The organism is Sutcliffiella horikoshii (assembly GCF_044809035.1).
GTDB classification, from domain to species: Bacteria; Bacillota; Bacilli; order Bacillales; family Bacillaceae_I; genus Sutcliffiella_A; species Sutcliffiella_A horikoshii_G.
Genome location: NZ_CP085237.1, coordinates 37501 through 95171 on the forward strand (window position 1 = coordinate 37501; position 57671 = coordinate 95171).

General features: G+C 42.6%; 57 protein-coding genes, 2 tRNA genes and 1 rRNA gene (1 of these 60 running past the window's edge). 57 read left to right on the forward strand and 3 right to left on the reverse strand.

The features are described from left to right. Positions 1 to 490: 490 nt before the first annotated feature. The 10 genes from LG307_RS00190 (at position 491) to rsmI (ending at position 8072) form a co-directional block, all read left to right on the forward strand. Entirely contained in the window at positions 491 to 691 is a 201-nt protein-coding gene (locus LG307_RS00190; protein ID WP_404446752.1) for a sigma factor G inhibitor Gin, read from the forward strand. A gap of 176 nt (positions 692 to 867) precedes the next feature. Continuing rightward, positions 868 to 2310, forward strand: coding sequence for an aminotransferase class I/II-fold pyridoxal phosphate-dependent enzyme (locus tag LG307_RS00195; RefSeq protein ID WP_404446754.1), 1443 nt, complete (start codon positions 868 to 870; stop codon positions 2308 to 2310). A 15-nt stretch (positions 2311 to 2325) separates the two neighbouring features. Then, complete coding sequence (gene tmk, locus LG307_RS00200; RefSeq protein ID WP_404446757.1) at positions 2326 to 2964, forward strand: dTMP kinase; 639 nt, start codon at positions 2326 to 2328, stop codon at positions 2962 to 2964. 80 nt (positions 2965 to 3044) lie between these two features. Beyond that, on the forward strand, positions 3045 to 3374 hold the full coding sequence (locus tag LG307_RS00205) for a cyclic-di-AMP receptor (protein ID WP_047972434.1): 330 nt from the start codon (positions 3045 to 3047) through the stop codon (positions 3372 to 3374). Positions 3375 to 3449: 75 nt separating this feature from the next. Next, positions 3450 to 3890, forward strand: a complete 441-nt coding sequence (locus LG307_RS00210; RefSeq protein WP_404446760.1) for a YaaR family protein — start codon at positions 3450 to 3452, stop codon at positions 3888 to 3890. Between the two features lie 18 nt (positions 3891 to 3908). Continuing rightward, a complete protein-coding gene (gene holB / locus LG307_RS00215; protein ID WP_404446762.1) occupies positions 3909 to 4901 on the forward strand; it encodes a DNA polymerase III subunit delta' in 993 nt (330 codons plus the stop codon). Between the two features lies 1 nt (position 4902). Beyond that, positions 4903 to 5730, forward strand: a complete 828-nt coding sequence (locus LG307_RS00220; RefSeq protein WP_404446765.1) for a stage 0 sporulation family protein — start codon at positions 4903 to 4905, stop codon at positions 5728 to 5730. Between the two features lie 12 nt (positions 5731 to 5742). Next, entirely contained in the window at positions 5743 to 6102 is a 360-nt protein-coding gene (gene yabA, locus LG307_RS00225) for a DNA replication initiation control protein YabA (RefSeq protein WP_404446767.1), read from the forward strand. Positions 6103 to 6399: 297 nt separating this feature from the next. Then, the gene (locus LG307_RS00230; RefSeq protein WP_404446769.1) at positions 6400 to 7164 is read left to right on the forward strand and encodes a tRNA1(Val) (adenine(37)-N6)-methyltransferase; all 765 of its coding nucleotides are present in this window, start codon (positions 6400 to 6402) and stop codon (positions 7162 to 7164) included. Between the two features lie 26 nt (positions 7165 to 7190). After that, on the forward strand, positions 7191 to 8072 hold the full coding sequence (gene rsmI / locus LG307_RS00235; protein WP_404446772.1) for a 16S rRNA (cytidine(1402)-2'-O)-methyltransferase: 882 nt from the start codon (positions 7191 to 7193) through the stop codon (positions 8070 to 8072). Positions 8073 to 8128: 56 nt separating this feature from the next. On the opposite strand, the gene LG307_RS00240 is transcribed toward rsmI, so the two are convergent. Then, the gene (locus tag LG307_RS00240) at positions 8129 to 8410 is read right to left on the reverse strand and encodes an AbrB/MazE/SpoVT family DNA-binding domain-containing protein (protein ID WP_404446774.1); all 282 of its coding nucleotides are present in this window, start codon (positions 8408 to 8410) and stop codon (positions 8129 to 8131) included. Positions 8411 to 8954: 544 nt separating this feature from the next. On the opposite strand from LG307_RS00240, the gene metG reads away from it, so the two are divergent. The 26 genes from metG (at position 8955) to LG307_RS00370 (ending at position 34143) form a co-directional block, all read left to right on the forward strand. Next, on the forward strand, positions 8955 to 10946 hold the full coding sequence (metG, locus tag LG307_RS00245) for a methionine--tRNA ligase (RefSeq protein ID WP_404446777.1): 1992 nt from the start codon (positions 8955 to 8957) through the stop codon (positions 10944 to 10946). A gap of 159 nt (positions 10947 to 11105) precedes the next feature. Further along, positions 11106 to 11873 carry a TatD family hydrolase gene (locus LG307_RS00250; protein WP_404446779.1) on the forward strand — a complete coding sequence of 256 codons (768 nt, stop codon included), beginning with the start codon at positions 11106 to 11108 and terminating at the stop codon, positions 11871 to 11873. A gap of 224 nt (positions 11874 to 12097) precedes the next feature. Next, positions 12098 to 13312, forward strand: a complete 1215-nt coding sequence (locus tag LG307_RS00255) for a ubiquitin-like domain-containing protein (RefSeq protein ID WP_404446782.1) — start codon at positions 12098 to 12100, stop codon at positions 13310 to 13312. Between the two features lie 178 nt (positions 13313 to 13490). Beyond that, on the forward strand, positions 13491 to 14045 hold the full coding sequence (gene rnmV / locus LG307_RS00260) for a ribonuclease M5 (RefSeq protein WP_404446784.1): 555 nt from the start codon (positions 13491 to 13493) through the stop codon (positions 14043 to 14045). Next, positions 14046 to 14936, forward strand: coding sequence for a 16S rRNA (adenine(1518)-N(6)/adenine(1519)-N(6))-dimethyltransferase RsmA (gene rsmA / locus LG307_RS00265; protein ID WP_404446787.1), 891 nt, complete (start codon positions 14046 to 14048; stop codon positions 14934 to 14936). Positions 14937 to 15093: 157 nt separating this feature from the next. Beyond that, complete coding sequence (gene yabG / locus LG307_RS00270) at positions 15094 to 15990, forward strand: sporulation peptidase YabG (RefSeq protein ID WP_404446790.1); 897 nt, start codon at positions 15094 to 15096, stop codon at positions 15988 to 15990. A gap of 264 nt (positions 15991 to 16254) precedes the next feature. After that, positions 16255 to 16518, forward strand: a complete 264-nt coding sequence (gene veg, locus LG307_RS00275; protein ID WP_404446793.1) for a biofilm formation stimulator Veg — start codon at positions 16255 to 16257, stop codon at positions 16516 to 16518. Positions 16519 to 16692: 174 nt separating this feature from the next. Then, entirely contained in the window at positions 16693 to 16878 is a 186-nt protein-coding gene (locus LG307_RS00280; protein ID WP_404446795.1) for a small, acid-soluble spore protein, alpha/beta type, read from the forward strand. A 158-nt stretch (positions 16879 to 17036) separates the two neighbouring features. Then, a complete protein-coding gene (ispE, locus tag LG307_RS00285; RefSeq protein ID WP_404450339.1) occupies positions 17037 to 17909 on the forward strand; it encodes a 4-(cytidine 5'-diphospho)-2-C-methyl-D-erythritol kinase in 873 nt (290 codons plus the stop codon). A 61-nt stretch (positions 17910 to 17970) separates the two neighbouring features. Continuing rightward, positions 17971 to 18813 carry a pur operon repressor gene (gene purR / locus LG307_RS00290; RefSeq protein WP_404446798.1) on the forward strand — a complete coding sequence of 281 codons (843 nt, stop codon included), beginning with the start codon at positions 17971 to 17973 and terminating at the stop codon, positions 18811 to 18813. Positions 18814 to 18828: 15 nt separating this feature from the next. Further along, positions 18829 to 19203 carry a 2-iminobutanoate/2-iminopropanoate deaminase gene (ridA, locus tag LG307_RS00295; protein WP_404446801.1) on the forward strand — a complete coding sequence of 125 codons (375 nt, stop codon included), beginning with the start codon at positions 18829 to 18831 and terminating at the stop codon, positions 19201 to 19203. Positions 19204 to 19330: 127 nt separating this feature from the next. After that, on the forward strand, positions 19331 to 19621 hold the full coding sequence (gene spoVG / locus LG307_RS00300; protein ID WP_010191385.1) for a septation regulator SpoVG: 291 nt from the start codon (positions 19331 to 19333) through the stop codon (positions 19619 to 19621). A 148-nt stretch (positions 19622 to 19769) separates the two neighbouring features. Then, positions 19770 to 21140: a bifunctional UDP-N-acetylglucosamine diphosphorylase/glucosamine-1-phosphate N-acetyltransferase GlmU gene (gene glmU / locus LG307_RS00305; RefSeq protein WP_404446804.1), complete on the forward strand. Its 1371-nt coding sequence runs from the start codon at positions 19770 to 19772 to the stop codon at positions 21138 to 21140. Between the two features lie 28 nt (positions 21141 to 21168). After that, complete coding sequence (locus LG307_RS00310) at positions 21169 to 22119, forward strand: ribose-phosphate diphosphokinase (protein WP_404446806.1); 951 nt, start codon at positions 21169 to 21171, stop codon at positions 22117 to 22119. 84 nt (positions 22120 to 22203) lie between these two features. Beyond that, a complete protein-coding gene (locus LG307_RS00315; RefSeq protein WP_404446809.1) occupies positions 22204 to 22848 on the forward strand; it encodes a 50S ribosomal protein L25/general stress protein Ctc in 645 nt (214 codons plus the stop codon). Positions 22849 to 23023: 175 nt separating this feature from the next. After that, positions 23024 to 23584 carry an aminoacyl-tRNA hydrolase gene (pth, locus tag LG307_RS00320; RefSeq protein WP_404450340.1) on the forward strand — a complete coding sequence of 187 codons (561 nt, stop codon included), beginning with the start codon at positions 23024 to 23026 and terminating at the stop codon, positions 23582 to 23584. A gap of 134 nt (positions 23585 to 23718) precedes the next feature. Then, positions 23719 to 23949, forward strand: a complete 231-nt coding sequence (locus LG307_RS00325) for an anti-sigma-F factor Fin family protein (RefSeq protein ID WP_404446812.1) — start codon at positions 23719 to 23721, stop codon at positions 23947 to 23949. Between the two features lie 111 nt (positions 23950 to 24060). Beyond that, positions 24061 to 27597, forward strand: a complete 3537-nt coding sequence (gene mfd, locus LG307_RS00330; RefSeq protein ID WP_404446814.1) for a transcription-repair coupling factor — start codon at positions 24061 to 24063, stop codon at positions 27595 to 27597. A gap of 203 nt (positions 27598 to 27800) precedes the next feature. Beyond that, positions 27801 to 28337, forward strand: a complete 537-nt coding sequence (gene spoVT / locus LG307_RS00335; protein WP_010191397.1) for a stage V sporulation protein T — start codon at positions 27801 to 27803, stop codon at positions 28335 to 28337. A gap of 473 nt (positions 28338 to 28810) precedes the next feature. Continuing rightward, positions 28811 to 30400 carry an oligosaccharide flippase family protein gene (locus tag LG307_RS00340; protein WP_404446817.1) on the forward strand — a complete coding sequence of 530 codons (1590 nt, stop codon included), beginning with the start codon at positions 28811 to 28813 and terminating at the stop codon, positions 30398 to 30400. 21 nt (positions 30401 to 30421) lie between these two features. Beyond that, complete coding sequence (gene mazG, locus LG307_RS00345; protein WP_404446820.1) at positions 30422 to 31885, forward strand: nucleoside triphosphate pyrophosphohydrolase; 1464 nt, start codon at positions 30422 to 30424, stop codon at positions 31883 to 31885. 16 nt (positions 31886 to 31901) lie between these two features. After that, positions 31902 to 32171: an RNA-binding S4 domain-containing protein gene (locus LG307_RS00350; RefSeq protein WP_404446823.1), complete on the forward strand. Its 270-nt coding sequence runs from the start codon at positions 31902 to 31904 to the stop codon at positions 32169 to 32171. 79 nt (positions 32172 to 32250) lie between these two features. Next, positions 32251 to 32556 (forward strand): sporulation protein YabP, encoded by a 306-nt coding sequence (yabP, locus tag LG307_RS00355; RefSeq protein ID WP_010191403.1) that lies wholly within the window; start codon positions 32251 to 32253, stop codon positions 32554 to 32556. Next, a complete protein-coding gene (gene yabQ / locus LG307_RS00360) occupies positions 32553 to 33191 on the forward strand; it encodes a spore cortex biosynthesis protein YabQ (protein WP_404446826.1) in 639 nt (212 codons plus the stop codon). The genes yabP and yabQ overlap by 4 nt, the downstream gene beginning before the upstream one ends. 15 nt (positions 33192 to 33206) lie before the next feature. Further along, entirely contained in the window at positions 33207 to 33590 is a 384-nt protein-coding gene (locus LG307_RS00365; protein ID WP_404446830.1) for a septum formation initiator family protein, read from the forward strand. 88 nt (positions 33591 to 33678) lie between these two features. Then, a complete protein-coding gene (locus LG307_RS00370; RefSeq protein WP_404446833.1) occupies positions 33679 to 34143 on the forward strand; it encodes a S1 domain-containing RNA-binding protein in 465 nt (154 codons plus the stop codon). Between the two features lie 554 nt (positions 34144 to 34697). Here LG307_RS00370 and LG307_RS00375 read toward each other — a convergent pair. Beyond that, positions 34698 to 34769 (reverse strand) — tRNA-Glu (locus tag LG307_RS00375). A 9-nt stretch (positions 34770 to 34778) separates the two neighbouring features. Further along, positions 34779 to 34855 (reverse strand) — tRNA-Met (locus tag LG307_RS00380). A 446-nt stretch (positions 34856 to 35301) separates the two neighbouring features. Here LG307_RS00380 and spoIIE point away from each other — a divergent pair. From spoIIE to LG307_RS00485, 21 genes are all read left to right on the forward strand, one after another. Further along, positions 35302 to 37788, forward strand: coding sequence for a stage II sporulation protein E (gene spoIIE / locus LG307_RS00385; protein ID WP_404446836.1), 2487 nt, complete (start codon positions 35302 to 35304; stop codon positions 37786 to 37788). Then, positions 37789 to 38256: a hypothetical protein gene (locus tag LG307_RS00390; protein WP_404446839.1), complete on the forward strand. Its 468-nt coding sequence runs from the start codon at positions 37789 to 37791 to the stop codon at positions 38254 to 38256. An 88-nt stretch (positions 38257 to 38344) separates the two neighbouring features. Then, complete coding sequence (locus LG307_RS00395) at positions 38345 to 39082, forward strand: VWA domain-containing protein (protein ID WP_404446841.1); 738 nt, start codon at positions 38345 to 38347, stop codon at positions 39080 to 39082. Next, positions 39048 to 40094: a protein kinase family protein gene (locus LG307_RS00400; RefSeq protein WP_404446844.1), complete on the forward strand. Its 1047-nt coding sequence runs from the start codon at positions 39048 to 39050 to the stop codon at positions 40092 to 40094. Before LG307_RS00395 ends, LG307_RS00400 begins: the two co-directional genes overlap by 35 nt. A gap of 140 nt (positions 40095 to 40234) precedes the next feature. Next, entirely contained in the window at positions 40235 to 41659 is a 1425-nt protein-coding gene (gene tilS / locus LG307_RS00405; RefSeq protein ID WP_404446847.1) for a tRNA lysidine(34) synthetase TilS, read from the forward strand. Further along, complete coding sequence (gene hpt, locus LG307_RS00410; protein ID WP_404446849.1) at positions 41656 to 42204, forward strand: hypoxanthine phosphoribosyltransferase; 549 nt, start codon at positions 41656 to 41658, stop codon at positions 42202 to 42204. The genes tilS and hpt overlap by 4 nt, the downstream gene beginning before the upstream one ends. An 85-nt stretch (positions 42205 to 42289) precedes the next feature. Beyond that, complete coding sequence (gene ftsH / locus LG307_RS00415) at positions 42290 to 44224, forward strand: ATP-dependent zinc metalloprotease FtsH (RefSeq protein ID WP_404446852.1); 1935 nt, start codon at positions 42290 to 42292, stop codon at positions 44222 to 44224. A 389-nt stretch (positions 44225 to 44613) separates the two neighbouring features. Further along, entirely contained in the window at positions 44614 to 45387 is a 774-nt protein-coding gene (locus LG307_RS00420) for a type III pantothenate kinase (protein ID WP_404446855.1), read from the forward strand. Between the two features lie 22 nt (positions 45388 to 45409). Next, complete coding sequence (gene hslO, locus LG307_RS00425) at positions 45410 to 46291, forward strand: Hsp33 family molecular chaperone HslO (RefSeq protein WP_404446857.1); 882 nt, start codon at positions 45410 to 45412, stop codon at positions 46289 to 46291. A 9-nt stretch (positions 46292 to 46300) separates the two neighbouring features. Continuing rightward, positions 46301 to 47230 carry a peptidyl-prolyl cis-trans isomerase gene (locus LG307_RS00430; RefSeq protein WP_404446859.1) on the forward strand — a complete coding sequence of 310 codons (930 nt, stop codon included), beginning with the start codon at positions 46301 to 46303 and terminating at the stop codon, positions 47228 to 47230. A gap of 94 nt (positions 47231 to 47324) precedes the next feature. Beyond that, positions 47325 to 48251: a cysteine synthase A gene (gene cysK, locus LG307_RS00435; RefSeq protein WP_404446862.1), complete on the forward strand. Its 927-nt coding sequence runs from the start codon at positions 47325 to 47327 to the stop codon at positions 48249 to 48251. A gap of 115 nt (positions 48252 to 48366) precedes the next feature. Beyond that, positions 48367 to 49797, forward strand: a complete 1431-nt coding sequence (locus LG307_RS00440; protein ID WP_404450341.1) for an anthranilate synthase component I family protein — start codon at positions 48367 to 48369, stop codon at positions 49795 to 49797. After that, positions 49794 to 50375, forward strand: a complete 582-nt coding sequence (gene pabA, locus LG307_RS00445; RefSeq protein WP_404446865.1) for an aminodeoxychorismate/anthranilate synthase component II — start codon at positions 49794 to 49796, stop codon at positions 50373 to 50375. Before LG307_RS00440 ends, pabA begins: the two co-directional genes overlap by 4 nt. Position 50376: 1 nt before the next feature. Beyond that, a complete protein-coding gene (gene pabC / locus LG307_RS00450; RefSeq protein WP_404446868.1) occupies positions 50377 to 51300 on the forward strand; it encodes an aminodeoxychorismate lyase in 924 nt (307 codons plus the stop codon). Further along, positions 51251 to 52105, forward strand: a complete 855-nt coding sequence (gene folP, locus LG307_RS00455) for a dihydropteroate synthase (RefSeq protein ID WP_404446870.1) — start codon at positions 51251 to 51253, stop codon at positions 52103 to 52105. Before pabC ends, folP begins: the two co-directional genes overlap by 50 nt. Continuing rightward, complete coding sequence (gene folB, locus LG307_RS00460) at positions 52098 to 52463, forward strand: dihydroneopterin aldolase (protein WP_404450342.1); 366 nt, start codon at positions 52098 to 52100, stop codon at positions 52461 to 52463. The genes folP and folB overlap by 8 nt, the downstream gene beginning before the upstream one ends. Then, positions 52460 to 52978, forward strand: a complete 519-nt coding sequence (folK, locus tag LG307_RS00465) for a 2-amino-4-hydroxy-6-hydroxymethyldihydropteridine diphosphokinase (protein WP_404446872.1) — start codon at positions 52460 to 52462, stop codon at positions 52976 to 52978. Before folB ends, folK begins: the two co-directional genes overlap by 4 nt. Next, positions 52930 to 53160 (forward strand): helix-turn-helix domain-containing protein, encoded by a 231-nt coding sequence (locus LG307_RS00470; RefSeq protein ID WP_404446875.1) that lies wholly within the window; start codon positions 52930 to 52932, stop codon positions 53158 to 53160. The genes folK and LG307_RS00470 overlap by 49 nt, the downstream gene beginning before the upstream one ends. After that, positions 53160 to 54161, forward strand: a complete 1002-nt coding sequence (gene dusB, locus LG307_RS00475; protein ID WP_404446877.1) for a tRNA dihydrouridine synthase DusB — start codon at positions 53160 to 53162, stop codon at positions 54159 to 54161. The genes LG307_RS00470 and dusB overlap by 1 nt, the downstream gene beginning before the upstream one ends. 159 nt (positions 54162 to 54320) lie before the next feature. After that, positions 54321 to 55808, forward strand: a complete 1488-nt coding sequence (gene lysS / locus LG307_RS00480) for a lysine--tRNA ligase (protein WP_404446880.1) — start codon at positions 54321 to 54323, stop codon at positions 55806 to 55808. A gap of 415 nt (positions 55809 to 56223) precedes the next feature. Beyond that, positions 56224 to 57671 (forward strand): 16S ribosomal RNA (locus LG307_RS00485); it runs 104 nt beyond the window's last position.

A 57671-nucleotide genomic window follows, 5' to 3' on the forward strand; every position in this document is an offset into this window, starting at 1 on the left:
GAACGGTGACAAAACAACGAAGAAAAAGGAAGTTCTGTCATCGTAGAGGTGGAACGGTGCCAAATCAGAGGAAAAAGCGAGAGGTCTGTCATCGTAGAGCGAGAACGGTGCCATTTCAGAGGAAAAGAAGCTAACTTTGTCACTGTTTCGCGTGCATATCAATGCGTGCAAGGGGAACCCCACCACCACCAGTTTGATGAAGACAATTCAAAGAGGATATTTTCGCTGTATATGTTTTCATACAGCTGATGAAGACACTTCCGCAACAATTTCTGCCTATAAAAATGTCTTCATCGCCTTCATTCTACCTAACGTCCCAAATCAACTACTAACCAACACCCTGCGCCCATCTTTTTTTATTCAAAGACAAACACAGACTAGTAGGCGCTACATACACTAGATGTAGGAGATTGGTAGGCTGTGATTTTACTAAAGTAGTATACAATTTTTAGATCTGGTTAGAATAGTGGATGGAGGTGGAGAAAGAGACATGAAGTCAGCCATTCATTCATCATTTGGGGAAACGTGTATTGTTTGTGAAGAACAGAAAGAAAAAGGAATCCATTTGTACACGTCGTTTATTTGTACGGAATGTGAGGGAACGATGCTTCAGACTGATGTGGAAGATCCGAACTATAAGTTTTATCTTCATCAATTGAGAAAGATCACTATTCCTAAGATTTACTCGTAGTGTCTATTTCCATTCATTTAAAAAGAGCCTTTAATTGCATAGTTTTCTATGATGAAAAGTCCTAAAATTAGGGCTTTTATTTTTTGCAGATTTACTTGAGCGGTGAGTGACTATATGTCTAAAGTTCTATCCGTTATAATAGGGGTAAGTGAAACGAATATGTAGAGGGTGTTCTAATGACAAATCAAAATAAAACACCTTTGTTTTCGGGATTAAGAAGTCATTGGGAAGGGGCACCATTGTCTGGGCATGTCCCAGGTCATAAGTTTGGAGCTGTCTTTCCTGAGGAAGCAAGGGATTATTTTAAAAATATATTGAAGTTGGATGCAACAGAGATAACAGGGTTGGATGATTTGCATGATCCGGATGGCATGATAGATGAGGCGCAGCGCTTGGCGAGTGATTTGTATGGTACGGATGAAACATTTTTTCTGGTGAATGGATCTACCGTGGGGAACTTGGCAATGATATTAGCCACATGTAAAAGAGGCAGCAGGGTGCTGGTTCAGAGAAATTGCCATAAGTCTGTGTTGAATGGATTGGAGCTCGCAGGTGCAGATCCTGTTTTTTTACCGTGTGAAGTGGATGAGAATATGGGGGTTGCTGTTTCTGTTGACTTATCCTATCTATACAAGGCACTGGAAACGATAGAAGGAATTAGTGCTGTCGTTTTGACCAACCCGAATTATTATGGCGTAGCGATGAATTTAGATACTGTCATTCAGGCTATACATAGTTATGACATTCCTGTATTAGTAGATGAAGCGCATGGTGCACATTTTCTATTAGGGGAACCTTTTCCGAAGTCGGCACTGTCTAGTGGTGCGGATGTGGTGGTACACTCTGCCCATAAGACCTTACCAGCAATGACAATGGGTTCATGGTTGCATGTTAAGGGAGATAGGGTGAGGAAGGAAAGAGTTTCTCATTTCCTTAAGATGTTACAGTCTAGCAGTCCATCGTATCCGATAATGGCTTCATTGGATATTGCTAGATACTATCTTGCAGCTTTATCACAAAAGGATATACAAGCTATCATGGAGGATATTAAAGATAGCCATCAGATGCTTGAAAAGGTAGAGGGAGTGGAGGTAGTTAACCTTCATGACAGTATGCTTTCTGTCGACCCATTAAAGCTCACGTTACGCTCCACCAACGGACACAGTGGCTTTGCACTATCGACTCTCCTGGAAAAGGAAGGTCTTTTTGTGGAGCTTGCAGACCCTAAGAATGTATTAATTATTTTACCACTTGCTGTTAATGAGAAAAAACATGATATGATAGAGAGAATAGTCCGGGCTGCGTCGAAGGGAAAAGAAGGGAGCATGGAATTGGAACAGGTAACACTACCTCCATTTCCAGCAGAAATAAGTGAACTTGCCATACCTTTCAGTGAACAAGCGGACTATCAACGGATAAAATGCCCGATAGAGGAAGCAGTTGGTGAAGTTGCTGCCGAAGCGATTGTGCCATATCCACCTGGGATCCCCCTTTTATTTAACGGGGAGAAGATTACAAGTTCCACGGTGGAATACATAAAGGCTCTCCAGCTTATCGGTGCAAGGTTTCAGGCTAGCGATGCGTTTAAAAGTAATTATATTTATATATATAAGAGATAAAGGAGTTACAGGATTGTGAAGGGATTATTTATTACATTTGAAGGACCTGAGGGCGCAGGGAAGACGTCTGTCATTCAAAAGTTGGCAGCTGAATTGACGCAACGGGAATATCCTGTCTTACTTACAAGGGAACCTGGAGGCATCAGAATAGCCGAGCAGATTCGAAATGTTATCTTGGATTGTAACAATACAGAAATGGATGCGAGAACAGAAGCATTGCTATATGCTGCTGCTCGCCGTCAGCACTTAGTCGAGCGAGTCATCCCTGCCTTAAAGGAAAATAAAATTGTCCTGTGTGATCGTTTTATCGACAGTTCTCTTGCCTATCAAGGGCATGCGAGGGGGATTGGTGTGGAGGATGTGCTTAGCATCAATGAGTTTGCGACAGAGAAAATGATGCCTGCACTCACTATCTATTTTGACATAGAGCCCGAAGCAGGACTTGAACGGATCGCTGCGAATAATAAACGAGAGATTAATCGTTTAGACCAAGAAGAACTAGACTTCCATTATAAAGTAAAAGAAGGATATGACATGGTAAAAGAAAAGTATGGGGAAAGAATAATGGTGGTGGATGCGTCCAAGGATTTTGAGTCCGTATGCAACCAAGTTAGAGAAATCTTACTCTCCTACATTTCCAAACATGGATTCTAATTTTAACTTAAAAATAAATTACCAAATACGAAATAATGAAGTAAAAGAAAATTAATGGTAAAATAAAGGAGGCGCTTTAAATGAAGATGATTATGGCAGTTATTCAGGATAAAGACAGTAATCGATTAATGAATGCTTTGGTCGAACATAATTTCCGTGCCACGAAACTTGCAAGTACAGGCGGCTTTTTGAAGTCTGGAAATACCACGTTTATGATTGGGACAGAAGATGTTCGAGTTCAAAAGGCATTAGATATCATTAAAGACAATTGCCAGCACCGACAACAGTTGGTTGCACCTGTATCCCCTATGGGCGGGAATGCGGATTCCTATGTTCCATACCCGGTAGAGGTGGAAGTGGGCGGCGCAACAGTCTTTGTTTTGCCTGTTGAGCATTTTCATCAATTCTAACGTTAAGCGGCTGAAAGGCTGCTTTTTTCAGATAAGTTCCATGAAATTAAGTTACCGGAAAGGGACATTTCAGTTATGAAAATTTCAACCGACCTTAGAACAAACATCGATAATGCAAGGATGGATATGAGAGGCGGCTCTGCTGCAACTACTGCCTTTGGGGAGGTCATGCAAAAGCACTCCAATAAATTGCATACCCAGCAATTGCAGTTGTTGATGAAGGATATAGAATTGGTCGGCGACCGCTTGGGGAACTCCCGCTCTTTTCAAGACTTGGCCAAGTATAAAACACTTGTGAAACGTTTTATGGAAGAGGCTGTTGAGTTTGGAATGGAGCTGAACCAGTCCCACCATTGGACAAATGATGGCCAATCCAGGCATCTGCAAGTGGTCAAGAAGGTGGACGAAGCGCTCCTCGGTTTAACTGAAAAGGTCATGAGCCAAGAAGAATCAAGAATAAACATATTAAGCAGTATTGGTGAGATCAAAGGGTTGCTCATCAATTTATATATGTAGGTTAGTGAGTGATAAACAGTGATTAAAAGTTGGTCAGATCTACAAAACCAGCCTACCGTTGCAAGAATCGTTACGAATAGCTTGGAGCGAGATAGAATTGCCCATGCTTATTTATTGGATGGAATGAAGGGCACCGGAAAAAAAGAGGTGAGCTATCTTTTTGCAAAAAGCTTGTTGTGTAAGGACTTGAACGGGGTTAATCCGTGTCAAAACTGCTCAAATTGTAAGCGGATAGATTCACGAAATCACCCCGATGTCCATGTCGTGGAACCGGATGGTAACTCCATAAAGAAGCAGCAAATTCAATTCTTGCAAGAGGAGTTCACGAAAACGGGCTTGGAGTCCAAGAGAAAAATATATATTATTGAGCATGCAGATAAGATGACAACAAATGCAGCCAATAGTTTATTGAAATTCTTGGAGGAACCGAACCAAGAAACGTTTGCTTTTTTATTGACGGAAAATGTGAATCAAATGTTAAATACCATCATTTCAAGGTGTCAGCCTCTTTCATTCCGAGCATTAACATCAGACGGACTGGTAGCAAAGCTTACAGCGGAAGAAATTCCACTGCCATTAGCCAAGTCAGCGGCATCCTTAACGAACAGTTTAGAGGAAGCGGTAGAATTATGTCGAGATGATTGGTTTGCGCTAGCTAGAAACTTAGTGATAAAATTGTATGAAGCAATATTTAATCGACCTCAGGCATCTTTGCTATTTATACAAGAAAAATGGATGCCCCATTTTTCCGATAGAAAGCAACTGGAGATAGGTTTAGATTTAATGCTATTCATTTATAAAGATATGCTGTATGCTCAGTTATCCAAAGAGGAGCAGCTGGTGTTTGTCGACGAGAAAGAGTTGATTCAGAAGTTGGCACTCCAGACGACTCAACAGAGAGTGACCGAGCAATTGTCCTATATATTACAGAGCAAATCTCGGTTGGCATCGAATGTGAATCCGCACCTTCTCATGGAACAATTAGCGTTAAACTTGCAGGAGGGATATTAGTTTGTATGAAGTAGTGGGAGTTCGTTTTAAAAAAGCAGGGAAAATATACTATTTTGACCCAAATGGGCTTGATATAAAAGATAATGAGTTTGTCATTGTCGAAACAGTAAGAGGCGTGGAGTTCGGAAAAGCTGTCATCGGTCAAAAGAAAGTCGACGATAATGATGTCGTGCTGCCGTTGAAAAAAGTACTCCGCATTGCTGATCAGAAAGATCGACTTATTGTAGAAGAAAATAAAAAGGCTGCAAATGAAGCGTTTGATGTGTGTTTTGGTAAAGTAAATGATCATGGGCTGGACATGAAGCTAGTCGATGTGGAATATACGTTTGATCGAAATAAAATCATCTTCTATTTCACTGCAGATGGACGTGTGGATTTCAGGGAACTTGTAAAAGATCTTGCTTCCATTTTCCGCACAAGAATCGAACTTAGACAAATTGGTGTTCGTGATGAAGCCAAACTTTTGGGTGGTATCGGCCCTTGTGGACGCATGCTTTGCTGTTCCACGTTCTTGGGAGACTTTGAACCGGTATCCATTAAAATGGCGAAGGATCAAAACCTGTCGTTGAATCCTTCCAAGATTTCCGGACTATGTGGTCGTCTAATGTGCTGTCTGAAGTATGAAAATGACGAATATGAGTCCGCCAAAGAGCAATTACCGGATTTGGATGAAGTAATAAAAACGCCAAATGGGGTAGGCCGTGTAGTAGGATTGAATATACTCGAACGCGTGCTTCAAGTGGAGTTGTCCGGGAAGGACCGAGTGGTCGAATTTTCTCTAGACGAATTACTTCAAGAGGGAGCCGTTTCAACGCAAGCCACAGATTAAGAGGTGGAAAACTTGGACAAGAAGGAAATATTTGATTCTGTCAGCAATATGGAAGAACAGATCGGACATTTATATAAACAGCTTGGAGATTTAAAAGAACACCTTGCCCTGATTATAGAAGAGAACAACAGTGTACTGGTGGAAAACAGTCACCTCCGCAAACGTCTAGAGCAGATGACGGCTGTGGAGGAAAAACCGGAACATAAGCGTAAGAAAAAGCAGCATGAGGCAAAGCAGACGGATGTGGGAGAAGGCTATGATAATTTGGCCAGGCTCTATCAGGAAGGGTTTCATATTTGTAACCTGAATTTCGGCAGTCCCCGCAAAGAAGGGGATTGTATGTTTTGTTTGTCTTTCCTTAATAAGAAGTAGAGAGTCGCTTCTCCGTAACGGGGTGGCGGCTTTTTGTTTGATTGTCTTAGTACGTTTGATTTCGTTTGATTTCCCGTTCCAGGCGCTTCGCTTGCCTGCGGGCGGTCCGTGAGGCTCTTCACTTCGCCTGAGGGGTCTCACCTGTCCCTTCCTCCCGCGGGCGTCTGCGCGCCTTCCACTCCAATCAATAGGAATTACATCTTACTTATGGGAAAGTAAAATCTTTATGGCTCTTATGTTTTTTGTGGGGATTGCGTTATAATAGGGAAAGATTATGGTACGAAAGGGTTTTGTTAGATGGTAGAGCTTGTAGGTGATGAGCGTCTGGATTATTTATTGGCGGAGAATTTACGGATTATCCAGAGTCCCTCTGTGTTTTCATTTTCATTGGATGCGGTCCTGTTGGCGCAATTTGTGTATGTTCCGATCCAAAAAGGAAACATAATGGATCTGTGCACAGGAAATGGCATCATTCCGCTATTATTGAGTAAACGTACAAAGGGAAACATTACAGGAGTAGAGATTCAGGAGCGGCTTGCCGGCATGGCCGAGCGAAGCATTTCTTATAACAATCTGGAGAATCAGCTTAAAGTCATTAACATGGACCTTAAAGAGCTGCCAGCATTGTTGGAAAACAAAAAGTTTGACGTGGTAACATGCAATCCTCCTTATTTTCCTTTAACAGATCAAGAAGAAAAAATAAACACTAATATTCATTATGCCATCGCAAGGCATGAAATAGAATGCACACTTGAAGATGTGGTACGGGTCAGCAGCCAGATTACCAAACAAGGCGGAAAGGTGGCGTTCGTCCATCGTCCAGGCAGACTGCTTGATATCGTCACCTTGATGAGGAAATACCGCATAGAACCTAAACGCCTTCAATTTGTTCATTCCAAACTAGGAAAACCCGCCAATACACTTCTAATAGAAGGAATTAAGGATGGAAATGCCGATTTGAAAATCCTCCCGCCTCTTTTAGTGTACAACGAAAACGGCGAATACACCCCAGAAGTGAGAGAAATGCTTTTTGGAAAAGAACAAAGTGGAGAAAAAATATAGTAGCCAAGAAAAAAGAGGGATACAATATGGACTTATGGCAACAAAACAGCTTTAATGAATCATACAACCAGGGCAGACTTTATCTCATCCCAACCCCCATCGGGAATCTAGAAGACATTACTTTCCGTTGCTTAAGGATGCTAAAAGAAGTCGACTATATCGCAGCAGAAGACACTCGAAACACCAAAAAACTATGTAACTATTTCGAGATAACCACACCTCTAATCAGTTACCACGAGCATAACAAAGAACAAAGCGGCAGGAAAATAATCGATCTTTTAAAAGAAGGCAAGGACATTGGACTTGTAAGCGATGCCGGCATGCCGTCCATCTCAGATCCTGGTTACGAGATAGTAGTGGAAGCACTCGAAGAAAAGCTGTATGTTGTTCCTTTGCCAGGAGCAAACGCAGCATTAACCGCACTAATTGCATCTGGGTTAGTCTCACAACCATTTTACTTTTATGGCTTTCTGGATCGTCAGAAGAAGGAAAAGAAAAAGGAACTGGAGCGGCTGAAAAAGTTCACCGATACATTTATTCTCTACGAATCTCCACATCGTTTGAAGGACACGCTCAGCTTGATGCATGACATTCTTGGGAACCGTTCCATCGTCGTAAGTCGTGAGCTTACGAAAAAATTCGAAGAGTTTACAAGAGGAAGCATTTCTGAAGTACTGGCTCTATATGAAGAGCAAGGGATCAAGGGTGAATGTTGCATTATAATAGAAGGAAGTAGTGAAGAAGCCGACGATGACACAGAATCTTGGTGGCAGGATCTCTCTATTTTAGAGCATGTCCAACAGGTGATGGAGGCAGAAGGCTGTTCTTCCAAAGAAGCCATTAAGCAAGTTTCCAAAGAGCGTAACTTACCAAAAAGAGACGTATATCAAGCATTTCATGTAGAGTAATTTGCATATATAAAAAAAAGAGGGTGCCGCAGCATCCTCTTTTCTGTGTCATATCATTATTTTGCTTGTAAGTTGTTTTGGATCTCTTCGATGATTTTTTCTGCACCTTCACGGCTTAAGATGATTTTTCCATCTGCAAGAGTAAGGTTGTTATCAGAAACTTCACCAGTAACTTGGCAAGTCATGTTTGGCTTGTATTTTTTCAAGATGATTTTTTCGTCATCTACATAAATCTCCAAAGCGTCTTTTTCAGCAATTCCTAATGTTCTGCGAAGCTCGATAGGAATAACCACGCGGCCTAACTCGTCAACTTTACGTACAATACCAGTAGATTTCATAAGAAAAATACCCCTCTCCAAAATAAAAGTTTATTTACTATTATTAATCTATCATTTTCGTCATTATTCGACAAATCTAACGTGCTTTCATCATAACAATATTTACAAAAACCGTCAAGAATTTTGTTTGAAAATATTTGTATTTCTTTAAATAAATGTATTCCAAAAGCGCAAAAATAGCTCTGTAATAAGGGTTTACTGGAATTTGTCGAAGGTTAACATTTACAATTACTTACTAATTTTCAATAGAATACTAACTTAATTATAATCATCATTCGACAAAATTCAACTAGTTTATTCGACAAATTTTTCGACAAATGTCGAATTTGTAGGAAACGCTCAATTACATGCAGTGGGAAAGAAAGAGGAGATAAAAAGTTTTTGCTCAATCCTTAACAATACGGGTGGAAACCATGTATAATAGTTATAAAAAATAGGTTATGATGTTGATATATATACGAAGTTGAAAAACGCTCATCGCTCTCGTCCATTGGGCGGGAGTTTTCTACTTTTATATATTTCGATTATAGGGAGGTAATTTTTGATGGTAGCCGATAAAAAAACTTTTTACATTACAACACCTATCTATTATCCAAGTGGTAATTTACATATTGGTCATGCATATACGACAGTGGCGGGAGACGCAATGGCCCGTTACAAACGTCTGAAAGGCTTTGATGTGATGTACTTAACCGGTACTGACGAGCACGGACAGAAGATTCAGCGAAAAGCGGAGGAAAAAGGCATCACTTCTCAAGCATACGTTGATGATATTGTGTCAGGTATCAAAGAGCTTTGGGAAAAACTAGATATTTCGTACGATGATTTCATCCGTACAACGGAAAGCCGCCATAAAGAAGTGGTAGAAAAGATCTTTAAACAGTTATTGGATCAAGGGGATATTTATCTGGATGAATATGAAGGATGGTATTCGGTTCCGGATGAAACATATTACAGAGAGCATCAGCTTGTCGATCCTATCCATGAAAATGGGAAAGTAGTTGGCGGAAAGAGTCCAGACAGCGGCCACCCTGTTGAATTGGTGAGAGAGCAGTCTTATTTCTTCCGCATGGGTAAATATGTGGACCGCCTGCTTCAATATTACGATGAAAATCCAGAGTTCATCCAACCAGAATCGAGAAAAAATGAAATGGTCAACAACTTCATTAAACCTGGTCTGGAAGACTTAGCTGTTTCTAGAACTTCATTCGACTGGGGCGTAAAGGTTCCGGGAGACCCAAAACATGTTATCTATGTTTGGATTGATGCATTGTCCAACTATATTACGGCACTTGGTTATGGCACAGATAATGATGAGAAGTATATGAAGTATTGGCCTGCAGATGTGCATCTTGTAGGGAAAGAAATTGTACGTTTTCACACCATTTACTGGCCAATCATGTTGATGGCATTGGACCTGCCGTTACCAAAGAAAGTTTTTGCACACGGCTGGCTTCTCATGAAAGATGGAAAGATGTCCAAGTCAAAAGGGAATGTGGTGGACCCTGTTACCTTGATTGACCGCTACGGCCTTGATGCCTTGAGATATTACCTGTTAAGAGAAGTTCCGTTTGGAGCAGATGGTGTCTTCACACCAGAAGGCTTCGTAGAAAGAGTAAACTTCGATCTAGCCAATGACCTTGGGAACCTGTTGAACAGAACGGTTGCCATGATCGATAAGTATTTTAACGGCGAAGTACCTGTTTACACCGGTATTGTAACAGAGTTTGACCAAACGTTAAGCGAGCTTTCCGTTAAGACTGTTCAACAGTATGAGAATGCCATGGAAAACATGGAATTCTCTGTGGCGTTATCTTCTATCTGGCAGCTTGTTAGCCGAACGAACAAATATATAGATGAAACGCAGCCATGGGTGTTAGCAAAAAATGAAGAGACAAAAAATCAGCTTGCATCTGCGATGGCACACCTTGCAGAATCACTGCGATTCATCGGGATTCTCTTAAAGCCATTCTTGACTAGAACGCCGGGGAAAATATTCGCTCAACTTGGAGTAAATGAATCCTTAACTACATGGGAGAGTTTATCCGCATTCGGACAGATTCTTGCAGGCACGAAGACAGTGAAAGCAGATCCTATTTTTCCTCGTCTTGATGTAAAAGAAGAGGTCGAGCATATTAAACAAATCATGCAGCCTTCTGCACCGGCAGAAAAAACGGAGGAAAAAGCGGTAGAAGAAGCACCGCCGGTATCCGAGGAGATCACGTTTGATGATTTCATGAAAATTGATTTGCGTGTAGCAGAAGTAACTCACTGTGAGCCCGTAAAAAAGGCCGACAAGCTATTAAAGCTTCAGTTAGATCTTGGGTATGAAAAGAGACAGGTAGTTTCTGGTATCGCAAAGCATTACAAACCGGAAGAGTTAGTAGGGAAGCGAGTTATTTGCGTAACGAACTTGAAACCTGTTAAACTTCGGGGAGAGTTATCGGAAGGGATGATTCTTGCAGGGGAAAAGGATGGAAAATTATCCTTGGCGTCTGTGGATGCGACCTTGCCGTTAGGTGCTAAAGTAAAATAATTAGTATTTGGATAAAATAATTTCAGGAAAAAAGAGGTGTTTCACGTGTAACAACGGGTTGCACCTCTTTGTTTCTTTTTTCAAATATTATTTGCTTATATTATTTTAAGAAAAGGATTTAATTCTCATTTCAACCAATATATTACGGGAGTGTTTTTCATGTTATTTGATACACATGTTCATTTGAATGCAGACCAATACGAGGAAGATTTACAAGAGGTAATTGATCGTGCCCAAGCAGAAAAGGTGACAAACATGGTGGTAGTGGGGTTTGACCGAAAAACGATCACCAGGGCGATGGAGCTTGTGGAAAAATACGATTTTCTTTATGCGGCAGTTGGTTGGCATCCAGTTGATGCGATAGATATGACAGAAGAGGACCTTGCTTGGATAGAAGATCTTGCTTCCCATGAAAAAGTAGTGGCAATCGGAGAGATGGGGCTTGACTATCATTGGGACAAATCTCCAAAAGAGGTGCAAAAAGAAGTGTTCCGAAAGCAAATCCAGCTGGCGAAAAAAGTGAAGCTTCCTATCGTCATTCATAACAGGGACGCAACAGCGGATGTGGTTCAAATTTTAAAAGAAGAAGATGCAAAAGAAGTGGGCGGAATCATGCATTGCTTCACGGGCAGCCTGGAAGTGGCCAAGGAATGCATGGAGATGAATTTTTATATTTCATTTGGCGGACCTGTGACATTCAAGAATGCGAAAAAGCCGAAAGAAGTAGTAAAAGAAATTCCAATGGATAAACTCCTCATCGAAACGGATTGCCCTTATTTGACGCCCCATCCATACAGGGGAAAAAGAAATGAGCCGGGGTATGTACGACTAGTTGCAGAACAAATTGCAGAGTTGAAAGAATTAACGATAGAGGAAGTAGCAGAAAAAACAACAGCAAATGCTAAGAAATTATTCGGCATAATATGACAAAGAAACTTGTCAAAAAAGGCGGATACTTGTCCATTTTGGGGGAAAACAAATAAGTTCTACCTCTCTACTTCTCCTCATAGGATAATCGTGTCGATAGTTTTCACTTCCCTTTTGTGAGAATTTTCTGCATAATAGACATTACGGTCGAGCCAATGGAACGGGTTGACAAGTTACATAACTGTCTATATAATCCATTCGAGGAGAAGGAGGCGTTTTTTTACATGTTACATAGCATGAAAAAACTGTTTTCTGGTAAGTTGAGCAGGACGAAACTGGCCATTACTATTACTAGTTTCATAGTCTTCTCAATCATACTTGGCTTTGGTGTCTTTCAAGGCACAAAGGCTGCTGTAACAGTGAATGTGGACGGTGAGGAAGTCACGGTGCGCACGCACGCAAAAACTGTAGCGGATATTTTAAAAGAGTTGGACATAAAAGTTCATCCTGAGGATAAATTGGAGCCTCCTGAAAATACCGTTGTCAGCGATTCCATGCAAATTGTCTGGGATCCTGCAAAAGAAGTGAAACTTGTCATCGGTGATAAGGAACACGCGATCTATACAACAGCAGAGACAGTAAAAGATTTCTTAGCAGAAAGAAAAATAGATATAAACAAGCACGATAAAGTTAGTCAAGATTTAAATACCCCCCTGAAAGACAATTTAATCATTGCCATCGAGAAGGCATTTGAAGTTACCTTGAATGTCGGGGGAGAAAAACAACAAGTATGGTCTACTTCGACTACGGTCGCTGACTTTTTAGAACAGCACGATATCACAGTAAATGATCTTGACCGAGTGGAGCCTAGTCTAGAAGAATTGGTAGCAAAGGATACTGTAGTTAATATTACTAGAGTTGAAAAGGTCACCGATGTAGTGGAAGAGCCTATTGAATTTGGTGTTGTAACTCAAAATGATAATTCCCTAGATAAGGGGAAAGAGCAAGTGGTCCAGCAAGGGGAAAATGGGACCGTTGCCAATCATTATGAAGTCATATTAGAGAACGGCAAAGAAGTATCACGTGAATTGGTGAAAACAGAAACGGTGAAGGAATCGTTAGATCGCATAGTTGCTGTAGGAACGAAAGCTCCGCCACCTCCACAACCTAAACCTCAACAGGTTGTGTCACGTAGCACAGAATCAAGCTCTAAAGAGTTTTATGTATCTTCTACGGCATATACAGCATTCTGTAATGGGTGTAGCGGTGTGACGAGTACGGGCATTAACTTACGAACAAATCCTGGAGCGAAAGTAATTGCAGTTGACCCTAGTGTCATTCCTTTAGGGACAAAAGTCTATGTGGAAGGCTACGGCTACGCTGTTGCCGGAGATACAGGCGGTGCCATAAAGGGCAACAAAATTGATGTTTTCTTCGCCGATAAAGATGCTGCATATCGTTGGGGAAGGAAAAAAGTAAAAATCAAGATTCTTGATTAGTCTTATGTGATAGTTAGTTCAAGCAGAGGTTTCTTCATGCCTCTGCTTTTTTCTGTTAAAATAAATATTAGTAATAGAAGACAAAATAAAGTAGAATACATACTATTGTTTGTAATTTGCAGTTCATTACATTAGACGTTTATCATAGACGAAAAGTTTCACTCTTTTGGAGGAAAAAATGAAAATAAAAGAAATTATTGTGGTGGAAGGAAAAGATGATACGGTTGCCATTAAGCGGGCAGTTGATGCTGATACAATCGAAACAGGCGGGTCGGCCATCAATGAGGAGATACTGAATCGTATTAGGCATGCCCAGGACACCAGGGGCGTCATTGTCTTCACAGATCCTGACTATCCTGGTGAAAAAATACGACATACCATCAGACAGGCTGTTCCCGGTTGTAAGCACGCCTTTTTGCCAAAAGAAAAGGCACGCGGCAAACACGGTAAAGGAATCGGTGTAGAACATGCCACCGTTAAAGATATACAACAAGCATTAGAAGGGTTGCATCAGGAATATGAACAGGATACAGAAGAAATTCCTTTTGAGGCACTTGTCTATTACGGTCTTGTAGCAGGTCCGGCAGCCAAAAGCAGGAGAGAGCGCTTAGGCATGGAACTAAACATTGGCTATACGAACGGTAAACAGCTTCAAAAGCGCTTGCAGATGTTCCATATCTCCTTAGAAAGATTAAAGCAAGCATTAAAGAAAATAGACCAGGAGGAGCAATAAATGCATAAAGATATTGCCACACCGAAAAGAACAAAGGAAATATTAGATAAGTACGGCTTCTCTTTTAAAAAGAGTTTGGGACAGAACTTCCTGATTGACACAAACATCCTGAGGAATATTGTGGAATATGGAGAAGTGTCAGAAAAAACTGCGGCAATCGAAATTGGCCCAGGAATCGGAGCGTTAACCGAACAAATCGCGAAACGGGCGGGAAAGGTTTTCGCTTTTGAAATCGATCAAAGGCTTCTGCCAATCTTAGAGGACACCCTATCGCCTTATGACAACATCACCGTTATCCATAAAGATATTCTGAAGGCAGATGTAACAGAACTGATTGGAGAAGAATTAAAGGCATATGAGGAAGTCCGAGTGATTGCCAACCTTCCTTACTACGTCACCACCCCTATCATCATGAAGCTATTGCAGGAGGGACTACCCCTTAAAAGCATTACTGTCATGTTGCAAAAAGAAGTGGCAGAGCGCATGGCTGCAAAGCCTGGTACCAAGGAATACGGGTCCCTTTCCATTGCAGTGCAATATTTTACTCAAGCGGAAACGGTGATGATTGTTCCGAAAACGGTTTTCGTGCCACAACCTAATGTGGACTCCGCTGTCATTCGTCTGCTAGTACGTGAAGAGCCGCCAGTGCGTGTGAAAGATGAGGACTTCTTCTTTGAAGTAGTACGCGCAAGCTTTGGACAGCGAAGAAAAACGATTTTAAATAACCTGACAAGCAACCTGCCGGACGGCAAGGCGAAAAAACAGGGAATAGAAGCGGCCCTTGCCAATTCATCTGTAGATCCGCAAAGACGCGGAGAAACCCTCTCCATTGAAGAGTTCGGTGTTTTAAGTGATGAATTGTTCCCGCTTTTTAAAACAGAAACGGCCTGATTATGGTCGTTTTTTTACGTTTAGGAATTGACTTCGGCCAAATGTGCCGCAAGCTGTTTTACACTAAGGAAAGTGCTCACACACCAAAAGGCCCCTGCATACTCTAGGTTAGATAGACCGTTGGGGTAAATGCCTTCTCCCAGTTGGAGGGAAAAAGATGATGCTGAAAATTGGAGACATTGTTGCGCGAAAGTCCTATAATTACGATCTATTATTTCGTGTGATGGATATACATGAGAATGAATTAAAACAGCGTGTTGTTTTATTATATGGGGAAGAAGTTAGACTTATGGCGGATGCCCCTTACGAAGACCTGAAAGTGGTGGATGGAAAGGAGCATATGACCAGGAAGCAAAGGGCGGAATCCAAGGTCAATAGATCTCTGCAGCTCCTTCAACAGGACTACCAGCTCATTCGGGAAAAGAACGAATACGAGGCAACAGGCGGGTATAGTACAGAGCAAAACTATTTCCAAGTGCCGGGAAAGGTCTTGCATTTGGATGGTGATCCACTTTATTTGAAAAAGTGCCTGGAGCTTTATGAAAGAATTGGCGTACCTGTGAATGGTGTGCATGTCAATGAAAAAGAAATGCCCTTGAAAATAACCGAATTGATGGAAAGATATCGACCGGATATCCTGGTCATAACCGGTCATGACGCTTACTCCAAGAGCAAGGGGAAGGTGTCAGAACTCAAAGCATATCGCCACTCGTGGCACTTTGTGCAAACAGTGAAAGAAGTCCGCCGCATCCAGCCGAACCTCGATCAGTTAGTCATTTTCGCAGGAGCGTGCCAGTCCCACTTCGAATCCTTAATTCAGGCAGGCGCAAACTTCGCAAGCTCTCCTTCTCGTGTGAATATCCATGCGCTCGATCCTGTTTATATTGTCGGAAGAATTTGTTTCACTCCTTTTATGGAACGCGTAAACGTCTGGGATTTATTGAAGAATACTTTAACAGGGGATAAGGGTTTGGGCGGTATTGAAACAAGAGGGGTGTTACGGACGGGAATGCCTTTTAGGCCTTATAAAGATGACGAAGATGAAGACTCTTAACGATGTATTATGTTAAGGGTTTTTTGTCGTATTTTCGCAAGTTTTTTTTATGTCGAATCCTTTACTGATAAGGATAAATAGCTAATTATAAAATTTATACATAATTATTCCGTTTAATGCGCATAGTAAATGTAGACATATGAAGATAATTGTAGACAAAAATATATTGACAGGTTGCTTTTCGGGTTGTTATAATTTTAAGTTTTATTTGATTTTTTATTAAAATTATGTTACACTAACTATAGTATAGTGAGGTGGAGTAAAATGGGAAAAACGTTAGTAGAAATCAAAAGGACGTTAGATTCTAATTTAGGTAAAAAGTTAACTCTTCGTGCTAACGGTGGTCGTAGAAAGACAATTGAGCGCATAGGGATATTAGCAGAAACTTATCCATCAGTATTTGTAATAGAACTAGATCAAGACGAAAATGCTTTTGAACGTGTATCCTACAGCTATGCAGATGTCCTCACAGAGACGGTACAACTTACATTTTTCGAAGAAGGAAATATGGCTATAAGTGGGCAGTAGACAAATTTGTTTGCTGCTTTTTATTTTGCCCAAAAACACCTTAGCCTGGCGCGGAAATCAACAGCGGGTTTAAAGAAAACCCTTAAAAATACATATATAACCGCTTATAAAAAGACAAAAGCCCTCCAATACTAATACTGTCGCGTTTAACGATCAAAGAGGAGGGCTTTTATCATGAGCAGAAGACGGAGTTTAATGTCTCATCAGCTTAAAGAAGAACTGGCAAAAGAGCTTGGTTTCTATGATGTCGTCCAAAGCGAAGGCTGGGGCGGAATCAAAGCCAAGGATGCCGGAAACATGGTAAAACGTGCCATAGAATTAGCAGAGCGACAACTTGTACAAAACAACAAAATTAAGTAAATGAAGAGCCGAAGTGAAAGCCACTTCGGTTTTTTGGCAACATAGAAAAGGACAGATCACTTTTGGAAACATAATATTTCCCATTCATGGAGATATTTCTGACAAGGAATATGGTACAATACATAGATAATTGGAGACGAATGAAGAAGGTGAAGAAAGTGAGACTGTTAGAAAAAGCACCAGCGAAAATAAACTTGTCGCTAGATGTGCTACATAAGCGTCCAGACGGATTTCATGAAGTGAAAATGATTATGACCACCATCGATTTAGCTGACCGTATTGAACTGTCAGAGCGAAAAGATGGTCAAATCACCATTCTATCTCATAATCGATATGTTCCGGACGACAATCGAAATTTGGCCTACCAAGCAGCAGCCCTGTTGAAAGAGCGGTTTAACGTTAAGCAAGGGGTATCCATTGGAATCACAAAGGTTATACCTGTTGCAGCAGGATTGGCTGGCGGAAGCAGTGATGCTGCTGCTACGTTACGCGGTTTGAACAGGCTTTGGAAACTAGGACTGACTCTGGATGAGCTGGCTGAGATTGGAGCGAAGATAGGTTCTGATGTCTCTTTCTGTGTGTACGGCGGGACTGCGCTGGCGACGGGAAGAGGGGAAATTGTCCAGCATATCCCTGCACCACCTCATAGTTGGATTGTTCTGGCGAAGCCTACCATTGGCGTATCAACAGCCGAGGTGTATAACAACCTTGATCTTAGCAAGGTGGAGCACCCGGATGTTGAAGGAATGCTTGCTGCCATCCATGAAAATGATTATGACAAGATGATCGGGCTTGTAGGCAACGTGCTGGAAAGTGTTACCTTAAAGCTTTATCCGGAAGTGGCGCACATCAAAGAACAGATGAAAAAATTCGGAGCAGATGCCGTATTGATGAGCGGCAGTGGGCCAACTGTATTTGGAATTGTTCAGTATGATTCAAGAATGCATCGCATCTGCAATGGACTGAGAGGGTTCTGCGATCAGGTGTTTGCCGTCAGAATTATTGGCGAGCGGAACAACCTGGAGCCTTGATTAAATCCGTATATTAATGTTATATTTACATTAGAATATTCGGATTTTAGGAGGAAAAAGCATGAAATTACGTCGAAGTGGTCGTCTTGTGGACATGACACATTATTTGCTGCAGCATCCACAAGGGTTAGTTCCGCTTTCCTTCTTTGCTGACCGCTACGGGTCTGCAAAGTCTTCCATCAGTGAAGATCTTGGAATCATCAAACAAACTTTCGAACAGCAAGGAATTGGTACGCTTATGACGGTACCTGGTGCTGCCGGCGGTGTCAGATACATCCCTTATGTAAGTCATGAAGAGGCATCCGCCTATCTAGAGGAACTGTGTGAGATGATTGCAAAGCCGGAAAGGTTACTGCCTGGCGGGTACCTGTATATGACCGATATCCTTGGCAACCCGAAAGTGTTAAACAAAGTTGGGAAAATGTTCGCAACAGCATTCAGTCACAAAAAAGTGGATGTTGTCATGACGATGGCGACTAAAGGAATTCCGCTTGCACATGCAGTGGCAAGCTTTTTGAATGTGCCAGTTGTCATTGTAAGACGTGACAGCAGAGTCACAGAAGGCTCTACAGTGAGCATTAATTATGTTTCAGGTTCATCCAAACGAATTCAAACGATGGTCCTGGCAAAAAGAAGTTTGGAAACGGGTTCTAACGTCTTGATTATTGATGACTTTATGAAGGCAGGCGGGACAGTCAGCGGAATGGTCAATCTATTAGCTGAGTTTCAGGCGAACGTTGCTGGCATCGGGATTCTAGTCGAGTCTGAAAACATTGAAGAACGCCTTGTCGATGACTATGTTTCCTTGGCTAAGCTGGAAAAGGTAAGTGAAAGAGACCGACATATAGAAGTGCAACAAGGCAACTATCTTCAGCATGTGAAAGAAAATATTACAATAAACTAAAGGATGTGTAAGTTCATGAAAGTTGTTCATACAGATGCCGCTCCAAAAGCGATAGGTCCATACTCCCAGGGGATCATCGTCAACAATCTTTTTTACAGTTCCGGACAAATCCCGTTACTGCCTAACGGTGAACTACTTGAAGGGGACGTGAAAGCTCAAACTCATCAAGTGTTTAAAAATCTGCAAGCAGTATTAGAAGAAGCGGGTGCTTCCTTTGAGACCGTAGTGAAAGCTACTGTTTTCATTAAAGATATGAATCAATTTGGAGAAATAAACGAAGTGTATGGAGAGTATTTCTCTTCCCACAAACCTGCAAGATCTTGTGTAGAGGTAGCTCGTTTACCGAAAGATGTTCTTGTAGAAATAGAGGTTATCGCTCTAGTAAAATAGAATCTGTTCTTTTTACACCAATTTGCCCAAAATTTTCAAAAAAAATTTGAAAATAAGAAGGAATTCTAGAAAATTTAGAGAATTTATAATACTAAGTTTTTTATTGGGACAAAAGGTGGTGAACAGAATGGAAGTAACTGACGTAAGATTACGCCGCGTAAATACCGATGGTCGCATGAGAGCTATTGCATCAATTACATTAGATCATGAATTCGTTGTTCATGACATCCGTGTAATCGATGGAAACAACGGCTTGTTCGTTGCGATGCCAAGTAAACGTACGCCGGATGGAGAATTCCGTGATATCGCGCACCCGATCAATTCCGGGACGCGAGGGAAAATCCAAGAAGCGGTTTTAGCAGAGTACCACCGCTTAGGCGAATTAGAAGTAGAATACGAAGAAGCAGGCGCTTCTTAATCAATAGAAGGTGAAACAGGCTGTTATGCGGCCTGTTTTTTCTTTTGCGTTTTTTTGACAAAAAAATGTACTTTCGTGTACTTCCTTGAAATGGGCCCCGTTTTAGGATATATTCGTAATGGATAATTAGGTGAAAATGGAGGCCGTTATGATAAATCGATATGCCGTAATATTAGCAGCTGGGCAAGGTACACGAATGAAATCTAAATTATATAAAGTGTTACACCCTGTTTGTGGCAAACCAATGGTACAACATGTGGTCGATCATGTTTCTGCCCTCAACTTCGAGAAGATTGTTACTGTAGTCGGGCATGGAGCGGAAACAGTAAAGAGCCATCTTGGAACAAAAAGCGAGTATGCCCTTCAGGCAGAACAGCTCGGAACGGCACATGCAGTCATGCAATCCGCACCAATGTTGCAAGATAAAAAAGGCGTAACACTGGTCATTTGTGGAGATACTCCACTTATCACACCGGAAACAATGCAAGAATTGCTTGATCTGCACGAAAATACGGGAGCAAAGGCTACCATCTTGACTGCTTATGCAGAAGATCCTACTGGGTATGGACGTATTATCCGTAACAGCGAAGGACATGTTGGGAAAATTGTCGAGCACAAGGACGCTAACGACGAAGAGCGTAAAGTGACAGAAATCAATACGGGTACTTACTGTTTTGACAACGAATCACTTTTTACAGCGCTAAACAACGTTTCTAATGACAATGTTCAAGGGGAGTATTACCTTCCGGATGTCATAGAAATTATAAAAGAACAAGGCGATATCGTTTCAGCCTACCAGACATTGGACTTTGATGAAACACTTGGAGTCAATGACAGAGTAGCTCTTTCTCAAGCCGAAAAAACCATGAAGAAAAGAATTAATAAAAAACATATGATCAATGGGGTTAGTATCATTGATCCAGATAATACGTATATTTCTGCAGATGCAGAGATTGGCAGAGATACTGTCATCAACCCGGGCACCGTCATCTTAGGCGCTTCTAAAATCGGGGAAGATTGCACCATCGGTCCAAGCTCTGAAATTAAAGACTGTGAAATCGGGGACCGTACAACCATACGTCAATCTGTGGCACATGACAGTGAAATTGGTAACGACGTAAATATTGGACCATTTGCTCATGTAAGACCAGATTCCAAGATTGGAAATGAAGTAAAACTCGGTAACTTTGTTGAAGTGAAAAAAGCGACATTTGGAAACGGAAGCAAGGCTTCTCATCTTAGCTATATTGGAGATGCGGAAGTAGGAGCGGATGTAAACCTCGGTTGCGGATCCATCACTGTCAACTATGATGGGAAAAAGAAATACTTAACCAAAATTGAAGATGGTGTGTTTGTAGGGTGTAACTCCAACTTGGTGGCACCTGTGACAATCGGCAAAAACGCTTATGTTGCAGCTGGATCCACCATCACAGAAGATGTACCTGGAGAAGCACTGTCCATCGCACGCGCTCGCCAAGTAAACAAAGAAAACTACGTAAACAAGCTTCACAATAAATAAATCAACCTAGCGGAGGGTTCAAGAAATCATGCCAAAGTATGCAGATTCTAATCTAAAGATTTTCACATTAAATTCCAATACAGCCTTAGCCGAAGAAATTGCACAACACGTAGGTGTTCCAATCGGAAAATGTTCTGTTGCCCGTTTCAGTGATGGAGAAGTACAAATCAACATCGAGGAAAGCATCCGTGGATGTGACGTGTATGTTATCCAATCTACAAGCGCACCAGTAAACGAACATATCATGGAGACACTTATCATGATCGATGCACTAAAACGTGCTTCTGCAAAAACAATTAACATTGTGATGCCTTACTACGGGTACGGAAGACAAGATCGTAAAGCGCGCGCGCGTGAACCAATCACGGCGAAACTAGTGGCAAACCTTTTAGAAACTGCTGGAGCAGACCGCGTTATTACGCTTGATCTGCATGCACCTCAAATTCAAGGATTCTTTGATATTCTAATTGATCATTTAATGGGTGTTCCTATCTTGGCAGAGTACTTTGAAAACAAAGGCCTAGAGGATCTTGTTATCGTATCACCGGACCACGGTGGTGTAACAAGAGCTAGGAAGCTTGCAGACCGCTTGAAAGCTCCGATTGCCATCATCGACAAGCGCAGACCTCGTCCGAATGTTGCAGAGGTTATGAACATTGTTGGTCATATTGAAGGAAGAACGGCAATCTTGATTGATGACATGATTGATACTGCAGGTACGATTACATTGGCGGCAAATGCCCTTATCGAAAATGGAGCAAAAGAAGTATATGCATGCTGTACACATCCAGTGTTATCAGGCCCAGCAATTGAACGTATCCAAAACTCTAAAATTAAAGAATTAGTAGTTACCAACACTATTTCTTTAGCAGAAGACAAGAAAATCGAAAAGATTACTCAACTATCTGTTGCAGAGCTTATTGCTGAAGCGATTATCCGTGTGCATGAAGAAAAATCCGTTAGTACTTTATTTGATTAATCGTAAGATACATGTTTAACCTTCTGTAAATAGGGGAAATTGTATGAGAGACAAGTATTTTATTTTCCCAGGAAGGTGATAAGAATGTCAGTATTACATGCAAATGAACGTACAGAATTCAAAGGATCTTCAAAAACCCAAATCCGTGAGGAAGGATTAATTCCAGCGGTTGTTTACGGGAATGATACAGAAAATAAATCTATTACTGTCAATAGTAAAGAATTTATTAAAACGATTCGTGAAACAGGACGAAACGGCATCATTTCACTTGAAATTGGTTCAGATAAGCGCAAAGTAATGCTTTACGATTATCAAATTAACCCACTGAAAAGTCTGGAATTCGTTCACCTAGATTTCCGTGTAGTTGATTTTAAATCCGAGATTGATGTAGATGTCACCGTTCATGTTACTGGTGACGCAAAAGGTGTGAAGGATGGTGGAGTCCTGCAACAGGTTCTCCATGAAGTATCTGTCAAAACACTTCCTAACAACGTACCGGAATCGATTAATGTCGATGTAACGGAACTGGACGTGAATGAGACTATCACAATCGGTGACTTGAATACAGAAGGTAAATATAGCTTCAATCATGAAGATGATGAAGTGGTTGCTTCCATCTTACCTCCGCGACAAGAAGAGGAAATCGATCCTGGTGAAGAGCAGGAACCTGGTGAGCCTGAACTTGTAGAAGGCAGAGAGAACAAGGAAAGCACAAAGGAGGAGGCGTAACCTTTAAGGTTACGTCTTTTCTCTTGTTTTCCCATCTTCAACCCCTTCCCATTTCCTTTTCGCCACGTGTTCAAGTAAAATGAAAGATAGCGAATAGGTTTTGTGGGAGGTATCCATGAAGAAATTTTTGCAATCCTTATTTGGTAAAGAGCAAGAGGTTTCAGGAGGAAAAATAATGAAAGTATTTGTGGGACTGGGAAATCCAGGCCGTCAATATGAAGAAACAAGACATAACATAGGCTTTATGGTAATAGATGAGTTAGCTGATAAATGGAACATCCCGCTGACGCAGTCCAAATTTAAAGGGATATTTGGACAAGGCACAGTCAACGGTGAAAAAGTACTATTGGTGAAGCCTCTAACATATATGAATTTATCGGGGGAATGTGTTCGCCCGCTATTGGACTTTTATAAGCTAGATGTAGAGGATTTGGTGGTAATCTATGATGACTTAGACTTGCCTGCAGGAAAACTGCGTCTTCGCCAAAAAGGCAGTGCTGGGGGGCATAACGGTATCAAGTCTTTGATACAGCACCTGGGGACCCAAAACTTTAACCGTATCCGTATGGGCATTGATCGCCCGATAAATGGACCTTCCATCTCCGATTATGTACTTGGAAAGTTCCATGCTGAAGAGCGTCCGGCAATTGATGACAGCGTAAAGAAAGCAGCAGAAGCATGTGAAGAAAGCTTGTCAAAAGAATTTCTTCAAGTAATGAACACTTTTAATCAGTAATAGAATGGTAAGGTAGCCCTTACCGCAGTCTGCTCAATCCCAATCCCACCTTGTATAACAATGTTTCCCACTGTTTATACTATTGGTAAAAGAGGCCATTTCTTAAGGCCTTGCAGAAAATCGGAGGGATAAGGATGGCTATCCATTATCAATGCAGACATTGCGGCTATAAGGTCGGCACCATTGAAGCCAAATCGGTATTTTCAGAAGAACTGGGATTTCATCAACTGTCGGATACAGAACGACATGAAATGATAGCATATCAACAAAATGGTGATGTACATGTTAAAACAATTTGTGAGGATTGCCAGGAGGCCCTTGATCGGAATCCTGACTGGCATGAACAAGAACGGTTCATACAATAGAGCAGATAAATTAGCTTTGGTGAGACACCAAAGCCTTTTTGCGTCTGAGAAGCTTCGAGATAAACAAGAAGAAAATGCACCAACAATATTAGAGAGGGGAGGGTGTTTGTTATGAAGGGGTTTATTCCATATTTCAGCGAAAATGATGATTTCCAATCGGTTTTGGTTGGCCTGCAAGAAGGATTGCAAGAACAGTTGATCTCAGGGATCTCAAATTCTGCGAGGTCCATGTTAATTGCGGCGTTGTACGAAGAAAGAAAGGCGCCAATCCTGCTTATCACCCATAATTTATTTCATGCCCAAAAAGTGTATGACGACTTGGCGAGTTTCCTGCCGGAGGATGAACTATATCTTTATCCTGTAAACGATGTGTTGGCAGCGGAAATCGGAATTGCTAGCCCCGAGCTAAAGGCGCAGCGGGTAGAAGCGCTAAATCACTGGGCTACTAAGAAAAATGGTATCATCATTGCACCTATTGCAGGTTTGAAGAGAATCCTTCCATCGAAAGAAAAGTGGCAGCAAACGTTATTGACTATTGAAGTAGAAAAGACGCTCGAACTGGATAACTTGGCAGAAAGGCTAGTCAGGTTTGGCTATCAACGGGTAGGGATGGTTGCAACGCCTGGAGATTTCAGTATCAGGGGGGGAATTATCGATATATATCCTATCACCGAGGAGTATGCCGTTCGGATTGAACTTTTTGATGATGAAGTAGAGTCCATCCGCTATTTTACGGTAGAGGATCAACGTTCTCAAAAACATATGGATAAAGTCACGATCGGCCCGGCAACGGAGATGCTTCTTACTGATCTGGAGCTTGCAAATGGCCGCGAAGTGTTGGAAAAGGAACTAGCTAAAACAATCAAAAAGGTGAAAAATGATAAAGTAAAACAGCTGTTAACTGAAAATATTTCCTATGAACTAGAACAAATACGCAACGGACAAGTGTTCTCTGAGTTGTATAAGTATCTTTCATTCTTTTACAGTTCTCCAGCTAGTTTACTAGATTACATCCCTGAGGGCGGTTTGGTCATCATGGATGAAATAAGCAGAATCCATGAAACGGCGGAGAGTCTTGATAAAGAGGAAGCAGAGTGGCTTGTAGAGTTGTTGGCAGAAGGAAAAGCGGTGCATGACGTTAAATTTTCTCATTCTTTTGCCCAGATTGTACATAGCAAAAAACAGCCGTTTCTGTATCTGTCCCTCTTTTTAAGAGCGGTGCCACATACCCACCCAGAAAACTTAATTAATATGTCTTCTAAGAGCATGCAGCATTTCCATGGCCAGATGCACCTGTTAAAATCGGAAATTGAGCGTTGGAGAAAAGCGAACTACGCCATTGTTGTCCTCGCTTCCAACCAAGAACGGATGGAGAAGCTTGAAACAGTTTTTGCTGATTATGAGATGGACATAAGGAAGCTTAGCAAAGGATCTGCTTTTGCCCATGGAGAAGTCCAGCTTGTAGAAGGAGACTTACATTCTGGCTTTGAGTTGCCGATGCAGAAGATTGCGGTCATTACAGAGGAAGAGCTTTTCAAAAAGAAAGCGAAAAAGCCTAAGAATAGACAAAAACTCTCCAATGCAGAGAGAATTAAAAATTATACCGAGTTGAATGTCGGCGACTATGTGGTCCACATCAACCACGGAATTGGTAAATATCTTGGAATTGAAACCCTTGATATAAATGGACTTCATAAAGATTATATCCATATTAAGTACCAAGGCTCTGACAAACTATATGTTCCGGTCGAACAAATAGATCAGGTCCAAAAATATGTAGGTTCAGAAGGAAAAGAACCGAAAGTTTATAAACTCGGCGGCACCGACTGGAAAAAAGTCAAAACGAAAGTGGAGTCGTCTGTCCAAGACATCGCCGATGACCTTATCAAGCTTTATGCCGAAAGAGAAGCAAGTGTTGGGCATGCCTTTTCACCGGACGGAGAAATGCAAAGGGAGTTTGAAGCAACCTTCCCGTATCAAGAGACAGAAGATCAGTTGCGATCTATTCATGAGATCAAATTGGATATGGAAAAAACCCGCCCGATGGACCGATTGCTTTGCGGTGATGTGGGTTATGGAAAGACGGAAGTTGCCATTAGGGCTGCATTTAAAGCAATCAGTGATGGTAAGCAGGTAGCCATTTTGGTGCCAACCACTATCCTGGCACAGCAGCATTATGAAACCATCAGGGAAAGATTCCAGGACTACCCTATCAATATTGGCCTGTTAAGCCGTTTCCGTTCTAGAAAACAACAGACAGAAACGATGAAAGGGCTTGGTAATGGTACGGTGGATCTTGTCGTTGGGACACACCGCTTATTGTCCAAAGATATTAAATACAAAGACCTTGGCCTGTTAATTATTGACGAAGAACAACGCTTTGGGGTGACTCATAAGGAAAAAATCAAACAGCTTAAAGCTAATATTGATGTTCTTACCTTAACAGCAACTCCGATACCGCGGACCCTTCATATGTCCATGCTTGGGGTGCGTGATTTGTCTGTCATCGAGACACCGCCGGAAAATCGTTTCCCAGTACAAACTTATGTGATGGAATATAACGGGAATTTGGTGAAAGAAGCCATTGAAAGAGAGTTGGCCCGCGGTGGTCAAGTGTATTTCTTATATAACAGGGTGGAAGATATCGAGCGGAAAGCGGATGAGATTTCTATGCTTGTTCCGGAAGCGCGTGTCACCTATGCGCATGGGAAAATGACCGAAAATGAACTAGAGTCGGTGATGATTCAGTTTCTTGAAGGAGAAGCGGAAGTGCTTGTCAGTACGACCATCATCGAAACAGGTGTAGACATACCAAATGTAAATACTTTAATCGTCTTTGATGCAGATCGAATGGGATTGTCCCAGCTTTATCAGCTTAGAGGTCGCGTGGGAAGATCTAATCGTGTGGCATATGCCTATTTCACGTACCGGAAAGATAAAGTGCTAACGGAAGTGGCGGAGAAGCGACTGCAATCCATCAAGGAATTCACAGAACTTGGATCAGGTTTTAAAATTGCGATGCGTGACCTTTCCATTCGAGGAGCTGGAAACCTGCTTGGCGCCCAGCAACACGGGTTCATTGATTCTGTCGGTTTTGATATGTACTCTCAGATGCTAAAAGAGGCAATTGAGCAGCGTCAAGCCCCAAAAGACGCCAAAAAGGCACATGAAATCTCCATTGATGTGGAACTTGATGCGTACATTCCAGAATCCTACATTCCGGATAGCAAGCAAAAGATTGATATGTATAAGCGTTTCCGCGGACTAGAAACACAAGAAGACCTTGTTGAGCTTCAAGATGAAATGAAGGACCGTTTCGGAAGCTATCCAAAAGAGGTTGATTACTTATTCCAAGTCTCTGAGATGAGGATCTATGGGCTAAAGGAGAAGGTTGATTCCGTCAAGCAATCAAAACAACAGCTTGTCATCCTTTTATCTGAGGAAGCGAGTAGCGTCATTGATGGACAGAAGCTATTCCTATTAGGAAATGAGTTTGGCAGGATGGTGAGCCTCGGTATGGAAGGAAAGCACCTGAAGATAGTCATACAGACGAAGCGCACAGCATCAGAAGAATGGATACAGGTCGCCATTTCTATGATAAAAGGACTAGAAAAAGTAAAAAAAGAAAGCGTGAATGCTTCCTCATAGGTTTGAGTTTGTGAAGAAACGTCTATATAAATACTGGGGGAATTTACTATCAGAAAAAAACTTTTCCAGCATGTATAGAACTTCCTGAGTGTAAGATACTAACTTCAACGAATGGTGAATTCTTCAAAAGCAGGACAAATTGATCAATTCCACCAATTTAACTCATCTCTTTTTATCATCGGATGAAGGAGGCAACCTAAGAAATGAAAGCAACTGGTATTGTACGTCGTATTGATGACCTCGGTCGCGTTGTAATTCCTAAAGAAATAAGAAGAACCCTGCGTATTCGCGAGGGTGACCCGCTTGAGATTTTCGTCGATCGGGATGGAGAGGTTATCTTGAAAAAGTACTCTCCAATTAGTGAGCTTAGCGATTTCGCTAAGGAATATGCTGAAGCTCTCTATGATAGCCTTGGCCACCCAGTGTTAATTTGTGATCGCGATACGTTTATTGCTGTTGCTGGAAGTTCCAAAAAGGAATACTTGAACAAAAGCATCAGCGAAGTCGTGGAGAAATCCATGGAAGACCGCAATTCCGTATTGAAAACGGATGAACAGCAACTGGCTATTGTCGATGGACACGTAGAACCCCTTTCCTCTTATACCATTGGACCTATCGTGGCAAACGGAGATCCAATTGGGGCAGTGGTGATCATGTCCAAAGATAAATCGCTTGGTGAAGTGGAACAGAAAGCTGTGGAAACAGCTGCAGGCTTCCTTGCAAGACAGATGGAGCAATAATCTTTAGTGGAAGCAACAGACACGCGTGTCTGTTGCTTCTTTTCTTTTATCTGGAGGGTGCAGGTACAAGAGCGGGAGTAGTGGGTTGTCGAAATATGAGGATGTTTGTCGTTTGGCATGTATTTACGTGAGTTTTGACAGTAAATGGGTCAGTTTGGATCGTATTTTAAGATTTTGGACAGTATTTTTGTCTGAATGGACAGTAAATCGCTCCTTTTGGACAGTAAGTTTTATGGAGAAGGGGATTTAATAGTCATTGGAACATTTCCGTAAAGTTTATGCTGATATTGAACCCGAAAATTCTATAAATACCGCTTCAGTCCCCTATTTTGAAAGATTTCCGCAAATACTACTCGGGTTGTTCATATCTCTCTAAAAGAGTACGCTATCATGGACGTAATGCTTTCATCTTTTCCGTTCAAGATATGCTATAATTATACAATTGTACGAATACCTTTAAGGCGGGTTTCTTTATGAATGATTTATCATCACACTCCTATCAAAAGGTCTTTAAAGGCGCCATGATACTCACTGTTGCAGGGATCATCATTAAAATCCTCAGTGCAGCGTATCGCGTTCCTTTCCAGAATATCGTAGGAGATGTTGGCTTTTATATTTATCAGCAGGTATATCCCTTTTACGGGGTGGCTATCATTTTATCTACATATGGCTTTCCGGTTGTCATTTCAAAAATCATTGCAGAACACCCTGAGAGCACAAGGGAGCAAGCAGCACGTAAAATACGCTGGGTGTCCTTTTGTTTCTTAACGATTTTGGGTGTAGGCTTCTTTTTGTTTCTGTACCTCGGTGCGACTCACTTAGCAGCTTTTATGGGGGATTTGGAACTCTCTGTATTAATTAAAATTGTCGCTTTCTCCTTTTTGCTTCTGCCTTTAGTCTCCGTATGGAGAGGAAGCTTTCAAGGACTCGGTGAAATGACGCCGACAGCCGTTTCGCAAGTCAGTGAACAGGTAATTAGAGTAGGAACCATCTTGGTGTTATCCTATCTGCTCGTGGACGCGGGATTTTCCCTTTATGAAGTTGGCGCAGGTGCCATATTCGGATCTGTCATCGGAGGATTTGCCGCGGTCCTGGTACTGTTGGCTTTTTATCAAAAAAGGAAAAGGGAGCAGAAACATACGGTTGCACCTTCAAATATACTTCCGTCTTCGAAGTCTATTGTAAAGGTTCTGGCGCTTCAAGGATTTACCATTTGTATCAGCTCGCTATTACTGGTCCTTTTTCAAATGGTGGATGCTTTTACTATTTATGCTGGGCTATTGGAAGCAGGAGTCAACGAACAACAAGCCAAAGAGCTAAAAGGGGTCTACGACAGGGGACAGCCGCTCATTCAGCTTGGAACAGTCGTGGCTACGGCATTTTCTCTATCTCTTGTCCCATACATTATTCTCTCCAAGAGGAAGGAAGAGGAAGTGAAAGAAAAGATAAGCCTCTCGATCCGTGTCAGCATTGGAGTGGGAGCAGGAGCGGCTGTGGGGCTTGCGTGGCTTATCAAACCAGTGAATGTGATGCTTTTTTCCAATGAAAATGGCTACCATGTTCTATTGGTACTTGGTTTGTCGATTCTCTTTTGCAGTATGGCCCTGACGGCAGCTGCTATCATGCAGGGACTTGGGTACCCGTATCTTCCGGCTCTTTTTGTTGGGATCGGGATCGGCATTAAATATCTTCTGAATGTCCTATTAATTCCCACCCATTCCACATTGGGATCGGCGATCAGTACATTGGTGGCGTTCAGTACGGTCGCCGTCATGATGGTCCTGGCGCTAAAAAAGAAGACAGGCACTTCGATTTTTGAGAGAATGCCTGCCCTCCCCCTGCTTGTGAGTATGTCTATGATGTCTGCCGTTTTGGCAGTCTATCTGCTTCTTACAGATTCACTGATAGGTGGCAGCCGTACTCTCGCCACCGTCCAGAGCATAGTGGGAGTGGTGCTCGGCGGACTCACCTACCTATTAATTTTAATAAAGAATCACTTTTTTACTAAAGAAGAACTCATGCTTCTCCCGCTAGGAAAGAAACTGGTGAAGCTTTTAAAATAATGATGAAGTTGGTGTCCATATATGAATGAGATAAAGGTTCTTGGCCTTGGTGCGGGTGACCTCGAACAGCTTCCGATGGGAGTGTACAAGGAATTAATGAAGGCGGAACATCTTTACCTTCGAACGAAAGAGCACCCTGTTATTACAGAGCTCGAAAACGAAGGGTTGAACTATGAGTCGTTTGATGCCATCTATGAACAGGAGGGGACATTCGGCACGGTATATGAAAGAATTGCAGAAAAATTGCTAGAACTTAGTGTGCAACAAGAAATTGTGTATGCCGTTCCTGGACATCCGCTGGTGGCAGAGAAAACCGTGCAAATTTTGTTAGAGAAAGAAAAGGAAGGCGTGATTAAGCTTGATATCAAAGGCGGGCAAAGCTTCCTTGACCCGATGTTTACAGCGATAGGGCTCGATCCAATCGACGGCTTTCAGTTTCATGATGCCACCGCGCTTGTAAAAGAAGCGATTGAACCGACCCAGGCCATGATTTTCTGCCAAGTTTATGATGCCTTCATCGCATCAGAAGTGAAACTCACGTTGATGGAGATGCTGCCTGATGACTATCCGGTTACCATAGTAACGGCAGCGGGATCTTCCATGGAACAGATTACCGAGGTACCGTTATACGAATTGGATAGGGTGGCAGAAATCAATAACCTGACAAGTGTCTATGTCCCAGCGGTAAAAGAGGAGGAATTGCTTTATAAACAATTCTCTTCTTTTAGAAAAACCATAGCGACATTAAGAGGACCTGATGGCTGCCCGTGGGATCAGAAACAAACTCATGAATCCCTGAAAAAATATTTAATTGAAGAAGCCTATGAATTGCTTGATGCCATTGATGAGGAAGACACAGATGGAATCATTGAAGAGCTTGGGGACGTTCTTTTACAAGTAATGCTTCATGCGCAGATTGGCGAGGATGAAGGCTACTTCAGCATAGAAGATGTAATAGAAGGAATCAACGAGAAGATGATCCGCAGGCATCCGCATGTGTTCGCTGACACCTCGGTGGAAGATGCAGAGGATGTTATCACCAATTGGGACGCGATTAAAGCCGAGGAAAAAGGAGAAAGGGCCGAGCAGTCCATTCTTGATGCGGTGGCAAAAGGGCTCCCTAATCTGACAAAAGCATTCCAGTATCAGAAAAAAGCAGGCAAGGTCGGGTTTGATTGGGACGATGTGGCACCAATGTGGGAAAAGGTGAAGGAAGAAATGGACGAATTGCAGGCAGAAATAGCAATGGATCCAAGTTCGGACCTGGTGGCCGCAGAGTTCGGAGACGTACTTTTTGCGCTCGTCAACATTGCAAGATATTATAAAATTGACCCGGAAGAAGCAGTGGCATTGACCAACCGGAAATTTTACCGCAGGTTTACCTTTATTGAAAAAAAGGTAAAGGAATTAGGGCAATCCTTCGAGAATCTATCATTAGAACAGTTGGATGCTATTTGGGAAGAAGCAAAAAAGAACGGGTTATAATAGGGGGAGTAAGACTATGCGTTTAGATAAATTTTTGAAAGTATCAAGAATCATCAAGCGTCGTACACTGGCTAAAGAAGTGGCAGAGCAAGGGCGTATTTATATCAATGACGTACAAGCAAAAGCCAGCAGCAACGTAAAAGCAGGAGATGAATTAAAAATTCACTTTGGCCAAAAAATCGTCACTGCATCTGTTGATAACATCCAGGAGAATGCCAGAAAAGAAGATGCAGCCATGATGTACACTATCGTGAAAGAAGAAAGAGTGGAACAGACAGAAGAGTAACGGACAGGCTTGTTCTAAAAATATATCCCTCTCATATACATGTACTATCTTCAAAGTAATGGATAGGTGAGGGATGAATATGAATCAATACTATGATCCGAATCAAGGAAACAAGCAGACTGTCCAAGAGCAAGACATCGTGATGAGAAGCCGCAGAATGTTGGATATCACAGGTGTAAAGCAAGTGGAAAGTTTTGATAACGAAGAGTTTTTGTTAGAGACCGTCATGGGATTTCTCTCGGTCAGAGGTCAAAACCTTCAAATGAAAAACCTGGATGTAGAAAGCGGCGTCGTCTCGATCAAAGGCAAGATCATGGAAATCATTTATCTCGATGATCAACAGGCGGAGAAAGCTAAAGGATTCTTTAGTAAGTTGTTCAAATGACACTTACCACCCAGCTTTATACAATGCTTGCCATGATCGGGATGGGAGCATGGCTAGGAGCGGCCATAGATACATATGGACGCTTTCTGAAACGGGAAAAAAGAGCCAAATGGGTCGTGTTTATACACGACGTCCTCTTTTGGCTCTTGCAAGCTCTCATCGGTTTTTACGTACTACTGAGAGTAAATGAAGGAGAAATTCGTTTTTATATCCTCATCGCACTTGTGTGCGGCTTTGCGGCTTATCAAAGCTTATTCCGGTATTTTTATTTGAATTTGCTGGAAACCATCATTCAACTTGTCATCCACTTGTATCGCTTCTTGGAAAAAATGGTAAAAAACCTTGTAGTCAGGCCAATACAATTTTTAGTACAAGCTCTTATAGTATTAATTTTAGGTATTTGGAAGTTTCTTTACTCGTCCGTTCGCCTTCTGCTTTTAATCTTATGGCGAATTGTTAAAATTTGTTCGTTACCATTCCAGTGGATTCTTATGCTAGTATGGAAGTTGGTCCCGAATGTTGTAAAAAAATATTTACACATTGTTTTCAAAAAACTTGAAGGATTTTTCACACTAGTAAAGAATAGGAAACATAGTATAATAAATAGAGTAAAGAACTTTTGGAAAAAGCGCTAGGAGAGGAATGATAAGATGAGCGCGGCAAAAGATGAAAAGGTAGCAAAAATCCATTCCGATTATTCCAAACAAAAACAGGACCAGCAATTGAAAAAACAGAAAAGACGCCGTGGACTTTATCGACGTTTATCATTATTCTTTTGTTTGGCATTAGTCTTTGGAATACTAATGGGAAAAACACTCTTAGACCAACGAGCTATTCTTCAAGAAAAAGAAGATAGAAAAGAAGTCGTCACACAAGAGCTGGCAAAACTGAAGAAAGAACAACAGCGTTTAGAAGAGGAAATTGTAAAACTGAACGATGATGATTATATTGCGAAAATCGCACGTAGAGATTATTTCATGTCAGAAGAGGATGAAATCATCTTCAATATGCCTGACGATTCGTCGTCAGATTAGTCGTCATATTGACACCTCAATTTTGCTCTAGGTATAATGGTAGGTAAAGTGATTTATTTTTATGATTTTAAGGAGGAGCATTTTTTTTATGTCAATCGAAGTAGGCAGCAAGTTACAGGGTAAGGTAACAGGTATAACTAATTTTGGCGCGTTCGTTGAGTTGCCAGGAGGAACAACTGGTCTTGTTCACATCAGTGAAGTTGCAGACAACTATGTGAAGGATATTAACGACCATCTAAAAGTTGGTGATGAAGTACAGGTGAAAGTGATCAACGTGGAGAAGGATGGCAAAATTGGTCTATCCATCAAAAAGGCAAGCGACACGTATCGTGAGCCACAACCACGTTCTGCCGCACCATCACAACGTCCGAGCAACAGCAACCAACAACGCTCAAATCAACGTCCGCCACGAGGAAGAAGAGAAGAATTCAAACCAAAGGAAAACTTCGAACAGAAGATGGCTAGATTCTTGAAAGATAGCGAAGATCGTTTATCTACCCTGAAGCGCAGCACGGAATCAAAACGTGGAGGTCGTGGAGCAAGTAGAAAGTAACTTGCTGCTGAAAATCTCATATATAAAAACGTAACGTTTGAACACGCCCTGATTTGTGGGGTGTGTTTTTTTGTTTTGTTATACTACGACAGTACGGGGGAATTGTGGAACAGTTGATTTTCGTTCCAGGCGCTTCGCTTTCCTGCGGGCGGTCCGGGAGCCTCCTCGGCTTCGCCTGCGGGGTCTCCCTGTCCCTTCCTCCCACGGGAGTCTTCGCGCCTTCCACTGCAATCAACTTAGGGTGTCTGTTCAGCGTTGGGTACAGTTACCTTAAGACGCTATAATGGATAAATCTCTTTTACGATGGATATATCCGGCTTTACAATGGATAAATATTTTTTGCGATGGATATATCAAGCTTTACAATGGATAAATTCCATTTACGAGGGATAAACGAAGATTCACCCTAAATTCGAGTAGTTGGAACAGCTAATATGGAAGGATCCAATCCAAAATGAAAAGAAAGTTACCCAAATCCACTTTTATAAGTTCACAAACACAAAAAGCTGCCACAGTATCAGGTATTCCCTGAAGCTGTGACAGCTTTTATCTTATGACCCATACGGGATTCGAACCCGTGTTACCGCCGTGAAAGGGCGGTGTCTTAACCGCTTGACCAATGGGCCTTATAAAGTTGGTAGCGGCGGAGGGAGTCGAACCCACGACCTCACGGGTATGAACCGTACGCTCTAGCCAGCTGAGCTACACCGCCAAATTTATAAGTAATGCATAAGATTCACTGGCGACCTTTGTTACTGGTCTGTGTCCCTTCCTCTGCAAGTAAAGCCAGGAAGTGAATCCGTCGGGACAACTCGAAGCAAATTCGTGGAAGTGTCGCTCGTCGCTACACCGCCAAAATTATAAGTGCATCTAGTGAATCTCTCACAAGACACAAGAGTTATAATACTAAGTTATCATGCATATGTCAATACGTTTTAAAAATGTAAGAATAATTAGAACATTATCTTAGCAATTACCTATAGAATTTACAAAAACTGATGAGAGCGATTAGCAAATGCGATGATTTCATGACAGCTTTTCCCTCTTTTCCTTGTAATCCGTCGAACACTTCTTTGGTTCTGGACGGTTCTTTTGACAAATCTTTTCCTTTTGAGCTTGTATAATGACCCCAATAGATAAAATATGGGAGTGGATATCATGCAGGGACTAGAAAGAGATTTGGGGGAACCGGTTTCCAATCTTCAGTTTGGGAAAGTCAGAAAAACATTTATGAAGTCGATGCATACGACAAAAACGAAGCTTACGTCCATTCTTTTTCACCAAGGATTTCTCTTAGTCTTTATTGGCTTCTTACTTGGACGAGCCTTGATCCTGAATGAGATTACACCGTTTGCGTTACCATTTTTCGCAGCCGTGTATTTTATGAAAAAGAAACGGGCGGGGCTCACATTAATTGCCTTGATGGTTGGATCGGCTACCATTTCGGCATTGACAGCCGCATACGTATTAGGCGGGATGATAATTTTCGTACTCCTTTTTAAATGGGCACAGGCATTAAAAATCGAGCCGCTTAAATCGATGCCGTTCCTGGTCTTCATCTCAGCCTTCCTCTCGAAGACAACGATGATATATTTTACAACAGGGATGGTGACATATGATTGGCTGATGATTGGAGTGGAAGCGGGACTTGGTTTCATCCTTACGCTTATCTTCTTCCAGAGCTTGCCGCTCATCACCATGAGGAAAAAGCGACAGGCCTTTAAAACAGAGGAAATTATTTGTCTCATCATTTTATTCGCTTCCGTTCTGACAGGGACCATCGGTTGGACAGCTTATGATCTATCCGTTGAACATATATTATCGCGTTATCTTGTATTAATCTTTGCATTTGTTGCTGGGGCCACCATTGGTTCGACGGTAGGGGTGGTGACAGGTCTCATTCTAAGTTTGGCTACTGTATCCAACTTATATCAGATGAGTTTGCTGGCTTTTGCCGGTCTGTTAGGAGGGCTGTTACGGGAAGGAAACAAGCTTGGTGTATCGGTGGGACTGCTTCTAGGCACATTACTAATTGGCATTTATGGGGAGGGGATGACGCTGCTTGTTCCTACTATCATGGAGTCCATGGTAGCTGTTGCGCTCTTTCTGCTTACGCCGCAAAGAGCTATTGCGAATCTGGCTAAATCCATTCCCGGAACAGCCGAACATACAGCAGAGCAACAGCAATACATGCGGAAGATCCGTGATGTGACTGCAAACAGAGTGGAACAATTTTCACACGTTTTCCAAGCGCTATCCAATAGCTTTTCTAAATTTCAATTTGAACATCCTAATTCAGAAAAAGAAGTGGATCTCTTTTTGAGTAATGTAACAGAGAAGACGTGTCAAAATTGCTTTAAAAAAGAGCAGTGCTGGACACAAAATTTCCAGAAAACCTATGATTATATGACTCACTTAATGGAGGATACAGAGGAAGGAACCATCAGTTTGAATGTCAAATTGCAAAAGGAGTGGGATCGCCATTGCGTAAAATCGGAAAAGGTAAAAACCGTGATCAAAAACGAGCTAGCCCAGTTCCACGCGAGTGAGAAACTAAAAAAACAATTAATGGAAAGTAGGAGGTTGGTAGCCGACCAATTGATGGGAGTTTCACAAGTAATGGAGGATTTTGCAAGAGAGATTCAGCGAGAGAGGGAGAATCACTATGTTCAGGAAGATCAGATACTAGATGCCCTCCAAGCATTCGGCATTGAAATTGAACAAGTAGAAATTTACAGCGTCGAGCAGGGGAATGTCGATATTGAAATGACCGTTCCGTACTGCGAAGGGCGTGGTGAGTGTGAAAAGCTCATAGCCCCGATGCTTTCAGATATATTGCGAGAGAATATTATTGTTAAAAAGGAAGATTGTAACGCAGATAACAATGGTTACTGTCATGTATCATTCGGCTCTGCAAAAGCGTTTGTAGTCGACACGGGCGTTGCGCATGCCGCAAAAGGAGGAGGGCTGATATCAGGAGATAGTTATTCCACGATAGAGTTAGGACATGGGAAATACGCCATTGCCATTAGTGACGGGATGGGAAATGGCGAGCGCGCGCACTATGAAAGCAAAGAAACATTAAAGTTACTTCAAGAGATTCTTCAGTCTGGAATTAAAGAAAAAGTAGCAATTAAATCGGTCAATTCGGTCCTATCATTAAGGACGACCGATGAAATTTTTACTACGCTCGATCTAGCAATGATTGATCTTCAAGATGCTTCTGCTAAGTTTTTGAAAGTCGGTTCGACTCCAAGTTTTGTGAAGAGGGGAGATAAGGTAATCAAAATTGAAGCAAGTAATCTACCGATGGGAATTATTCAAGAATTCGATGTGGACGTCGTTAGTTCCCAGTTAAAAGCTGGTGACTTGCTGATCATGATGAGCGACGGAATTTTTGAAGGACCAAAGCATGTAGAAAACTATGATTTATGGATGAAGCGAAAAGTATCCGAAATCAGAACGGATGATCCGCAGGAAATGGCAGATATCATTATGGAGGAGGTCATTCGGACAAGATCTGGGCAAATTCAGGACGATATGACGGTTGTGGTAGCAAAAATAGAGAGGAATATTCCAAAATGGGCAGCCATTCCTGCCTATAACTATTTATCCAAAAACCAAGGAATGAAGGAGGCACTTTAAATGTTGAATATTTTATCTAAAGTGGTAACGGGTCTTGTGAAAGAGATGGGTAACGGTCGTGTGGTTGAGGAGAATGTAGCAGAAAGAAAGCAAGTGGGTGTACTGGCGGCTAGTACTGGAAGTATGATGATGAAAAAAGCTCTTCATCTGGCAGGTAATGTTGGGATCCTGATGGTCAAAACGGCCAGCAAGTCAGGTAATGCAGGGAACAGGATGAGAAGAACGGTTACAAATCTGGCAGCTAATGCCCATTCCATGATGGCTAAAGAACTTAGCAAGTTACCAGGCATGAAAGAACTAAGTGTGAATGGAAAAGAAAAAAATCTAGTAGCAATGCCGAATAAAGCAGTGGGAGTGAAGGAACGAATAGGACAACTCTTCACACTGCCAATCTATCTACTGGCAGAATTCAAGTTTGCACTATCTCTTTCTAGTAAAAAAGAAGTGATCGGGGTGAATACCTCTTAGAAGGTAAATTGCACATTAAAGGTATAAATTAAGCTCGTCTCGTCCATGATGGCTAATGTAAATTATACGCATTAGGAGGGGACGAAACGTGTATAAAGGAACGTTAAAACAAATTCTATTAATTACAGATGGATGCTCAAATTCAGGGGACGACCCAATTGCCATGGCAGCCCTTGCGAAGGAGCAGGGTATTACAGTAAATGTTATTGGGGTGATGGATGAGGATACGATAGATGAAAGAGGAATGCAAGAGATAGAGGGGATCGCATTGTCTGGTGGCGGCGTCAGTCAAATTGTGTATGCCAAGAACTTATCTCAGACAGTCCAGATGGTGACCAGAAAAGCGATGACCCAAACTTTACAGGGGGTTATTAATAAGGAGCTTCAACAAATATTGGGTTCAGAAACTTCCATGGAGGACCTTCCGCCTGAGAAACGAGGAGAAGTGATGGAAGTAGTAGATGAACTGGGTGAAACGGTTTCCCTGCAGGTGCTGATTCTTGTGGATACTAGTGCGAGCATGAAGTCCAAGCTTCCAACCGTCAAGGAAGCACTTTTGGATTTGGCACTAAGTTTGAATGCAAGAATTGGTGATAACCAGTTTTCAGCCTTTGTTTTCCCGGGAAAACGCCAAGAAGTGGAGAAGATCTTAGATTGGACACCGAAATTGGAATCGCTGTCCAGCATTTTTCCAAAATTATCTACAGGTGGGATTACACCAACCGGTCCTGCCATTCAAGAAGCCATTCCTTATTTTAAAGAAACACGTAACCTGAGGAGCTTGATTTCCGATGATGAACAATACTATGAAGAATCCGGTAGGTAATCTGCCTCAAGGGACGACCATTATCGGAAAATGGCATAAAGAAAGATACACCATTGTCAGAACACTCGGGTACGGTGCGACGGGGTATGTATATCTAACAAGGAGTTCCAAGGGCTTAGCTGCATTAAAAATAAGTGAAAACAGCATGTCCATCACTTCTGAGGTTAATGTCCTGCGTCATTTTTCGAAGGTCCGAGGGTTCTCCCTGGGGCCTTCTTTGTTAGATGTGGATGATTGGGAGCATCTTGCATTAGGTGGGAAACAGACTTTTTCCTTTTATGTGATGGAATTCCTAGAAGGCGAACCTCTTTTGTCTTTTGTCCAAAAGAGAGGAATGGAGTGGGCAGGCATATTGACCTTGCAATTGCTGACAGACCTTGAGACTCTTCATCAAGAAGGTTGGGTGTTTGGAGATTTGAAACCAGATAACCTGATTGTTACCTCAACCCCTCCAAAGGTCCGTCTTGTCGATGTTGGCGGCACAACCCAGAAAGGCCGGGCCATCAAAGAATTCACGGAGTTTTTTGACAGAGGTTATTGGGGGATGGGTTCAAGGAAGGCAGAAGCTAACTACGATCTTTTTGCCGTAGCAATGATTATGATTCATATCTGTTATCCAAAACAATTTCAAAAAAATGGAGAGGGCGGACGCAAGCAACTGGAAGAGCGGATTGACAAAGAAGCTTGGCTAAAAAGACATAAAGCTGTCTTGATGAGAGCGTTAATGGGTGATTATTCATCTGCGCAGGAAATGAAAAGTGGGATGCTTTCGGTCATGAGCCAGCGCCATGCAACCTCTTCTCCAACAGGGGCCGCACAACAGAAGGTAAGCCCAAAAGCCAAGCAAGTACCAAGTACCTCAAGGACGAGTCGAGCGGCTAAAACAGGTGGCAGTACTATAGGTAATCCAGTTCCAAAGAAACCCCAAAGCAAAGGGTGGATGGAAACGGCTGTGCTTTTATCTGTTATTCTGTGTGCATATTTCTTCTATTTATATGGTCAGGTAATGTAGAAAATAGCGTTTTGAGTACGTATTTAGGGGTATAAGGCAGTATGGATGTTTTTGGATAAGCATCTATTTTTGCAGGAGAAGAAGTCAAATGGTAGGATAAAATAGAAATTATACGCGTAGATTAAAGGAATGGGTACACAATGATGTGGGAAACTGTCTCAACATTCATCGAAAAATATGACATGCTGCCATCAGGCTCGACAGTAGTGGTTGGTGTGAGTGGCGGAGCAGATTCCATGGGTTTGCTTCATTATTTGGATTCCATCAGAGAGGCTAAACACTTGAAGCTGGTTATAGCCCATGTGGATCATATGTTCCGTGGGGCGGAATCAAAAGCAGATATGACGTTTGTTAAGGAGCAATGTGAACAGAGGGATCTTCTATGTGAAGCAAAACAAATAAATGTGTCTGCCTACCAAAAGGAAAAGAAACTCAGTGTGCAAGTTGCAGCAAGAGAATGTCGCTATGCTTTTTATGAAAAAGTGATGAAGAAATATCGAGCGGATGTTCTGGCGCTCGGTCATCATGCAGACGATCAGGTGGAAACCATCCTGATGAGGCTTGGAAGGGGATCATCCATGGCAGGATATGCCGGGATTCTTCCTAGACGGACCTTTGGGGGTGGCGTCATTGTACGACCCCTCTTGCTTGTCACAAAGTCGGAAATCTTGGAGTATTTAACAGCGGAGCACGTTCCATTCAGGCATGACCCAAGCAATGATAAGGATGCCTACAGAAGAAACAGGCTGCGGCATCACATTTTGCCCGTTCTGAAGGAGGAATTCCCAGGGCTTCATGAGAGATTTCAAGCTTTCAGCGAGCAGGTACAGGAAAGTGAACAATACATAGAGGCATTAATGGAAAAGGAATGGATTGACATTATTATAAGCAAAGCAAAAGATAGAGTGGTATTGGATAGAAAACCTTTGCTTTTCATGGCTAAACCTTTACAAAGGCGTGGGATTCAACTAATATTAAACTATCTCTATAATAATGAAATTCCTCCATCTCTTTCCTCTATACATATTGATAATTTATTATCCTTATTGGAAAGTGAACACCCTTCTGGAAGGCTGCATTTCCCACATGGCTTACAGGTTATCAAATCCTATAATGAATGCACATTGACATTTAACAAGGATGAATGTGATGTAACCTACAAGCATATGCTTGAAGTCCCAGGTAATGTGGCGCTACCGGCCGATATGATGATCACCAGCGAGATCAAGGCACAAGATAAACCTCGACATGTCAAAGAAAATCAAGCTGTAATTGATTTATCCAAGGTCACACTTCCACTGTATGCGAGAACCCGACTTGACGGTGACCGTATCAAACTGAAGGGGACAAATGGCTCCAAAAAAATCAAAAGTATCTTCATCGAAGGGAAAATACCTCTACAACAACGAGATTCATGGCCTTTGATCGTGGATGCCAATCAGGAGATTTTATGGATGCCCATGCTTAAACGTTCCGCTTTCGAAGCAACAGAGGAAACAGTGGGTCCTGTTTTAGTATTAACTTGCAAGACGAGTCAAAAAGTTTGGGAGGCAACAAAAAAATGAACAAAGATATCGAAAAAGTACTATTTAGTGAAGAAGAGCTTCAAGTAAAGGTTAGAGAACTAGGTGCACAATTAACAGAGGACTACAGCGATCGTTTTCCTTTGGCAATCGGAGTATTAAAGGGCGCAATGCCTTTTATGGGCGACCTTATCAAACGTATGGATACATATTTAGAAATGGATTTCATGGACGTTTCAAGCTACGGAAACTCCACTGTTTCCTCTGGTGAAGTAAAAATCCTAAAAGACTTGGATACTTCAGTAGAAGGAAGAGACATCCTGATCATTGAGGACATCATCGACAGTGGCTTGACTCTAAGCTACCTGGTGGAATTGTTCCGCTACCGTAAAGCGAAATCCATTAAAATCGTAACACTGCTTGACAAGCCAAGCGGGAGAAAAGCAGATATCAAAGCGGACTATGTCGGGTTCATCGTACCAGACGAATTTGTAGTAGGATATGGCCTTGATTACGCTGAAAGATATCGTAACCTTCCGTATATCGGAGTATTAAAACCTGAAATTTATTCTAACGTAGAAGAATAAGCTATCCCAATACAGATTCCTTGAATTGGATTAATTTACTATGTTACTATTGGTTTAGTTTGGCTATCGTGGGAGGAGGTAAGGGATGAACAGAATATTTCGTAATACCATCTTTTATTTATTAATATTTTTAGTGGTCATTGGTGTTGTGAGCTTTTTTAATAGCCCAAACACGAGCGAAAAACCGATCACCTATAATACATTCATCCAGAATCTTGAAGAAAATAAGGTGGAGGAATTCACCATCCAACCAACACGTTCCGTGTATGAAGCACGCGGTAAGTTGGAAGGGGCTACAGAAGGAGAAACGTTTGTAACGGTCTTCCCGAATAGTGCCAGTGCCCTAGAGCGCGTGGAAAACATTGCAGAAGAACAAAACATTCAAATGACAGTTGACCCTGCGGAAGAAACAAGCGGGTGGGTAACCTTCTTTACTTCCATCATTCCTTTTGTCATTATCTTTATCTTATTCTTCTTCTTACTGAATCAAGCGCAAGGCGGCGGAAGTCGTGTCATGAACTTTGGTAAAAGTAAGGCGAAGCTATATAGCGAAGAGAAGAAAAAGGTTAAATTTAAAGACGTTGCCGGTGCGGATGAGGAAAAGCAAGAGCTTGTCGAGGTTGTGGAATTCTTGAAGGATCCACGCAAATTCTCCGAGCTTGGTGCACGTATCCCTAAAGGGGTTCTGCTTGTGGGACCTCCAGGTACAGGTAAAACGTTACTTGCAAGAGCTGTTGCCGGAGAAGCTGGCGTTCCATTCTTCTCGATCAGTGGTTCTGACTTTGTGGAAATGTTCGTCGGGGTCGGTGCATCCCGTGTACGTGACTTATTCGAAAATGCGAAAAAGAATGCTCCTTGTATCATCTTCATCGATGAAATTGATGCAGTAGGACGTCAGCGTGGAGCTGGTCTCGGCGGAGGTCACGATGAGCGTGAACAAACCTTGAACCAATTGCTAGTTGAAATGGACGGTTTCGGAGCGAACGAAGGGATCATCATTGTTGCAGCAACGAACAGACCGGACATTCTTGACCCGGCATTATTGAGACCTGGACGTTTTGACCGCCAAATTACCGTAGATCGTCCTGACTTAAAAGGCCGTGAAGCGGTGCTGAAAGTACATGCAAGAAATAAACCTATCGATGATAGTATCAATATGAAGACAATCGCAATGCGTACCCCTGGATTCTCCGGGGCCGACCTTGAAAACTTGCTAAATGAAGCTGCACTTGTTGCTGCGAGACATGACAAAAAGCAAATTGATATGTTGGATATTGATGAGGCAATCGACAGGGTCATTGCAGGACCTGCCAAAAAGAGCAGGGTAATCTCCCAAAAAGAGCGCAATATCGTTGCTTATCATGAAGCGGGACATACCATCATCGGTGTAGTATTAGATGAAGCTGATACCGTACATAAAGTTACGATTGTACCTCGCGGGCAGGCTGGCGGTTATGCTGTCATGCTTCCAAAAGAAGATCGTTACTTTATGACAAAACCAGAGCTATTAGACAAAATCACCGGTTTACTTGGTGGTCGTGTAGCAGAGGAAATCACATTTGGCGAAGCAAGTACCGGCGCCCATAATGACTTCCAGCGTGCAACAGGAATAGCACGTAAAATGGTAACTGAATACGGAATGAGCGAAAAGCTTGGACCGTTGCAATTTGGTCAAGCTTCAGGAGGCCAAGTCTTCCTTGGGCGTGATATCCAAAACGAGCAAAACTACAGTGATGCCATTGCGCATGAAATTGATATGGAGATTCAACGTTTCATTAAAGAGAGTTATGAAAGAGCGAAGCAGATCCTTACGGAGAACCGTGATAAGCTCGAGCTTGTAGCACAAACACTTTTAGAGGTTGAAACACTTGATGCAGATCAAATCAGACACCTATTTGACAAAGGGAAGCTTCCAGAACTTCCTGTAAAAGTCGATGGTGGCGAAGATGTGAAAGTGAACATCAACTCTAAAAAAGATGCAGACAAAATTGAATCTACCGACGAGAACAAACCTGAATAAACAAAAAGGTGCCTGGAATAAATCTCAGGCACCTTTTTTATGTGATCCTAGGCGTTAAATCGAAATACCCCCTTTTGAATGAAGTGCAGGGGCACTCCTGTTTCTAGCTGTTGATTGGAGCAAAAGGCGAAGGCTTCAGCAGCGCCCCTAGGAAAGCGAAGCCATTTGCGGAAATCAACAGCGGCGTTTAATGAAGTCCCACGAAGTGAGGTGGCTCAAGCACACGCCCTCTGGATAAGCGAACCCCGGAACGGAAGGAAACAGGAAGTTAACGCAAACGCAAGAATTCTGTCGAATCATGATTTCCCAAGGAATAATTATTTCTATTGGGTCAGTTAGGTTACCATATAGTATAATGAAACTAATTTTAAAGCATGGTGGGGATATAAATGTTATTTGTGTTGGACGTAGGTAATACCAATACCGTAATAGGTGTATATGACGGAGAAGAATTAAAGCATCACTGGCGTGTCGAAACAAGCCGTAATAAAACGGAAGACGAATTCGGGATGATCTTCAAATCCCTTCTAGAACATGTAGGCTTAAGCTTTAAAGACTTTGAAGGAATCATCATTTCTTCAGTCGTGCCGCCAATCATGTTCTCCCTAGAAAGAATGTGTCAAAAATATTTTCATTTAAAACCATTGATTGTCGGACCCGGTATTAAAACAGGTTTAAACATAAAGTATGAAAATCCAAGAGAAGTTGGAGCCGACAGAATCGTTAATGCGGTGGCGGGTATACATCTTTACGGAAGCCCTCTAGTGATCGTTGACTTTGGTACGGCAACAACCTATTGCTACATAAACGAAGACAAGCAATACATGGGCGGCGCCATTGCACCTGGAATCAGTATTTCGACAGAAGCGCTTTATTCTCGTGCATCTAAACTCCCTAGAATAGAAATAGCAAGACCAGATGGAGTGATTGGCAAAAACACCGTAAGTGCGATGCAAGCCGGCATTCTTTTTGGCTATGTTGGCCAAGTTGAGGGTATCGTAAATCGTATGAAGAAACAAAGCGATGTGACACCGAAAGTCATTGCAACAGGCGGCCTTGCTGCACTTATTGGCCATGAATCAGATGTCATTGATATTGTCGATCCGTTCTTGACGTTAAAAGGACTGCATTTAATTTACATGAAAAATACTAAAGAAGATTAAATCGCGAAAGGAGCTAACTAGCATGTCAGACTATCTTGTAAAAGCATTGGCTTTTGAAGGCCAAGTTCGTGCATATGGAATAAGAACAACAGATACAGTGGGGGAGGCTCAAAAGCGCCATATGACATGGCCAACCGCTTCCGCTGCACTAGGACGGGCAATGACTGCATCCGTCATGATGGGTGCCATGTTAAAGGGTGAAAATAAACTCACTGTAAAAATTGATGGCGGAGGACCGATTGGAGTAATCTTAGTCGACAGCAATGCAAAGGGGCAGGTTCGCGGCTATGTTACCAATCCTCAAACACACTTTGACCTGAATCAGCACGGAAAGCTTGATGTGGCCCGTGCGGTAGGAACAAACGGGACGCTATCAGTTGTAAAAGACCTTGGATTAAGAGACCATTTCTCCGGACAGACAGAGTTAGTATCTGGAGAGCTTGGAGAAGATTTTACGTATTATCTTGTCTCTTCCGAGCAGGTTCCATCTGCAGTCGGAGTGGGTGTACTTGTGAACCCTGATAACACTATCCTTGCATCAGGCGGATTTATCATTCAGCTTTTACCTGGAACATCAGAAGAGACCATTGCAGTGATTGAAGAAAAAATCAGTAATATGACTCCGGTGTCCAAATTGATTGAAAAAGGCTTGAGCCCAGAGGAACTGTTAACAGAAATACTTGGGGAAGGAAACATTAAGTTCCTTGAAACCATGCCGATTGAATTCAAATGCACATGCTCAAAAGAGCGTTTTGAACAAGCGATTATTTCTTTAGGTGAGAAGGATATCACAGAGATTATAGAAGAAGAAGGTCAAGCGGAAACGCACTGTCATTTCTGTAATGCCAAGTATCTTTTCAACAAAGAGGAACTAGAAGCGATGAGGGAGCAAGTGAAAGGCTAGGGGGCATATATGAACCAAAAGCGGAGATTAAAACAAAAGTGGGTATGGAATATCATTTTTGGTCTTGTGATTATCAATTGCCTCACACTAATTGTAGTGGTAAAGCAGACGTTCTCTTTAAAAGAGGCGGCTGACGCAAGTGCCTTTGTAAACGGCCAGGCTAATATAGTGGCAACGGTCGGGGATACCGTTATTACAAGAAAAGATATGCTAGAGGAACTTGAAGGCATGTATGGGCAGGAAATGCTCACAAAAATGGTAAATAATGAAGTGGTTAAACAAATTGCGAAGAAATACAAGGTAACGGTATCGGAACAGTCTGTGGACCGTGAATGGAAAATGATCAAAACAATGTACAGCCGTTCTCCCCTGCATGCTAATACTTCCGAGGAGCTTGTGAAGGAACAAATTCGTTCCAGCTTATTGCTTGAAGAATTGCTTGTAAAGGATGTCAACATACCAGAAGCTGAGTTAGAAAATTATTACCAAGAGAACAAACAACTTTATACGATTGAGGATTCTTTTCATCTCTCACATATTATTGTTGAAACCAAAGATGAGGCAGAGGCTGTTGTAAAGGAATTAGAGGACGGATCCAATTTTACGTCGCTTGCGATGGAAGTATCAACAGATGAGTTGACGGCCAATCAAGGGGGCGATCTTGGATTTTTAACTCATGAGTCCCAAGTATTTCCGAGTATCTATATGACGGAAGCCGCAAATTTAAAGGAGAAATCGTGGAGCGAACCCATTTCTGTTGATGACAAGTACGCCATTATTTACTTGCATGAAAAAATGGACGGAGTCACGTATTCCTTTAAGGAAGTGAAAGATCAAATTCGTCGTCACCTCGCCATGGAACATATGGATGGTTCGGTAGATGCCTCGATATTTTGGGACGAGGTCGGGGTAGAGTGGAATCTTCCGACTGCACAATAGGTCGAATCAAATAAATTGACAATTCAGATTTAGTGGTGTTAAATGGGATTAATCCGACAAAAACACTAAGTTTTAAAGATAGGGGGCAAAACAATTGGTACGAGTAGCAAATTCTATTGATGAGTTAGTGGGGAACACTCCCGTCGTAAAGCTGAATCGAATTGTAGAAGAAGATATGGCCGATGTGTATTTAAAGCTTGAATTTATGAATCCGGGCAGCAGTGTAAAAGACCGTATTGCCTTAGCGATGCTTAATGCTGCTATAGAAGACGGCAAATTAAAAGAAGGCGATACGATTATTGAGCCTACAAGTGGAAATACCGGGATCGGACTCGCAATGATAGCGGCAGCTAAAGGGTTAAAGGCAATTTTAGTTATGCCGGAAACGATGAGTTTGGAGCGAAGAAACTTACTTCGTGCATATGGTGCGGAATTGGTGCTTACTCCTGGTCCAGAGGGCATGGGTGGAGCGATTCGAAAAGCAGAAGAACTAGCTAAAGAAAAAGGGTTATTTATGCCGCAGCAGTTTAATAATCCGGCAAACCCTGAAATACATCGCAACACTACAGGTAAAGAGATTGTGGAGCAATTTAGCGACGGACTTGATGCCTTTGTATCAGGTATCGGCACAGGCGGTACGATTACAGGGGCCGGCGAGGTCTTGAAGGAGGCCTTCCCAGGCATTAAGATTGTTGCCGTGGAGCCTGCAGATTCCCCGGTGCTTTCCGGCGGAAAACCAGGGCCCCATAAGATTCAGGGAATCGGTGCAGGATTTGTGCCTTCTATTTTGAATACCGACATCTACGATCAGGTCATTACGGTGAAAAATGAAGAAGCGTTTGAATATGCCCGCCTTGCTGCAAAGCGAGAAGGTTTATTGGGAGGTATATCTTCCGGCGCTGCCATTTCCGCTGCCTTGCAAGTGGCAAAGGAACTTGGAAAAGGAAAAAAGGTGCTGGCGATCATCCCAAGTAATGGGGAACGCTATTTGAGCACACCATTATATCAATTTGAAGAATAGGTTATCTTAAGGGAGACAGTCATTTGAGCTGTTTCCCTTTTCTTTTATCGTGCAACAGAGTGTAATTTTCATGTAATATAAGGGTAGTATGCAATTTAGGAGCGTGACAGCAAGAATGCAAAAGGTGCCTGTAGGAATCAAAGTGACGTTAAATGAAAATCAATGGTTTGAAACATATAAAACTCTTGCGAAAGATAAGCCGTATCATGTTCTGTTGGAAAGTGGACGCGGGGGAAGATACCATATTATCGGACTTGATCCAATCGCCTCCATTCAAGGGAAAGGACAAGAGCTGCAGATTGATTATTTGAACGGAAAGAAGGAAAAGAGAGATGGAAATCCTTTGGCATTATTGCAAGAGGTAATCTCTGAGCGATCTATTCGCAAGTTTTCAGGGTTTCCGGATTTTACAGGAGGAGCGATTGGCTATCTGACCTATGATTACGTCAGATACATTGAACGTTTACCGGAAATCGCGGAGAATGACCTTGCCTTGCCTGATCTTTACTTTTTGTTATTTGATGATGTATTCGTATATGACAAGCAAGAAAGCATGCTCTATTTGATTACCCATGCGCATGAAGGACAAGAGGAGTCTGCAAAAACACGACTGGAACATTATAAAAAGCAATGGGAACAGCCAATCGAAGAAACGATTTATCCATACACGCCAGAAAGACAACCTGCCGAAAACAGAGAAGTTTCTTTTACAGAAGAAGACTTCATTAAAGCTGTTAAAAAGGTTCAAGCTTACATTGCACAGGGGGATGTTTTTCAGGTGAACCTTTCGGTGAGACAGGCAGAGCCGCTTGTGACTCATCCAATGGAGGTTTACACGGCTTTGAGAAAAGTCAATCCCTCTCCGTATATGGGGTATTTGCAATTCCCTGATTTCCAACTGGTCAGCGGTTCCCCGGAACTTTTAGTGAAGAAAAAGGATGATGTCGTAAGTACGCGGCCGATTGCGGGGACAAGATCGCGCGGTAAGACCGACGAAGAGGACCGCAGGCTTGCACAAGAACTGATCGATAATGAAAAAGAGCGTGCCGAACATGTCATGCTGGTGGACCTGGAGCGGAACGACCTGGGCCGGGTCTGCCAATACGGCACGGTAGAAGTAAATGAGTTCATGGCGATTGAAAAATATTCGCATGTCATGCACATTGTTTCAAATGTCCAAGGTGTATTGAAAGAAGGAAAGAATATTTCGGACATCATCGAAGCGACCTTCCCGGGCGGTACGATAACAGGCGCGCCAAAGGTAAGGACGATGGAGATCATAGAAGAACTTGAGCCGGTAAGACGTTCTGTATATACTGGTTCCATAGGGTGGATTGGCTATGATGGAGAAATGGAACTGAATATCTCCATTCGAACGATGATTGCTAAAGACGGCATGGCATATGTGCAGGCCGGTGCCGGAGTGGTCATTGATTCTGTGCCAAAGCGGGAATATAAGGAATCCCTTAAAAAAGCCGCGGCCCTGTGGAAAGCGAAAGAGCTGAGTGAAGAGGAGTTAAAAAAACGAGCAGAGGTGAGAGTATGATTTTAATGATCGATAATTATGATTCATTTACGTACAATTTGGTGCAATACTTAGGGGAGCTTGGAGAGGAATTAGTGGTAAAAAGAAATGACGAAATTACCATTGAGGAGATAGAAGCGCTCAACCCTGAATTTTTAATGATATCTCCTGGACCTTGTTCGCCGAATGAGGCAGGAATTAGTTTGGAAGTAATCAAGCATTTTGCCGGAAAGAAGCCTATTTTTGGCGTGTGCCTTGGACATCAATCCATTGCGCAAGTTTTTGGAGGAGATGTCATCCAGGCGGAGAGATTGATGCATGGAAAAACGTCTGAGATGCATCATGATGGGAACACCATCTTCCGTACACTGGCAAACCCTTTTGTTGCGACAAGATACCATTCTTTGATTGTAAAAAAGGAGACCCTTCCGGAATGCTTTGAGATAACAGCATGGACAGATCAAGATGAAATTATGGCCATCCGACACAAAGAGCTGCCAATTGAAGGAGTTCAATTTCATCCAGAGTCCATCATGACCTCGGTAGGAAAAGAATTATTACGTAACTTCATTACAACCTACTCTGCAAAAAAGGTCTAACATGATTGTTTATAAAGATGGCAGCTGGCTGCCAATAGAAGAGACAAATGTTTCGGTTATGGATCACGGTTTTTTATATGGAGTCGGGCTTTTTGAAACGTTCCGGACGTATAATGGTGTCCCTTACTTGTTTCACGATCACCTAAAACGTTTGAGGGACGGGTTGGAGTCCGTTTATATCGAGTGGAGCCATACAGATGAAGAACTACATGAACTGGTAACAGAAGCATTGAAGAAAAACGGTTTAACGGATGGTGTAATCCGGCTGAATGTTACTGCCGGCATCAGCAACTGGGGCCTTCCGACTGAGACATACCGGGCCCCGTCCTTGCTGTTGTTTACAAGACCTGTGCCTGATTTTACAACTGAAAATAAAGATGCAGTAGTTTTGGAGCGGCGTCGTAATACCCCTGAAGGTGATACGAGGTTAAAGTCTCACCACTACTTAAATAACCTTTTAGGTAAAAGGGAATTAGGGAATCAACTTGATGTAGAGGGAATTTTTCTTACAGAGGAAGGCTTTGTGGCAGAAGGACTAGTATCCAATATTTTTTGGATCAAAGAAGACGTTGTCCATACCCCGAGTATTTCAACGGGAATTTTAAGTGGAGTGACTAGAAAGTTCATTCTGCACCTATGCTCTTTGCTTGAACTGGAAGTAAAGGAAGGGAAGTTCCCTCTTGAAGAGTTGATGCAAGCGGATGAAGTCTTTATCACAAACTCCACCCAGGAAATAATAAAAATTTCTAAACTAGATGACACCGTATTCCCTGCGCTGGCATCATCGCGGCTCGCTTGTCTGAAAGATTTATATAACCAGGGTACCAACCAGCAATTATTGTCCTATCAACAGGTAAAGAAGGTAGATTGGAAAAATGGGAAATACGAACTTATATCAAACGAAGTTGACATGCGGACCATATAATTTGCCGCTTGGGGTAAAAACCTTAATCATGGGGATCTTGAATGCCACGCCTGATTCTTTTTCCGATGGAGGAAAATACAACGAAGTGGAAAGAGCAGTCTTGCGCGCGAAGGAACTCGTAGAACAAGGCGCAGACATCCTTGATATTGGCGGGGAATCAACCAGGCCTGGCGCGGAGAAAGTGAGCCTTGAGAAAGAGCTTGAGCGGGTCATTCCAATCATCGAAGCCATTTCGAGGGAAGTACAAGTGCCTATTTCCATCGACACTTATAAAGCAGAGGTTGCAAAGCAGGCTATACAGGCCGGTGCCCATATCATCAATGACGTGTGGGGGGCAAAGGGTGATCCCGACATGCCCGCTGTGGCCGCCGAGCTTCAAGTGCCGATCATTCTTATGCAAAACAGGCAAGAGCGTGACTACCACCAGTTGATTCCGGATATGATTAGTGACTTGTTTGAAAGCATCACGCTGGTTAAGCGTGCTGGCGTGAAGGATGAAAATATCATCTTAGACCCAGGAATAGGATTTGCCAAAACATATGAAGACAATATTAAAGTGATGCAAAAACTTGATCACTTCCATACACTTGGTTACCCGCTGCTGCTTGGTACGTCTAGAAAAAGGTTTATCGGCCATGTCCTGGATCTTCCGGCTGAGGAGAGAATGGAAGGGACCGGGGCAACTGTGTGCCTTGGCATCCAAAAGGGCTGCCATATTGTACGGGTACATGATGTAAAAGAGATTGCACGAATGGCAAAGATGATGGATGCCATGCTTTTTGAGGGAGGGCTTACCTATCGATAAAATATATGTAAATCAGATGAGATTTTATGGTTACCATGGTGTATTTCCGGAAGAAACCAAACTTGGCCAACGGTTTATGATTGATCTGACAGTGGAACTTGATCTATCCAAGGCTGGGAAATCAGATGACCTTACCCAATCCGTTAACTATGCAGATCTTTATAATACATGTAAAAAAGTGGTGGAAGGTGAAACGCATAAACTAGTGGAGACCGTGGCCGAGAGAATAGCAGAGGAGATCCTCTCTTCTTTTGAATTGATTAAAAGTTGTACCATCAAAGCAATCAAACCGGATCCACCTATTCCTGGACACTATGAATCTGTCGCAGTAGAGATTACAAGGGGCCGGACGTCATGAATATCGCATATATTGCCCTGGGGTCCAATCAAGGAAATCGTGCCCGGTACCTCGAGCAGGCCGTGCAGCAGATTAGGGAACATGACAAGATAACCGTGGAGAAGGAATCTTCCATCTATGAAACAGATCCTGTTGGCTATAAAGAACAGGATAAATTTTTAAATATGGTAATTAAAGTAAAAACCGCATTGGATCCTGTTGATTTATTAAAGGTGCTGCAAGGATTCGAACATTTTTTTGGCAGAAAAAGAGAGGTGCGCTGGGGGCCGCGTACTTTAGACCTTGACATTTTATTGTATAACCAAGAAAATATTGAAACAGAAGAGCTTATTATCCCGCATCCAAGAATGTGGGAAAGGGCTTTTGTTTTTGTGCCTTTAATGGAGATCGCGGAAAGTAAAGATCTGCCCATAGAGATAGATAGAAAAGAACTTCTTGTACAACAAGATAGAGAAGGGGTACATGTATGGAAGCCGAAAGATGGGGAAGACGTATCCGGGCTTACCGAAAGCTGAAAGGATATACCCAAGAATCATTTGCAAAGAATCTTCATATCTCAGTCTCTGTTTTAGGAGAGGTTGAACGGGGAAACCGAGTTCCTTCAGAGGATCTGATTCAGTTGATTGCTCAGGAACTGAATATTACGGTCAAGGAACTCGAACCACCAGAACTTACCAAGGAGGAGGTCAACAACTAATGTTAAAAATCGGTGATATCACGATGAAAAACCAAGTGGTCTTGGCACCGATGGCAGGAGTTTGTAATGCTGCATTCCGCCTTACGGTGAAAGAGTTTGGAGCGGGCCTTGTCTGTGCCGAGATGGTAAGTGATAAAGCGATCCTCTATAAAAATGCCAAAACCATGGGTATGCTTTATATAGATGAGCGTGAGAAACCACTGAGCCTGCAAATCTTCGGAGGCGAGAAAGATACGCTTGTAGAAGCAGCAAAATTCGTGGACAAAAACACGACAGCAGACATCATTGATATTAATATGGGATGCCCGGTACCGAAAATCGTCAAATGTGACGCAGGTGCTAGATGGTTGCTTGACTCAAACAAAATCTATGAAATGGTGTCAGCGGTAGTAGATGCAGTCGACAAGCCGGTTACGGTAAAAATGCGTACAGGTTGGGACGAGGAGCATATCTTTGCCATTGAAAATGCTCGTGCCGTTGAACGTGCAGGCGGGCAAGCGGTAGCGGTCCATGGCCGTACTAGAGTCCAAATGTATGAGGGGCATGCAGACTGGGACATCATCAAGCAAGTGAAAGAGTCTGTAAACATCCCTGTCATTGGAAACGGAGATGTTCAAACTCCTCAAGATGCAAAAAGAATGATCGAGGAAACGGGAGTCGACGGTGTGATGATCGGCCGTGCGGCACTAGGTAATCCTTGGATGATTTATAGTACCGTACAGTACTTGGAAACAGGGAAACTTGTAGGAGAACCGTCTGTTCGAGAAAAAATGGACGTATGTAAACTGCACCTTGATCGCCTGATCGACTTAAAAGGAGAAAATGTAGCAGTGCGTGAAATGCGTAAACATGCAGCGTGGTACCTAAAAGGCATCCGCGGCAACGCGATAGTACGTAATTCTATTAATGAATGCAACACAAGAATGGACCTTGTAAGTCTAATTGACAACCTTGTTGAAGAGTCCGAGCAAAAAGAAGCGCTGAACGCACAGGTGATGTAAACCAAGCCAGGCGATTGTACCCTAAAAACACTATCGAACTGCCAGTAAGTTGCTACTGGCAGTTTTAGCTTTATTTATAGTTGGAAAGTCTATATGATAGATAAAAGAAAAGCTGCTACATAAATGGAGTAGATAAATTACTAGTTGGAGTTGAATAGAATGAGTGAAGAATTAAACTTGAATGACCAATTAATGGTTAGGAGAGAAAAATTACAAAAACACCGTGATAAAGGATTAGATCCGTTTGGAGCTAGATTTGAGCGCACAAATGATTCCAAAGAACTGATCAGTCAGTACGGTGAAATCGAAAAAGAACAGTTGGACGAGCAGGAAATCCCTGTAACGCTTGCTGGTCGTATCATGACAAAGCGCGGCAAAGGAAAAGCCGGCTTTGCCCATATCCAAGATCTTACAGGCCAAATCCAACTTTACATCCGTAAAGATGCAGTAGGAGAAGAAGCTTACGAAATCTTCAACTCAGCAGATATCGGGGACATTGTCGGAGTATCAGGCTTTGTTTTCAAAACAAAAGTAGGCGAGCTTTCCATTAAAGCAACTTCCTTTGAACTGCTTACAAAAGCATTGCGTCCACTGCCCGAGAAATACCACGGACTTAAAGATGTGGAACAACGCTACCGTCAACGCTACCTGGACCTGATTACTAACCCAGAAAGCAGAGAAACATTCATTGCTCGTTCTAAGATTATCCAAGCAATGCGCCGTTACCTGGACGACCATGGCTACCTAGAAGTAGAAACGCCAATGATGCATTCCATCGCCGGTGGAGCTTCAGCGCGTCCGTTCATCACACATCACAACACATTAGATATGACTTTATATATGCGTATAGCTATTGAGCTCCACTTAAAACGCCTGATTGTCGGCGGTCTGGAGAAAGTCTATGAAATTGGCCGTGTATTCCGTAACGAAGGGGTATCCACTCGACATAATCCTGAATTCACGATGATTGAACTATATGAAGCTTACGCTGACTATAAGGACATCATGAGCCTGACAGAAAACCTTGTTGCGCACATTGCCAAGGAAGTGTTAGGTAGCACGAAGGTTCAATACGGCGACAGTGAAATTGATCTGACGCCAGAGTGGAAGCGACTGCACATGGTAGACGCAGTTAAAGAAGCAACAGGTGTAGACTTCTGGCAGCAGATGACTGATGAGGAAGCGCGTGCTCATGCAAAAGAACATGGCATTCAAATTACCGAACATATGCAGTTCGGTCATATCTTGAACGAATTCTTTGAACAAAAAGTAGAAGAGACGCTTATTCAGCCTACATTCATCTATGGGCACCCAGTGGAAATTTCTCCGCTAGCCAAGAAGAATGCAGAAGACCCGCGTTTCACTGATCGTTTTGAATTGTTCATCGTTGGCCGTGAACATGCAAATGCCTTCACAGAGCTCAACGATCCAATCGATCAAAAAGAGCGTTTCGAGGCACAGCTTAAAGAAAAAGAGCAAGGTAACGACGAAGCGCACGAAATGGATCACGACTTCATAGAGGCATTAGAATACGGTATGCCGCCAACAGGAGGACTGGGAATCGGTATCGACCGCCTTGTTATGTTGTTAACAAACTCTCCTTCTATTAGAGATGTGTTGTTATTCCCACAAATGAGACATCGTTAATCTTATAAAGTAACGCCGCGCTGCAAGAAGCAGTGCGGCGTTTTTTGTTAAGGAATAGAGACAGGGAAAACTGTTTATATAGAGAGAAAATAGGCACTGAATAATGCGACTATTACAACATTAGCGTTTAACGAAAATAATCGAAAAAACCTATTGCCTTTGTATTCTAGCGATGGTATATTAATATTCGTTGTCACAAACGACATCGTTTCTTCCGAAAAAAAGATATGAAAAAAGTTGTTGACACAAACCGATAGATTTGGTAAGATAATAAAGTCGCCTTGAGAGAGACGACAGAGCAAATGATCTTTGAAAACTAAACAAAACAACAGCGTCATAACGTCGGTTCTACGGAACACGACAAAATGATTTAAGTAACACAAGCTAGCAAATTTTGAGCAAATGCTCAGACTCTTTATTGGAGAGTTTGATCCTGGCTCAGGACGAACGCTGGCGGCGTGCCTAATACATGCAAGTCGAGCGGACCTTTTAAAAGCTTGCTTTTGAAAGGTCAGCGGCGGACGGGTGAGTAACACGTGGGCAACCTGCCTGTAAGACTGGGATAACTTCGGGAAACCGGAGCTAATACCGGATAATATAAAGAACCTCCTGGTTCTTTGTTGAAAGATGGTTTCGGCTATCACTTACAGATGGGCCCGCGGCGCATTAGCTAGTTGGTGAGGTAACGGCTCACCAAGGCGACGATGCGTAGCCGACCTGAGAGGGTGATCGGCCACACTGGGACTGAGACACGGCCCAGACTCCTACGGGAGGCAGCAGTAGGGAATCTTCCACAATGGACGAAAGTCTGATGGAGCAACGCCGCGTGAGCGATGAAGGCCTTCGGGTCGTAAAGCTCTGTTGTTAGGGAAGAACAAGTGCGAGAGTAACTGCTCGCACCTTGACGGTACCTAACCAGAAAGCCACGGCTAACTACGTGCCAGCAGCCGCGGTAATACGTAGGTGGCAAGCGTTGTCCGGAATTATTGGGCGTAAAGCGCGCGCAGGTGGTCCTTTAAGTCTGATGTGAAAGCCCACGGCTCAACCGTGGAGGGTCATTGGAAACTGGGGGACTTGAGTGCAGAAGAGGAAAGTGGAATTCCAAGTGTAGCGGTGAAATGCGTAGAGATTTGGAGGAACACCAGTGGCGAAGGCGACTTTCTGGTCTGTAACTGACACTGAGGCGCGAAAGCGTGGGGAGCAAACAGGATTAGATACCCTGGTAGTCCACGCCGTAAACGATGAGTGCTAAGTGTTAGAGGGTTTCCGCCCTTTAGTGCTGCAGCTAACGCATTAAGCACTCCGCCTGGGGAGTACGGTCGCAAGACTGAAACTCAAAGGAATTGACGGGGGCCCGCACAAGCGGTGGAGCATGTGGTTTAATTCGAAGCAACGCGAAGAACCTTACCAGGTCTTGACATCCTCTGACACTCCTAGAGATAGGACGTTCCCCTTCGGGGGACAGAGTGACAGGTGGTGCATGGTTGTCGTCAGCTCGTGTCGTGAGATGTTGGGTTAAGTCCCGCAACGAGCGCAACCCTTGATCTTAGTTGCCAGCATTCAGTTGGGCACTCTAAGGTGACTGCCGGTGACAAACCGGAGGAAGGTGGGGATGACGTCAAATCATCATGCCCCTTATGACCTGGGCTACACACGTGCTACAATGGACGGTACAAAGGGCAGCAAAACCGCGAGGTCGAGCCAATCCCATAAAACCGTTCTCAGTTCGGATTGCAGGCTGCAACTCGCCTGCATGAAGCCGGAATCGCTAGTAATCGCGGATCAGCATGCCGCGGTGAATACGTTCCCGGGCCTTGTACACACCGCCCGTCACACCACGAGAGTTTGTAACACCCGAAGTCG

What these genes read in the sequence shown, in the direction of transcription:
- LG307_RS00390 (WP_404446839.1), top strand. Translation starts at nt 37,789, where the DNA reads ATGTTGAATATTTTATCTAAAGTGGTAACGGGTCTTGTGAAAGAGATG.
- pth (WP_404450340.1), top strand. Translation starts at nt 23,024, where the DNA reads ATGAAAGTATTTGTGGGACTGGGAAATCCAGGCCGTCAATATGAAGAA.
- veg (WP_404446793.1), top strand. Translation starts at nt 16,255, where the DNA reads ATGGGAAAAACGTTAGTAGAAATCAAAAGGACGTTAGATTCTAATTTA.
- yabQ (WP_404446826.1), top strand. Translation starts at nt 32,553, where the DNA reads ATGACACTTACCACCCAGCTTTATACAATGCTTGCCATGATCGGGATG.
- LG307_RS00310 (WP_404446806.1), top strand. Translation starts at nt 21,169, where the DNA reads ATGCCAAAGTATGCAGATTCTAATCTAAAGATTTTCACATTAAATTCC.
- LG307_RS00240 (WP_404446774.1), bottom strand. Translation starts at nt 8,410, where the DNA reads ATGAAATCTACTGGTATTGTACGTAAAGTTGACGAGTTAGGCCGCGTG.
- LG307_RS00370 (WP_404446833.1), top strand. Translation starts at nt 33,679, where the DNA reads ATGTCAATCGAAGTAGGCAGCAAGTTACAGGGTAAGGTAACAGGTATA.
- pabC (WP_404446868.1), top strand. Translation starts at nt 50,377, where the DNA reads ATGATTGTTTATAAAGATGGCAGCTGGCTGCCAATAGAAGAGACAAAT.
- spoVT (WP_010191397.1), top strand. Translation starts at nt 27,801, where the DNA reads ATGAAAGCAACTGGTATTGTACGTCGTATTGATGACCTCGGTCGCGTT.
- yabG (WP_404446790.1), top strand. Translation starts at nt 15,094, where the DNA reads ATGATGCTGAAAATTGGAGACATTGTTGCGCGAAAGTCCTATAATTAC.
- ftsH (WP_404446852.1), top strand. Translation starts at nt 42,290, where the DNA reads ATGAACAGAATATTTCGTAATACCATCTTTTATTTATTAATATTTTTA.
- folK (WP_404446872.1), top strand. Translation starts at nt 52,460, where the DNA reads ATGAATATCGCATATATTGCCCTGGGGTCCAATCAAGGAAATCGTGCC.
- LG307_RS00250 (WP_404446779.1), top strand. Translation starts at nt 11,106, where the DNA reads ATGTTATTTGATACACATGTTCATTTGAATGCAGACCAATACGAGGAA.
- rsmA (WP_404446787.1), top strand. Translation starts at nt 14,046, where the DNA reads ATGCATAAAGATATTGCCACACCGAAAAGAACAAAGGAAATATTAGAT.
- LG307_RS00350 (WP_404446823.1), top strand. Translation starts at nt 31,902, where the DNA reads ATGCGTTTAGATAAATTTTTGAAAGTATCAAGAATCATCAAGCGTCGT.
- LG307_RS00340 (WP_404446817.1), top strand. Translation starts at nt 28,811, where the DNA reads ATGAATGATTTATCATCACACTCCTATCAAAAGGTCTTTAAAGGCGCC.
- LG307_RS00325 (WP_404446812.1), top strand. Translation starts at nt 23,719, where the DNA reads ATGGCTATCCATTATCAATGCAGACATTGCGGCTATAAGGTCGGCACC.
- LG307_RS00230 (WP_404446769.1), top strand. Translation starts at nt 6,400, where the DNA reads ATGGTAGAGCTTGTAGGTGATGAGCGTCTGGATTATTTATTGGCGGAG.
- LG307_RS00365 (WP_404446830.1), top strand. Translation starts at nt 33,207, where the DNA reads ATGAGCGCGGCAAAAGATGAAAAGGTAGCAAAAATCCATTCCGATTAT.
- LG307_RS00400 (WP_404446844.1), top strand. Translation starts at nt 39,048, where the DNA reads ATGATGAACAATACTATGAAGAATCCGGTAGGTAATCTGCCTCAAGGG.
- rsmI (WP_404446772.1), top strand. Translation starts at nt 7,191, where the DNA reads ATGGACTTATGGCAACAAAACAGCTTTAATGAATCATACAACCAGGGC.
- LG307_RS00430 (WP_404446859.1), top strand. Translation starts at nt 46,301, where the DNA reads ATGAACCAAAAGCGGAGATTAAAACAAAAGTGGGTATGGAATATCATT.
- LG307_RS00315 (WP_404446809.1), top strand. Translation starts at nt 22,204, where the DNA reads ATGTCAGTATTACATGCAAATGAACGTACAGAATTCAAAGGATCTTCA.
- mazG (WP_404446820.1), top strand. Translation starts at nt 30,422, where the DNA reads ATGAATGAGATAAAGGTTCTTGGCCTTGGTGCGGGTGACCTCGAACAG.
- LG307_RS00210 (WP_404446760.1), top strand. Translation starts at nt 3,450, where the DNA reads ATGAAAATTTCAACCGACCTTAGAACAAACATCGATAATGCAAGGATG.
- LG307_RS00190 (WP_404446752.1), top strand. Translation starts at nt 491, where the DNA reads ATGAAGTCAGCCATTCATTCATCATTTGGGGAAACGTGTATTGTTTGT.
- LG307_RS00280 (WP_404446795.1), top strand. Translation starts at nt 16,693, where the DNA reads ATGAGCAGAAGACGGAGTTTAATGTCTCATCAGCTTAAAGAAGAACTG.
- glmU (WP_404446804.1), top strand. Translation starts at nt 19,770, where the DNA reads ATGATAAATCGATATGCCGTAATATTAGCAGCTGGGCAAGGTACACGA.
- pabA (WP_404446865.1), top strand. Translation starts at nt 49,794, where the DNA reads ATGATTTTAATGATCGATAATTATGATTCATTTACGTACAATTTGGTG.
- metG (WP_404446777.1), top strand. Translation starts at nt 8,955, where the DNA reads ATGGTAGCCGATAAAAAAACTTTTTACATTACAACACCTATCTATTAT.
- spoIIE (WP_404446836.1), top strand. Translation starts at nt 35,302, where the DNA reads ATGCAGGGACTAGAAAGAGATTTGGGGGAACCGGTTTCCAATCTTCAG.
- lysS (WP_404446880.1), top strand. Translation starts at nt 54,321, where the DNA reads ATGAGTGAAGAATTAAACTTGAATGACCAATTAATGGTTAGGAGAGAA.
- LG307_RS00205 (WP_047972434.1), top strand. Translation starts at nt 3,045, where the DNA reads ATGAAGATGATTATGGCAGTTATTCAGGATAAAGACAGTAATCGATTA.
- LG307_RS00255 (WP_404446782.1), top strand. Translation starts at nt 12,098, where the DNA reads ATGTTACATAGCATGAAAAAACTGTTTTCTGGTAAGTTGAGCAGGACG.
- mfd (WP_404446814.1), top strand. Translation starts at nt 24,061, where the DNA reads ATGAAGGGGTTTATTCCATATTTCAGCGAAAATGATGATTTCCAATCG.
- LG307_RS00195 (WP_404446754.1), top strand. Translation starts at nt 868, where the DNA reads ATGACAAATCAAAATAAAACACCTTTGTTTTCGGGATTAAGAAGTCAT.
- purR (WP_404446798.1), top strand. Translation starts at nt 17,971, where the DNA reads ATGAAATTACGTCGAAGTGGTCGTCTTGTGGACATGACACATTATTTG.
- tilS (WP_404446847.1), top strand. Translation starts at nt 40,235, where the DNA reads ATGATGTGGGAAACTGTCTCAACATTCATCGAAAAATATGACATGCTG.
- ridA (WP_404446801.1), top strand. Translation starts at nt 18,829, where the DNA reads ATGAAAGTTGTTCATACAGATGCCGCTCCAAAAGCGATAGGTCCATAC.
- rnmV (WP_404446784.1), top strand. Translation starts at nt 13,491, where the DNA reads ATGAAAATAAAAGAAATTATTGTGGTGGAAGGAAAAGATGATACGGTT.
- spoVG (WP_010191385.1), top strand. Translation starts at nt 19,331, where the DNA reads ATGGAAGTAACTGACGTAAGATTACGCCGCGTAAATACCGATGGTCGC.
- hslO (WP_404446857.1), top strand. Translation starts at nt 45,410, where the DNA reads ATGTCAGACTATCTTGTAAAAGCATTGGCTTTTGAAGGCCAAGTTCGT.
- LG307_RS00470 (WP_404446875.1), top strand. Translation starts at nt 52,930, where the DNA reads ATGGAAGCCGAAAGATGGGGAAGACGTATCCGGGCTTACCGAAAGCTG.
- yabP (WP_010191403.1), top strand. Translation starts at nt 32,251, where the DNA reads ATGAATCAATACTATGATCCGAATCAAGGAAACAAGCAGACTGTCCAA.
- hpt (WP_404446849.1), top strand. Translation starts at nt 41,656, where the DNA reads ATGAACAAAGATATCGAAAAAGTACTATTTAGTGAAGAAGAGCTTCAA.
- LG307_RS00420 (WP_404446855.1), top strand. Translation starts at nt 44,614, where the DNA reads ATGTTATTTGTGTTGGACGTAGGTAATACCAATACCGTAATAGGTGTA.
- folP (WP_404446870.1), top strand. Translation starts at nt 51,251, where the DNA reads ATGGGAAATACGAACTTATATCAAACGAAGTTGACATGCGGACCATAT.
- dusB (WP_404446877.1), top strand. Translation starts at nt 53,160, where the DNA reads ATGTTAAAAATCGGTGATATCACGATGAAAAACCAAGTGGTCTTGGCA.
- LG307_RS00440 (WP_404450341.1), top strand. Translation starts at nt 48,367, where the DNA reads ATGCAAAAGGTGCCTGTAGGAATCAAAGTGACGTTAAATGAAAATCAA.